This is a genomic window from Nonomuraea sp. NPDC049152 (genome assembly GCF_040648355.1).
GTDB lineage: Bacteria > Actinomycetota > Actinomycetes > Streptosporangiales > Streptosporangiaceae > Nonomuraea.
Window position 1 is genome coordinate 9102 of record NZ_JBEZDO010000038.1, and the last position, 56456, is coordinate 65557.

The window sequence follows — 56456 nt, forward strand, 5'->3', positions numbered from 1 at the left end:
GGAAGGCGGCATCGACCACCCGCTCCTCCTGTCCATGCTCATGCGCCGCCGTAGGGGAGGCGAGGAGAGCGGCATCGAGCACCCGCTCCTGCTCGCGATGCTTATGCGTCGCCGCGGGGAAGGTGAAGAGGAAGGCGGCATCGACCACCCGCTCCTCCTGTCCATGCTCATGCGCCGCCGTAGGGGAGGCGAGGAGAGCGGCATCGAGCACCCGCTCCTGCTCGCCATGCTTATGCGTCGCCGTAGGGGAGGCGAGGAGAGCGGCATCGAGCACCCGCTTCTGCTCGCCGCGCTCGCAAACCGTTAGCGGCGCAACTCCCGATCGCAGGCAGAAAAGGAGTCCCTCAGCTCGCGTGAATCGAGGGCTAGGGACAGATCACATCGACCGCAGAGGAGCAACTCATGGCGTCAGAGGAAGCCGCCGAACCGACCGGGCATGACCCGGTGGAGTCGCTGATCGACGACGTCATTCGCGACATCCTCAACGAGGCCAGCCAGTCCACCAAGGTTCTTGCCCGCGGCGGGGACTCCATGGCCACCCTGATCGAAACAGCCCTCACATCAGCGCCGCGCGCGATGCTGAAGGCCTCGACTATCGAAAGGCTCCTGCTCGCACAGGTTCTGTCCTCGGCTCTGGCCGACGCTCTCGCGCCCGCGCTGGCAGAGGCGCTGACTCCTGAGATCATGAAGGTCCTGGAGCAGTACACCACCAACGCCAAGGCCGGTGACGCGAAGGCCGCGAGGACAACCACCACCACAGCCAGGGGAAGCACCAGCAGAAAGAAGACGTGAGACATCGGAGGTGGGGTGCCCTAGATCTTCCGGACAGCTCCCCAACTAGGGTTGGGGTGACCCGGAAGGAAGCAGTAGTTGGCACGACGTAAGGGCCCTTACTCGCAGGCGTTCAAGGATGAGGCCGTCCGCATGGTGCTGGGCGGGGATCGTCCGGTGTCGCATGTCGCTCGGGAGTTGGACATCCACGACACCACCTTGCACAACTGGGTAAAAGCGTGGCGGCGGGAACACGAAGGTGCGGCGCCGGCCGCTCCCGGGAAGGGCGGGGAAAAGAGCGAGCGGGAACTCGAATTGGAGCGGGAGAACCGCAAGCTCCGCGAGGAAGTCGCGTTCCTGAAAAAAGCCGCTGCCTTCTTCGCGGCCGAGAATCGATAACGGCCAAGTACGAGCTGATCGACGCGGAGAAGGCTGTCTACAGGATTATCGACATGTGTCGGTGGCTGCAGGTGTCGCGGTCGGGATTTTATGAATGGCGCGGTCGCCCGATGTCCGCGACCGCCGAGCGACGTGAACGGTTAAAAGCGCTGATCGCGGTTGTTTTCGACGACAGCCATGAGACGTACGGGTATCGGCGGGTCCGCGCGGAACTGCTGCGCAAGGGCGAGGAGGTGAGCGTGGAGACGGTCCGGCTGCTGATGCGCGAGCTGGGCCTGGTCGCCTGTCAGCCGGCGCCGTGGCAGCCGGTCACCACCGACGCCGACGCCCATCATCGGATCCCCGACCTGGTCCAGCGGGACTTCGCCGCCGATGCGCCGGGAACGAAGTTCGTCGGCGACATCACCTACATCCCGACCTGGGAAGGGTTTCTCTATTTGGCGACGGTCATCGATTGCTACAGCAAGAAGGTGGTCGGCTGGGCGATGGCCGACCATTACAAGACGTCGCTGATCGAGGCGGCGATGGACATGGCCGCGGTCAACGTTCGCATTGCTGACGAGGCGATTTTCCACTCCGACCGCGGGTCGAACTATACGTCGGGAGTCTTCGGTGGGAAGCTGAAGCGGATGGGCCTGCGGCAGTCCGTGGGTCGAACCGGGGTTTGCTGGGACAATGCGATGGCCGAATCGTTCTTCTCCGTTCTTAAGAACGAATGGCTCAATCGGTTTACCTTCAGTACGCTAGACAAGGCGCGCTGTCAGGTTGTCCGCTTCATCGAAGGGTTCTATAATCGTAAACGTCTGCATTCAGGACTCGGATATCAGACTCCGCAAGAGGTCGAAGACCAGTACCTGACCCGGCAGTCCGCAGCGTAAGTCAGACCACCAGACGCTGTCCGGAATCTCCGAGGCCCCTCAAGGCGATGTTCTCAGTTTGGGTCATGGGCACCAGACATCCGGTGTCCATGACGACGTTTTCTTCGGGCGTGGCCGGCTTCCATTTCCACCGCCATCCTGCCAAGGATGGGACGCCCGCCTTCGCATTGAGTCAAAGACAGTGCCGCTCACCGGGCAAAGCAGCTGACCGCAGCCGCTTATCGTTTGGTTTGGTGCGGTCCCGACACGACGTCGAGCCGCAGATCAGGGCCTTCCCGCTGGTACAACACCACGTAGTCGGCCCGCAGCAGAACATCGCCGATCGCGCCAAGCATGATCTTCGCCACGTCCGATTCGAGCAGCGGGCGCTCTGGAGCCCTTACAAGGTCGACGGTCATGGCGTCGAGTGCCGGATCTACGGCCCACCGCACCCGGATGGACCGGGAGCAACGGTCGAGAACGAACCCGCTGGTTGTCTCCCGGACAGATAGCGGAAACCCCGCGCCGCGCTCAACAGCTGAATGATGGCGTGTTCCCATTGCCCCATGTCCATGACTGACCGACTGATCGCCATCTAGGGGCTCCAATTGGTTCCCTGCTATGCCTCCACGATCGTTCACCTCGGTTGCAGAGGCACTTGATCCTGGCGAGCCATGAGATACAAGGTTCGTTGGTGATCTCTGATGGCTCTCTAGTCGTCACAATCTCTCCGCCGGCCATGCGCAGCGAATGAACGACGGGCAGTACGACCTCGGCTGATCGAGGACTCGCTCGACGATCCGGAGGCGTTCGCGGCGCTGTTCGATCGTTACAGCGGAATGATCTATCGCTACGTCTCCTTCCGGCTGGCGCCCGAGGTGGCCGAGGACGTGGTCGGGGAGACCTTCCTGATCGCCTTCCGCAGGCGAGGCGCCTACGACCTGGCGTACGGCGATGGCCTTCAGGAGTCTGTATGCCTTCCTGGTACAAGACGGACCGAATGGGCGTCCGCCACGCACTGGACGAGTCATTTCCAACACGGCCAGTGGGGGCGCAGCCCGTGCCCGTGAATCGGGACAAGCTCCCTGTGCACAAGGCGTGTGCGCTCATGACTCGGTGGCGTTGCCGTTCGGTCGCGCGCCGCGTCGATGCGCCGAGCACGATAGGGGCAGCCGCTGACAAGCGAGCCGCCGCTCGTGCTCAGCGTCAAACACGCGATGCCGTGCCGACCGAGCAGCGGCCCCCGGTAGTGCCTGCCCTACCCTGGCGCACCAGCTCGCGCCACCCGAAAGATGCTGGTCAGCGGCATGGGAGGTGCACTCGCGTGGCCATACGCTCGTCGACGTATGGATCTCACCGTGAGGTCCGATCCGTCTCAAGTGGCAATACACGAGTTAGGAGGTAAACAACATGGCGAGGGACCGGAAGCGCATCGGCCGGCGGGGACTGCCGGCGACGGCGGTGATCGCGCTGGGAGCGATCCTCACCCCCGTGGCGGCCCTGGCCGACACGGCCGGCGGGAAGCAGGACCCGGTCCGCGCACTGGAGCAGGCGGCCCACCCGCTGCGTTCGACCGAGCCCCGGGGGAATACGGCCGACCTGCGAGCCCTGGGCGCGATGGTCGGTGACGCCGAGGTGGTCGGCCTCGGCGAGGCCACCCACGGCTCCCATCAGTTCTTCGCCATGAAGGAGCGGCTCTTCCGCTACCTCGTCGAGGAGAGAGGCTTCACCACCTTCGCTCTGGAGCTGAGCTGGTCCGCCGGGCTCCAGATCGACGACTACCTGCAGACCGGCAAGGGAGACGCACGGAAGATCGCGAAAGAGGCGCTGGCCAACTCGCCGTGGGACCGGGAGGAGTTCGTGAGCCTCATCGAGTGGATGCGCGACCACAACCGCCGCCACCCCGACCGCACGGTCCACCTCATGGGCGACGACATCGGCGCCCCCAAGCTGAGCGACGACTTCTTCAACCGGGTGACCAGCTACGTGCAGCGGACCCACCCGGAGTCGCTGCCGCACCTCACGCAGCTCTACACCGGTCTGCGCCCGATCGACGACGTGTTCGCCTACCTGGGCAAGCCCCTCGCGGAACGGCAGCAGCTCGCGGCCAAGGCACAGCAGGCCCTGGATCTGATCAGCAGCCAGAAGGGCACAGACGAAGACGAGTTCGAGCTTGCGGTCCAGAACGCCCGGTCCATCTCCCAGACGGCCACATTCCTCGCCTTCGACCTCACCGACAAGGCCTGGCTGCCCGTCGCGCAGCGCTACCGCGACCAGGTGATGGCCGAGAACACCGCCTGGTGGCAGCGGCGCACCGGCGACAAGATGCTGCTGTCGGCGCAGAACGACCACGTTGGATACCTGGCCGGCGAGCCCGCGCTGTACCCCAAGACGCAAGGGTCGTACCTGCGCGACGCATTGGGCAAGAAGTACCTCCCCATCGGTTTCACCTTCAACCAGGGCTCCTTCCTGTCGAAGGACGCCGCTCTCGGCGGCGACTGGAAGAAGTTCACCGTGGGCGCGGCCGAGCCTGGCATGAACGAGTACACCCTCGACAAGGTCCGCTACCGGGACTACTACCTCGACATCCGCAACGCCCCCGCCGCCGCGCGCGCCTGGCTGGACGTCGCCCGCCCCACGCGCAACATCGGCACGCAGTACCCCTATCCGCCCGGCGACCTCGCGATCGCCCGCTCCTTCGACGTCCTCATCCACCTCCGCGATGTACGGGAGGCCGACCAGCTGAAGCCGTGACGGCCCGCCGTGATGGCCAGGCGGCTATATGGGTAAGGGCTGGGCTGATTCTCGCCAATCCGAGGATCGCGGCTTTCTCCGCGCGGCGATACGAGGACATACGAGCCCCTCGAGTGGCCCGACGCGCAGGCCAATGCCTCACAGGAGAGGCTATTTGCCAGAAAGCGAAGGCGGCGAGGTGTCTTCTGGACTGGGTTTCGCCAAGTCTTCCACCGTAACCACCTCGTCGGCGGCCGGAGGAGTGATGTCGGTCTCGGCGCCCCAGCCGGTCACGCGAGTGTCAAAGACATACGAGTACGTGGGTTCATCTCTGCCTTGGGGCGTCCTGCTCCATGTACCCAAGGCCCTGCGCACCAACTGGTCCTCGCCGAGCCAGAGCCGCCAGGCGACCTTGATTTTCGCGTCCCCTCCGCGAGGCTTGTCATCGAATGAAAAAGGGAAATCGAGAGAAGCCTTTAGAGCTCACCGAAGGTGATGGTGCCTTGGTAGAGCGTGGCATGAGTGCCGTCGTAGACGCCTGCGGGGCGCTTGACCTTGGTGGTAGCCGGCACTTTGGGATGGCGAACCATTGACCCGGGGGAGTACGAGCGGATGCCGGCCCCGCACACCGGGCCGGAGGCCGCCGCGGGCGTCGCCGCTCCGCCAACTCCCGCTCGGCATGGGATGACGCCTTAAGCTACGTTCCGCCTTATCGGTCGGCCAAGGAGTGCTGATGAGACAACACGTGCGCATTCCGCTGCCGGACGGCAGTTCACTGGCGGCGACGGTGGCATTGCCGGAGGGGATCGCACCCGTGGCCGGATGGCCGGGGGTGGTGGTCGTGCACGAAATCTACGGCGTCGAACCGGACATGCTGGATGTCGTGGACCTGTTCGCCGAACATGGATACGCGGCGGTCCTGCCTGATTTATACAGCCACGGCACCAGGATGGGGTGCCTGGCGCGGGCCATGCACCAGCTCGCGACCGGAAAGCCGGGTCGGCCGGCCGCCGACATCGACGCAACCCGGCGATGGCTGGCCGACCGTGAGGACGTCGACGGTGGCCGGCTGGGTGTGATCGGATTCTGCATGGGCGGTGGGTTCGCCCTCGCATACGCGGCGAGCGCGCCGCCCGGCGTGCGAGCCGCGTCGGTGAATTATGGCGTGGTACCCCGGGATCAGGAAGAGTTGCGGTCGGTGTGCCCGGTCGTGGGTTCCTACGGTGGCCGCGACCAAGGGTTTCGGCCGCAGGGCGCGCGGCTGCAGGAGCATATGCGGGCGCTCGGCATCGAGCACGATGTGGAGATCTATCCGACTGCTGGGCATTCCTTCATGACTGACGGCCATCACCCCATCGCGAAACTCGCGATGTTCCCGCTGCGTCACGGCCTCGTCCGCTCGGCAGCGGACGACGCGTGGCAGCGTACATTCGACTTCTTCGACAAGTACGTCGCGAACCACGAGTAGCGCCGGCGAACACGACGGACGGACACCGGCGTCGCTGGCGCCGGATCACGACCCGGCCCAGAACCTGTGCGGTCACTGACGGGCGGCTGCTTAGCGTTGGTTTCCGCGAACTGTCACTCGGAGCTACGTGGGGGCTCATAGCGCGGACCCGACCGCGCCCCGACGCCATGGCCGACCGGGTCCTCGAGTTCGTGGCCGGCCCCAGCCTGCCCTACGGCAACGGCTCTACGGAAGGACCGATATCAAGGTCAAACTCATCCTGTGCGGCCGAGCCGGCTTCGCGCTGGTCCTGCTCGCACAGACCGCCAACGGTTTCGGGCCGGAGCCAAACCGTACAGTTCCACCCTCCAGCGCACTAACCGGTCGAAGAACCCCGCCGGGGCCGCCCGCTGGACCGCGACGCCGGCGGCCCGGCCGGTGAAGCAGGGGCTTTCGACCTCAAGTGCCGTATGGCTACTATCGGGCAACCAAATCGCCTAGTTTGGCGATTTTCGTCATGGGCGCACCGATCGGTGAGGAGAGTGTCCTGCACGTGGCTGGATTGGGCAGGGTCGGGCGACGGCGGACGGGCACCGTGGGCGACGGGAACGGGTTATCGGGGTCGACCGGCGGACGGGCAGGGCGCCCGGCCGGTGGCCGCCGACTGCCCCTGCGTACCGTGCTGATCATTGTCGCGTTCGTGCCGATCATGACTTTCGCCCCACTGCTGGGTTCGGGCATGTACCAACTGTCCAGTCAGTGGCGGGCGGAGAAGGCCCAGCTGGAGCTTGCCACCACTACCGTCGGCAGACCTGCGGCCAACCTGTTCTTCAGCCTTGATCGGGAGCGAACGCTCACTGCGGAGGCGCAGGCCAACCCCCGTAACACTGCCCGCGACAAGCTCGCCAAGCAGCGCGCGGAGACCGATCAGGCCGTGAGCGCCTTCCTTCCGCTGACAACCCTGGACACCTCCAACGGGCAGGACGGGCTCGCCGACGCCATCGCCCGGACCGAACGCGACCTCGGCCTCCTCGACCAGCAGCGCCGGGCGGTGGACGCCGGTTTGTCCAGCGACCAGAAGGCGTTCGACTACTACAGCGGCGTCCTCGAGTCGGACCTCAGCGTCTTGACCGTCCTCAGCCACACCGACCACGGCGAGGTGAGCAGTCAGGCGCAGACGCTGATCGACCTTTTCTGGGCTGTCGACATGATCGGCCGCGAACAGGCCATTCTGGCCCGTGGCTGGGAGACGGGGCAGCTGACGAGGGACGAGTACAGCCTTGTCGCCGACGCCATCGGCACCAAGAAGCACCTCCTGCAGGCCCGAGTGATCCCCAGTCTCACGGGTAACGAGAGCCAGTACGCATCGCTGACGAGCAGCAAGGCGTGGGAGACCATGACCTCCCTGGAGGGGCGGCTGGTCACCTCAGGGATCAGCGGCGAGAGCAACCAGGCGACGCTCAGGGAGGTCGGCCCCGCGTGGCGCTCCTCGGTGGACACGGTCAACGCGCAACTGCTGAAACTCCTCGGCCTCCGGCTCGAGAACGTCGCGAAGATCGGCTACAGCCACGCCACTCAGCTCTTCGTGGTCTTCATCAGCGTCACCTCCGTGGGCCTGCTCGCCCTGATCCTGGTCATCTTCACCAGCTGGCGACTCACCGCCGTTCTTCGCCGGCGCATCCTCCGCCTGCGTGAGGACGCCCAGGAACTCCAGGAGCGGCTGCCCGACGTGGTCGCCCGGCTGGAGCGCGGCGAGGACGTCGACGTGGACGCGGAAGTACGCATGGTCGAGCCCACGTCCGACGAGCTCGGCGAGCTCGGTCAGGCCCTCAACCTGGCCAGCCGCAGCGCTGTCCACACCGCCGTACGGCAGGCCGAGCAACACCGTGGCTTCCAGCGCATGCTCCAGCGCATCGCCCGCCGTACCCAGATCCTCATCGGCCTGCAGCTGAAGAAGCTGGACGAACTGGAACGCAAGCACGAGGACCCCGAGGTGCTGGAGGGCCTGTTCGATCTGGACCACCTCACCGCTCGGCTGCGCCGTTACGAGGAGAACCTGGTGATCCTCGGCGGCGGCCAGCCGCAGCGCCGCTGGCGCAAGCCGGTACGCATGCTCGATGTCCTGCGCGCCGCGCAAGGCGAGGTCCAGGACTACCGACGGATCTCGATCGAGGTCGAGGGCGAACCCTGGATAGCCGAGCGCGCGGTGGGACCGCTGGTCCACGTCCTGGCGGAACTCATGGAGAACGCCACCTCCTTCTCCAAGCCGCCGACCCCCGTCGAGGTGCGGGCCGCGCTGGTCAGCCGGGGCCTCGCCGTGGAGATCGAGGACCGCGGCCTGGGCATGGAACCCGAGCAGTACGCCGCCGCCAACGCCCTGATGAAGTCGCCCCCGCAGCTCGACGTGATGACCCACGCCGACGATGTGCGTCTCGGCCTGTACGTGGTCGCTCGGCTCTCCGCGAGCCTGGGCCTCAAGGTGGAACTGCGGCCGTCGGCCTTCGGCGGCACCCGTGTCATCGTGCTGCTCCCTGAACCGCTGGTGGTGGACCGCCCGCGAGCGGTACCCGGGCCGGCCGCGCGCTCCGAGGGGGTCCACCAGGGCCCCACCGGTCCGCAGCCCCACCCGCAGGAAGGTAGGCCCGGTCCCCGCCCGCCCCACGAGGACGGGCAGTTGCCGACTCGCTCCAGGGGACGCGCGATGGCGGACGTCACGACACCCGCCGCCGGACCATCGGATCGGGGCGACGTACCCCCGTCGTCCGACCAGCGGCCGCTGCCCCAGCGGGTGCGCCAGGCCAGCCTGGTCACCGAGCTCAAAGTCCCGGCGGACAGGGATGAACAGACCGATCAGGAGACCTGGGCCGCACGCGACAGGTCCAGCCGATCCAGCGCCACGATCGGCGCGTTCCAGCGGCAGTCCCGCAGGTTCAGGACCGGTGACGACGCCTTCGAGCCCCGGCCGAACGGATCCCCCGAGCCCAGTTCCCCTACGACGGAAGATCGAAGATGACGCAGCGAACCACCGCCACCGACACAGACCTGGACTGGCTCCTGGACGGCCTGGTCGACCGGGTCGCGGGCACCCGGCACGCCATCGTGCTGTCCGACGACGGCCTGGTGATCAGCCGGTCCAGGACCATCGAACGCTCGGACGCCGAACGCCTCGCCGCGATCGCCACCGGCCAGCAGAGCCTGGCTCGCGGTGTCGGGCAGCTCTTCAGCGGCGGGCCGGTCCACCAGGTCATCATCGAGATGGCCGACCTGTGGCTGTTCGTCACGGCTGCGGGCCGCGGCACCCACCTGGCCGTGGTCGCGTCCCAGGAGGTCGACGCCGAACTGATGACCGTCGCGATGCACACCCTGATCCAGCAGGTCGGCCAGAAGCTGGGAACCGACGCGCGTACCCCGCAGGCCGATGATGCGGGGAGACGCGGATGAAGCACTGGACGGAGGGCTTCGACGACGATGACGCCGACGAGCCCCTTGTCCGTCCCTATACGATCACCGGCGGACGAACCTCCTCCGAGCGGGACGACCTCACGCTGATCACTCTGGTGACGGCGATTTCCGCGGTCTCTCCGGAGACCGGACACGGCCTGCGAAGAATGCAGCCGGAGCACCGCACGATCCTCACTCTGTGCAGGCGGCCCCTGGCGGTGGCCGAGGTCGCCTCCGCGCTGAACCTCCCGGTGTCAGTGACCAAGATCCTCATCGGCGATCTGATCGAGGCCGATCAGATGCGGGCCCGGCCACCGCTGGCCTTCGCACAGGCGGGCGGCTTTCCCAGTGTGACAATCCTTGAGGCGGTGAGGGATGGACTACGCAACCTCTGACCACGGGGACGCTGCTCCCCTGGCGGTGAAGATCCTCATCGCCGGTGGTTTCGGCGTCGGGAAGACGACCCTGGTCGGCGCGGTGAGCGAAGTCGCCCCCCTACGCACCGAGGAGTACCTGACCCATGCCAGCGTCGGCGTGGACGACCTGGAAGGCGTGAGCGGCAAGTCCACCACCACCGTCGCGCTGGACTTCGGGCGCATCACCATCAACAGCGAACTCGTGCTCTACCTGTTCGGCACGCCCGGGCAGGAACGGTTCTGGTTCATGTGGAACGACCTCGTCAACGGAGCGATGGGCGCGGTCGTCCTGGTCGACACCCGCCGGCTGGATGTGAGCTTCGCGTCGATCGACTTCTTCGAGAGCCGCGGCATCCCCTTCGTCGTCGGCGTCAACTGCTTCCATGGCGTCAGGGACCGGACACAGGAGGAGATCCGCAAGGCACTCGATCTCGATCCGCAGGTGCCGCTGGTGCTCTGTGACGCCCGCGACCGTACGGCGGGCCGCGATGTGCTGCTGGCGCTCATCGATCGCCTGATGGCCGCTCACTCCCAAACGGCACCGCACCCCGTGGCCTGACCGGTCCTGCCGAGGTCCTGGGTCAGTGACGTAGCAACTGGACGATGGCGACGGTGCCCACCGTCACGATGAGGGAGCGCAGCATCGCGGGGCTGAGGCGGCGGCCTACTCTGGCCCCGATCGGGCCGCCGAGAGCGGAGCCGGCCGCGATGAGTGCGACGGCCGTCCAGTCGAAAGCCGCGGAGAAGAGGAAGAAGAGCGCGGCTACGCTGTTGACGACGGCGACGAGGACGTTCTTGACGGCATTGAGGCGTTGCAGGGTCTCGTCGAGGAGCACGCCCATCAGGGACATGTAGATGATCCCCTGGGCGGCGGGGAAGTAGCCGCCGTAGACGCTGGCGAGTGTCAGCCCGGTGAGAAGCAGCCGGCCGCCGTCGGGGCGGGCGGAGTCGTCGGCGCGTTCGCGGCGGCGCCGCACGCTTGCGCTGATCCGGGGCTGGAGGACGACCAGGACGAGGGCCAGGCCCATCAAGGCCGGCACGATCTTCTCGAACGCCGTGGCGGGCAGGGCCAGCAGGAGCGTGGCGCCCGCGAGGCCGCCGAGCAGGGCGCTGACGCTCATCTTCAGGATGCGCCGGCTCTGGCCGCTGAGCTCCGTGCGATAGCCGATGGCCCCGCTGATGGAGCCGGGGATCACGCCGAGTGTGTTGGAGACCGCGGCGGTGACGGGCGGCATGCCCGTGGCGAGCAGCACGGGAAAGGTGATCAGCGAGCCGGAGCCGACGACGGTGTTGACGGCGCCTGCGCTGACGCCGGCCGCGAAGACGGCGACCATCTCCGCCGGCGTCATGCGGCTGCGTGGATGGAGCCGCAGGCCGAGGACCACAGCACGGCGGTGACGCCCGCGGGGGCGAGGGTATGCGATTCCGTGTCCGGCGAGATTCTCACGCAGCCGACGCTAGACCGGGAACACTTCGGCGCTCGGCGAACTATCCCGGCACCGGGCCGGGTCGGCCCGCCGATAGGGACCCCCAAGCTCCAGGACGACGAGGCCTCCGCGGACTATGCCACCAAACGGGGGACACCGCGCTCCGGATCTTGCGGTAGCCGCCCCGAAATCCCGGCATTGTGAAATATCGGGCAAAATTCCGGCTTCGTGAAATCCCGGCCATTGACCGTCACCGGCGACCCTCCAACGATCGAGCTAGAACCTTTCGTCGGTCAGGGAGTGGCGATGAAGGCCGTACGGCTCCACGAGTACCGCAAGCGTCCGGTGGTCGAGGACGTCCCTGACCCCAGGGTCAGCGGGCCGCTGGACGTGCTGGTCGAGATCGGCGGAGCCGGGCTGTGCCGTACGGACCTGCACATCGTCGAAGGTCAGTGGGCGGAGAAGTCCGGCGTGGCCCTGCCGTACACGATCGGGCACGAGAACGCCGGCTGGGTACGGGAGGTCGGCTCGGCCGTGACAGGCGTCCAGCCCGGTGACGCGGTCATCCTGCACCCGCTCGTCACCTGCGGTTTGTGCCGGGCGTGCCGCGCGGGCGACGACGTGCACTGCGCCGACTCGAAGTTCCCGGGGATCGACACCGATGGCGGCATGGCCGAACTACTCCTCACCCACGCCCGGTCAGTGGTCAAGCTGGATCCCTCCCTGCAGCCCGCGGACGTCGCCGCGCTGGCCGACGCGGGCCTCACCGCCTATCACGCGGTACGCAAGGCGGTGCCGCTGCTCCACCCGGGCGCGCAGGTCGTGATGATCGGCGCCGGCGGGCTGGGTCACATCGGCGTGCAGTGCCTGACCGCCATGACGTCCGCCGAGATCATCGTCGTCGACCGGTCGCCGGCGGCGCTCGAGCTCTCCAAGGGGCTGGGCGCCACGCATACCGTGCCGGCCGACGGCAAGCAGGTCGAAGCGGTGGCCGACCTCACCGGCGGGCAGGGCGCGCACGTGGTGCTGGACTTCGTCGGTGAGGCAGGCACCGAAGCCGAGGGCGTGGCGATGCTGCGCCGCGCGGCCTCGTACTTCGTGATCGGCTACGGGGGCCGTGTCGAGATCCCCACGATCGACATCATCTCCAACGAGATCAACGTGATCGGCAACCTCGTCGGCTCCTACAACGATCTGGACGAGCTCATGGCTCTCGCCGCGCAAGGGAAAGTGCGGCTGCATACCAGGAAATACCCCCTCGAAGCCGTTAATGAAGCCATGGACGACCTGGACAGCGGGCGCCTGCAAGGTCGGGGAATTCTCGTACCGACAAGGAGCTGAGATGTACGAAAAGGATGGCCATCAGTATTTCGTCGTCGACGGGCACATCCATTTCTGGGACGCCAGGCCGTCGAACCAGGCCAACCGCTACGGCGAGGGCTTCATCAACTGCTTCTACGATTATCACCGCAACCTCTCGCCCGCGTCGGAGGTCTGGTCGCTGGAGGATTTCTGGCAGCAGAGCGAGGAACGGATCCTGCACGACGTGTTCGAGGTCGGCTACGTGGACAAGGCGATCTTCCAGCCGACCTACCTCAATGATTTCTTCGTCAACGGCTTCAACACCACCGAACAGGACGGAGTGCTCGCGGAGAAGTACCCGGACAAGTTCATCGTGAACGGGTCGTGGGATCCGCGCGACGGTGAAGCGGGCCTCGACAGACTCGAGGCGCTGGCGGAGCGCTGGAGTCTCCAAGGGGTCAAGCTCTACACCGCCGAATGGAAGGGCGCTTCGAAGGGCTGGAAACTGTCCGACCCGTGGTCCTACCGGTACCTCGAGAAATGCCAGGAACTCGGGATTCGCAACATTCACGTTCACAAGGGGCCGACGATCTACCCGCTCAACCTGGATGCGTTCGATGTGACCGACGTGGACGAGGTCGCGAGCGAGTTCCCGGGTCTGAAGTTCATCGTCGAGCACTGCGGGCTGCCCAGACTGGAGGATTTCTGCTGGATCGCGACGCAGGAGCCCAACGTCTACGCCGGGCTCGCGGTCGTGATGCCTTTCATACACTCCAGGCCGCGCTACTTCGCCCAGGTGATCGGCGAACTGCTGTACTGGCTCGACGAGAACCGGATCACCTTCGCCAGCGACTACGCGATCTGGACGCCCAAGTGGCTCATCGAACGGTTCGTGGACTTCCAGATCCCCGAAGACATGCGCGGGGAGTACGGCGAGCTCACTCCTGAGGTGAAGAAGAAGATCCTGGGCCTCAACGCCGCCCGGCTCTACGACATCCCGGTGCCGCCTGAGCTGGACGTCGTGGAGGCTCATGCGGGTAGCGGCGAACCGATCGCCTCCGGGCCGAAGGTGCCGGCATGAGCACGTCGCCTCCCGACGGTGGGATCTGGGAGGCGCTGGCGACCGTGCGGGATCCGGAGCTGGACGAGCCGATCACCGAGCTCGGGTTCGTCAGCAAGGCCGAGGTCCATGAGGGGCACGTTTCGGTCCGGCTGCGGCTGCCGACGTATTTCTGCGCACCGAACTTCGCCTACCTGATGGTCGCCGACGCCTGCGACGCCGCGCGAGCGGTCCCCGGCGTGGTCTCGGTGGATATCCAGCTGGAGGACCACTTCGCTGCCCACGAGATCAACGCGGGTGTCGCGAAGGACGCGGGGTTCACCGGGTCCTTCCCCGGCGAGGCCGGCGGGGAACCCGACGAGCTGCGCCTGACGTTCCGGCGCAAGGCCTACCTGGCGAGCCTCGACCGGCTGGTCACGCGGTTGACCGCCGAGGGTGTGGAGCCTGCGCGGCTGCGGCTGGGCGACGTCCCGGAGTCCCAGGAGCTGGCCCGGCTGCTTCACCGCCGGGCCGAACTCGGGCTGGATTGCTCGCCGCGGTCGCCGCTGCTCCTCGACCAGCGCGGCGAACCGATCCCCGCTGAGGAGGCCGCCCTGCAGCTGCGCTTCGCCCGTGCCGTCCGGGTCAGCATCGAGGGCAACGCCGATTTCTGCCGCGGACTGCTGCATACGCGTTACCCCGAATCGGCGTGGCGGGACTCGTCATCCTGATCGGCGGCCTCGGCGCCTGCCAACCTCCAACCGGCGGTTCGATTCGCAGGGGCGACGGGACCACGGTGAGGACGGAGTCGGCGAGGCCCCGCGACGGCGGTTAGGCCGGACGGATCAGGGCAGGATTCGCATTGTGGCAGGTGGGGGATGGTTCTCCCGGTGGCCGGTGTTTCGGCAGCTCAAGGGAGAGGACGGCAGGGGCGACGCCGCACGGTCGGCGCGTACCGACGCCCTGAGGCCGCGCACCGAGGAGGCGGACAAGGTCGCCCGCTCGATCTGCCCCTATTGCGCGGTCGGCTGCGGCCAGCTCGTCTACGTCAAGGACGGCCGGGTCAGCCAGATCGAGGGCGACCCCGACTCGCCCATCTCGCGCGGCCGGCTGTGTCCCAAGGGCTCGGCGAGCAAGCAGCTCGTCACCCATCCGGGCCGCCAGACCCACGTGCTGTACCGCAGGCCGTACGGCACGGAGTGGGAGCGGCTCGACCTCGGCACCGCGATGGAGATGATCGCCGAGCGGGTGCTGAGGACGCGAAGGGACACCTGGCAGCAGACCCATGAGGGCAAGGTCGTGCGCCGCACGCTGGGCATCGCGGGCCTGGGCGGGGCGACGCTCGACAACGAAGAGAACTACCTGATGAAGAAGCTCTACACCGCCATGGGCGCGATCCAGGTGGAGAACCAGGCGCGTATTTGACACTCCTCCACCGTCCCCGGTCTGGGGACCAGCTTCGGGCGTGGCGGCGCGACCACCTTCCAGCAGGACCTGGCAGGTGCGGACTGCATCGTCATCCAGGGTTCCAACATGGCCGAATGCCATCCCGTGGGCTTCCAGTGGGTGGTGGAGGCCAGAGCGCGGGGAGCGAAGGTCTTCCACGTGGACCCGCGCTTCACCAGGACCAGCGCGCTGGCCGACCGCCACGTGCCGATCCGCGCCGGTAGCGACATCGTGCTGCTCGGCGCCCTGATCAACCACGTCCTCGTCAACGAGCTGGACTTCCGTGAGTACGTGTTGGCCTACACCAACGCCGCCACCCTCGTGTCCGAGGATTTCCAGGACACCGAGGATCTCGACGGGCTGTTCTCCGGCTTCGATCCCGAGACGCGTACGTACGACCCGAGGAGCTGGTCGTACGAGGGCACGGGCGAGCAGGAGGCGCCGGGAGAGACCCTGGAGGGCGGCCTGCACCACGTCCAGGCGGCGGGGGCGGATCGCTACGGCTCCGGCGGCGCCGCCGCGCACCCCAGCCCGCCGACGGACCCGACGCTGCGCCACCCGCGCTGCGTCTACCAGATCCTCAGGCGGCACTTCGCCCGCTACACCCCGGAGCTGGTGGAGCGGCTCTGCGGCATCTCGCCGGACGACTTCGCCGAGCTGGCGGACGCGATCACCGCCAACTCCGGCAGGGAACGCACCACCGCGTGGGTGTACTCCGTCGGCTGGACGCAGCACACGGTCGGCGCGCAGTACATCCGCACTGCCGCGATCCTCCAGCTCCTCCTGGGCAACGTGGGCCGTCCCGGCGGCGGCATCCTGGCGTTGCGCGGGCACGCGAGCATCCAGGGCTCGACCGACATCCCGACACTGTTCAACATCCTGCCGGGCTACCTGGCCATGCCCCACGCCCACCGGCACGCGAACCTGGACGACTACCTGGAGCGCGAGGGAGGCGACACCGGCTTCTGGGGCAACCGGCGTTCCTATCTGGTGAGCCTGCTCAAGGCCTGGTGGGGAGAGGCGGCCACCGAGGGGAACGACTTCTGCTTCGACCATCTGCCGCGCCTGACCGGCGACCACGGCCACTACACCACCGTGATGGGCCAGATCGACGGGATGGTGAAGGGCTACTTCGTGGTGGGGGAGAACCCCGCGGTCGGCTCCTCGGACGGCCGTGCCCAGCGCCTCGGCCTGGCCAACCTCGACTGGCTGGTGGTGCGCGACCTGACGCTGGTGGAGACGGCCACGTTCTGGCGCGACGGTCCTGAGCTGGAGACCGGGGAGATGCGCACCGAGGACATCGCCACCGAGGTGTTCTTCCTGCCCGCCGCGAGCCACGTGGAGAAGGACGGCACCTTCACCAACACGCAGCGGCTCCTGCAGTGGCGGGAGAAGGCGCTCGACCCGGTCGGCGATTGCCGCAGCGACCTGTGGTTCTACTACCACCTCGGCAGGCTCCTGCGGGAGCGGCTGACGGGGGACGAGATCGACCGGCCGCTGCGCGAGCTGACGTGGGACTACCCCGAGCACGGCGAGCACAGGGACCCGTCGGCGGCGGCCGTGCTCCGCGAGATCAACGGTGTGGGGCCTGACGGGCGGGCGCTGTCGGCCTACACCCAGCTCAGGCCCGACGGGTCCACCGCGTGCGGCTGCTGGATCTACTGCGGCGTCTACGCCGACGAGGTCAACCAGGCCGCCCGGCGCAGGCCCGGCCGGGAGCAGACGCCCGTGGCGCCTGAATGGGGCTGGGCCTGGCCGGCCAACAGGCGGATCCTCTACAACAGGGCCTCCGCCGACCCCGAGGGCCGCCCGTGGAGCGAGCGCAAGGCGTACATCTGGTGGGACGCGGAGCGTGGCGAGTGGACCGGGCTCGACGTGCCCGACGTCGAGCGGAACAAGCCGCCCGACTACCTGCCGCCCGAAGGCGCCAGGGCCGAGGCCGCGCTGGCCGGGAGCGACCCGTTCATCATGCAGTCCGACGGGAAGGGCTGGCTGTACGTGCCGGCGGGCCTGGCCGACGGGCCGCTGCCCGCCCACTACGAGCCGCACGAGTCGCCGGTCGGCAACCCGCTGTACGGCCAGCAGGCCAACCCCGCGCGCAAGATCTACCCGCGTGCGGAAAGCCCCTACAACCCGCCGGAGTCGCCCCGCTTCCCGTATGTGCTGACCACGTACCGGCTCACCGAGCACCACACGGCGGGGGCCATGAGCCGGCCGCTGGCCTACCTCGCCGAGCTGCAGCCCGAGCTGTTCTGCGAGGTGTCCCCCCAGCTCGCCGCCGAGGTCGGGCTGGTCAACGGCGGCTGGGCCACGATCGTGACCAGCCGTACCGTGATCGAGGCCAGGGTGCTGGTCACCGGCCGGGTACGGCCGCTGCGGATCGAGGGCAGGGTGATCCATCAGATCGGCCTGCCCTACCACTGGGGGTGGGGCGGCGGCGGCCTGGTGACCGGCGACGTCGCCAACGACCTGCTGCCGCTGGTGCTCGACCCGAACGTCTACATCCAGGAGAGCAAGGCCGTGACCTGCGACGTACGGCCCGGCAGGCGGCCGAGGGGCCGGGCGATGCTCGAGCTGCTGGAGGTGTACCGCCATGACTGAGCGGATGGGCTTCTTCACCGACACCAGCGTCTGCATCGGCTGCAAGGCCTGCGAGGTGGCCTGCAAGGAGTGGAACCAGCTGCCGGACGACGGGTTCGTGTTCGAGGCGACCTCCTACGACAACACCGGGCAGCTCGGGGCGAGCACCTGGCGCCACGTGGCCTTCATCGAGCAGACGCGTCCCGTGCGGATGAACGGGGACCAGGACGACGGTGTGGACCGCTGGCTGATGTCGTCGGACGTGTGCAAGCACTGCACCCACGCCGCGTGCCTGGACGTGTGCCCGACCGGTGCGCTGTTCAGGACCGAGTTCGGCACGGTGGTGGTGCAGCAGGACATCTGCAACGGCTGCGGCTACTGCGTGCCGGCCTGCCCGTTCGGCGTGATCGACCGCAGGGAGGGCGATGGGCGGGCCTGGAAGTGCACGATGTGCTACGACCGGCAGCGCGGGGGCCTCGAACCGGCGTGCGCCAAGGCGTGCCCGACCGACTCGATCCAGTTCGGTCCGCTCGACGAGCTCAGGGAGCGGGCCGAGGACCGGGTGGAACGGCTGCACGCCGACGGGCACCCCGAGGCCAGGCTGTACGGCGAGAGCCCGGACGACGGGGTGGGCGGCGCGGGCGCGTTCTTCCTGCTCCTGGACGAGCCGGAAGTCTACGGCCTGCCCCCTGATCCGGTGGTGACCACCCGCGACCTGCCGTCCATGTGGCGCTGGGCGGGGGCTGCTGCCCTGTCGGTGGCAGGGGTGGTGGCGGTGGCCTTCGCGGGGTTCGGCAACGGGGAGCGGCGGTGACGCGGGAGCGGTCGATGGTGCCGGAGGCCGAGTTCCGGTCGTACTACGGGCGGCCGGTGATCAAGGGTCCGATCTGGCATGAACCCCACATGCCCACATATCTCTACTTGGGAGGTCTGTCGGGGGTTTCGTCGATGATGGCCGTGGTGGCGGGGTTCACCGGGCACCACCGGCTCGCCCGCACCGCCCGGGTCGCGGCGGCGCTCGGGGCGGCCACCGGCGCCGGCCTCCTCGCCGCCGAGCTGGGCAGGCCCGAACGGTTCCTCAACATGCTGCGCGTGTTCAAACCGACTTCGCCGATGAGCGTGGGCTCCTGGATCCTCGCCGCACAGGGCGGGCTGTCGGCGGTCGCCGCCTCGTCCGAGCTGACCGGGATCCTTCCCGTCGTGGGCGACGCGGCGGTCCTCGCCACGGGCGTGACCGGCCCGCTGACCGCCACCTACACCGCCGTCCTCGTCGCCGACACCGCCGTGCCCGCCTGGCACGAGGCGTACAGGGAGCTGCCCTTCCTGTTCGCCGGGAGCGCGCTGGCCGGCGCGGGGGCGATGGGCATGCTGGCGACGCCGCGTGCGGAGGCGGGGCCCGCCCGTGCGGTGGCGGTGCTCGGGGCCGCCATGGAGACCGTCGCGGGCGCGGTGATGGAGCGCAGGCTGGGGCCGGCCGGCGAGCCGTACCGGCTGGGGAGGGCGGGCCATCTGATGCGCTCGGCCCGCGCGCTGACGGCCGGCGGGGGGCTGCTCGCCGTCGTCGCCGGGCGCAGCCGTACGCTCACCGCCCTGTCCGGCCTCGCCCTTACGGCCGGCGCCCTGTGCACCCGCTTCGGCGTCCTGAAGGCGGGCAGGGCCTCGGCCGCCGACCCGAAGTACACGGTCGTCCCCCAGAGACAGCGCCTGGCCGACGAGCGCCCCGCCTGACCGTGTGCCGCTTCGGCCTCAACCCGCTCACCTGCGGGTAGGTTCTGCTTTGGAGGCGTGTGGGCGCCTGGTGGCCCCCGCGGTCTTCAAAACCGACGAGGCCGAGGTCCTCGGCCTGGCGGGTTCGATTCCCGTCCGCCTCCGTTCTATTTTCAAAGGGTGGACCCACGAAGGCGCGTGCCACGCACCGACGCCGTGCTCGCCGATCCTCGGCTGGCCGCGGCGGGTGAGCGGCTGGGCCGGTCGGTCGTCAAGGACGTGGTGGCGCGGGCCCAGCAGCGGGCGCGCATCGGTGAGATCGCCCCCGAGGAGGTCGCGGACGCGGCCGTGGCGGCGCTCCCGCCCCAGGCCGCGAGCCTGCGCGCGGTGATCAACGCGACCGGCGTGCTGGTCCACACCAACCTCGGCCGGGCGCCGCTGTCGCTCGCCGCGGTCGAGGCCATGGCGGCCGCGGCCGGTGCCGCCGACGTGGAGTTCGACCTGGCGACCGGCGCCAGGGCCCGCCGCGGACGGGGCGCGCTGGACGCGCTCGCGCGCGCCGTGCCCGCGGCCGAGGACGTTCACGTCGTCAACAACAACGCCGCCGCGCTCGTCCTGGTGGCCACCGTGCTCGCCGCCGGGCGGGAGATCGTGATCAGCCGCAGCGAGCTGGTGGAGATCGGCGACGGGTTCCGCATCCCCGACCTGCTCGTCTCCACAGGGGCGCGGCTGCGCGAAGTGGGCACCACCAACCGCACCACCTACCACGACTACGCGGCGGCCGTCGGACCGGAGACCGGATGCGTGCTCAAGGTGCACCCGTCGAACTTCCGGGTCGAGGGTTTTACCGGCACCGCCGAGGTGCCGGAGCTGACCGGGCTCGGTGTGCCCGTCGTGGCCGACATCGGTTCCGGACTGCTCACCCGCGAGCCGCTGCTGCCCGCCGAGCCGGACGCGACGACCGTGCTCGAGGCCGGGGCGGATCTCGTGACCGCCAGCGGCGACAAGCTGCTCGGCGGGCCGCAGGCGGGGCTCCTGCTCGGCCGCCGCGACCTGGTCGAACGGTGCAGGCGGCATCCGCTCGCCCGCGCGCTGCGGGTCGACAAGCTGACGCTTGCGGCGCTGGAGGCCACGCTCCGGGGTCCCGCCGTCCCGGTCCGCCAGGCCTTGTACGCCGATCCGGCGACGCTCGGCGACCGGGCCGCGGCGCTCGCCGACAAGCTGGCCGGTGCCGGGGTCGACGCGCGAGCCGTACCGAGCGAGGCCGCTGTGGGTGGCGGGGGAGCGCCCGGCGTCACGCTGCCGAGCGCCGCCGTGAGCCTGCCCGAGCGGCTGGCCGTACCGCTGCGAACCGGCGATCCCCCGGTCGTCGGCCGGCTCGAGGGTGGACGGCTGCTGCTCGACCTGCGCACCGTTCCCGGCGACAGGGACGGCGACGTGGCCCGCGCGATCCTCGAGGTGAGCGGCTGATGCACGTCGTCGCCACGGCGGGTCACGTCGATCACGGCAAGTCCACGCTCGTACGGGCGCTCACCGGGATGGAGCCCGACCGGCTGGCGGAGGAGCGGCGGCGGGGGCTGACGATCGAGCTGGGCTACGCCTGGACGGTTCTGCCCTCGGGGGGGCGCCTCGCCTTCGTGGACGTTCCGGGCCACGAGCGGTTCCTCGGCACGATGCTGGCCGGGGTCGGTCCCGTGCCTGCTGTCATGTTCGTGGTGGCCGCCGACGAGGGCTGGATGCCGCAGTCCGAGGAGCACCTGGTGGCGTTGGAGGCCCTTGGCGTACGGCACTGCCTGCTCGCGGTGACCCGCGCCGACCTCGCCGACCCGGCCCCCGCGATCGACCAGGCCCGGACCCGCCTGTCCGCCGCCGGGCTGGGTGGCGTGGTGCTGCATCCGGCTCGCGCTGCGGCCGGCGGTCCGAATGGGCTGGGTGGCGTCGAGGCGGTGGGGGTGAGCGGGCGTACCGGTCAGGGGCTCGGCGAGCTGCGGGAGGCGCTGGACCGGCTGGTCGCAGGGCTTCCCGCGCCCGATCCGGCGGCGCCGGTCCGGCTGTGGATCGACCGGGTCTTCACCGTGACCGGAAGCGGCACGGTCGTGACCGGGACCCTGCCCGAGGGCACGATCTCGGTCGGCGACGAGCTGGCACTCGGCGGCGAGCCGGTGCGGGTCAGGGCGCTGGAGTCCCTCGGGGAGCCGCTGGCCTCGGTGACCGGTGTCGCCAGGGTGGCGGTGAACCTGCGCGGCCGCGGCCTTCCCGAGCGAGGCAGGGCCCTGGTCACACCCGGCCGATGGGCGTCCACGGACCTGGTCGACGTCCGGATCTCACCTGTCGGAGCCCTCCGGGACTCCGACCACGGACCGGCGGACCGAGGCGACGGCGGCAAGCACGGCGAAGGGGAGCGGCGCCTGCCCAGGCGGCTCACCGCGCACATCGGGTCGGCGGCGGTGGCGTGCGAGGTGCGGCGGCTCGGCGGGCACATCGTACGGCTGCGCCTGGCCCGCCCGCTCCCGCTCCACCTCGGAGACGTCCTGCTGCTGCGGGACCCCGGCCGCGACCGGGCCGAGGTACGGGTGCTGGCCCGGGCCGGCGTGCTCGACGTGCGCCCGCCGGAGCTCGAACGCAGGGGCGCCGCGCGGGCGCACGCCGCGCGGCTGGAGCCGGCCGCGCCGGACGCGGCCTCCGCCCTGCGCACCCATCGGCTGCTGCGCGCGGCCGACCTGACCGCCATGGTCGGGGCACCTGGCGGGCAGCCGGTCTGCGGCGACTGGTACGCGGACCCTGAGCACTGGGCCGAGCTGGCCAGGCGGCTGGCCGAGGTGGCGCTGCGGTACGCGGCGGAGCACCCGCTGGAGCCCGGCATGCCGGTGGAAGCGGCCCGGCACGAGCTCGACCTGCCCGACCGGCGGCTGGTCGGCGCGCTGGTACGGCCCCCGTTCACGGTCGCCGAGGGCCGGATCCTCACCCGGCCTACCGGCCTGCCCGTGCCTGTGGCCCGCGCTGTCGAGCGGCTGAGAGCGGAGCTGTCCGCGCACCCCTTCCAGGCGCCGGAGGCCGGACGGCTGGCCCAGCTGGGGCTGGGCACCAGGGAGCTGGCGGCAGCCGTACGGGCGGGGAGGCTGCTGCGCGTGACCGAAGGCGTCGTGCTGCTGCCCGGCGCGGACGCCAGGGCGGCTGAGCTGCTGAGGCGGCTGCCGCAGCCCTTCACGGTCAGTCAAGCCAGGCGCGCTCTCGACACCAGCCGAAGGGTCGCGGTGCCGCTGCTGGAACACCTCGATCGGAACGGGGTCACCGAACGGATGGACGAGGTCCTTCGCCGCTGCCGTTGACCCACGGTAGGTATTCGCGTTCGCGACAAAGCCGTCACGGTGAAGTGGGCTCTATCATGAGGCTCGTGGCCATCTCTCAAGTAGATCGGCGCTTAACACTCCGCAGGCGGCTCCTGCTCTGGTGTGTGACCAAAAGGCCTGGTTGGCGATATGTGAATGAGCCAGATTTCGGAACCAGCCTCGCTCACCTGTGGAGACGGTCAGGCGAACCCTCGGTACGGCGGCTTCGGAGGACCCGTCATGCGAGGCGAGGCAGCTGGGGACATCGATCGATCACGTGCGTCCTGTCCGGCAGAGTGCTGCCGCCATGGGAATTCGTGGAATGGTTTGTGCTGGCATGCATGGAGACATCGTCCACGCCCGTACAGGTATCTCTCGGCTTCTTGAGGGCCGAGTACTCAGAGATCGAGTCCGGCGTATCGCGCCCCCACTACCGGTTCAATCCCGCGCAAGCACCCGAATGGGTGATGATCGCAGCCGGTTCTGGAATCGCTGGAAATGCCGCCTACGACTTACTGAAAGCGGGTCCGGGAATGCTCCATAGCGTCGCCGGGCGCAGGCGATTGATCTGGGGCGCGACGGGAACGGCCGCCCTCACCGCCGCAGCCCTTCTCCATCCGTGGCAAGACGGCGGCATCGCCGTTTTCCTGACCGCCGCACTCCTTGCCCTCCAGTACATTCACTTCCGCCTGCGATGCGACTCAAGCTCATCGGCGCTTCCAGGCATCTCGGCGAGGCCATGGCCAATTCACGGGATCTCCGGTGCAAGGCCCCGGGGTCGGGCGAGGAAATGGATTATCTGCTCCGGTATCTACGCATGGCCTCCGCGATGCTTCGTCAACTCCTCGCCGAACACATCCCTGACGATCCGAGCTCATTGAGCGCATCGGTCGGCATGTATCTTGACAAGGCGCTCACCTACGCGGATGTGTTATGCGAAAAGCATGCAGATGTCATGCTGACTTCTATCGTGAAAGAGGACCTGCAGGTGAGTCGAAGCGCAGTGAAGGAGGTGGAAACGAACGTACGACAATGACCCCGAGACGTTCGCGACCGGTCATCAGTTTCGTGATCTCTGTGGGGTGCGTCCCGATCGACAGCCGGCTGGAGTCGAGTTCCGGGCTGGTCCTCTCCTGGGGTCCGCGCGTCTCCGCGTGGTCGACCCCGGGTGCCGCCGACGAAAAATCGCTTCTCCGCTCGCGCCGGTTTCAATACACTCGCCACGAACGGCGCGCCGCCACGACATCGCGGCGCGCGCTTTGACGAGGGAGGGGAGCCGGCCGTGCGCTACAGCACTGTTGCGGTCATCCCCTCGTCACGGCACGAGGTGATCCTGGTGTCTTCGTCGGCCCGGTATCGGCTGCGCGGCCGCTACCGGATGTCCCCCTGACGAACACCTGATCCCTGTCCGCCCGGCACTCAGATAGTCGGCCGGGCCTGTCTCGATGCGTTTTGTGCCGCATCGGGCCGTTTCGTCCGGGAATCGCGCTGTCCTGTTCGGATCCTCTCGAAGGGCCATGGGCCGTGCGTGCCAACCCGCACCATCGTCACTCCTCGGAGCCGGCATTCCGTACGGCAGGCCGGCTCGCGCTGCGGGAGGCCCTGCTCGCCTGCCACATGGTGCTGCTGGAGCCGGTGGTGGAGGTCACGGTCACCGTGCCCGACGCCGCCGCCGGCGGGGTGCTGGGCGACCTGGCGGCACGGCGCGGCCGGATCTCGGACACGACCGCGAGGGCGGGCACGGTAATGATCACCGCGATCGTGCCGTTGGCCGAGGTGTTCGGCTACGCCACCCGGCTGCGTAGCCGTACCCAGGGTCGTGGAACCTTCACCACCCGGCCCGCCGGTTACGCCCCGGCGCCGACCGCGACGTCCAACGAGCAGCCGTCCCGGTAGAAGCCGGCGACGGCCCCGTCCACACGGGCGGGGCCGTCGCCGGCCTGGGGCCAGGCGGTTCGCCCCGTCCCGGAGCGCCCGCACGCGACGGACCGGGCCGTCGTCGGGACGGTTACCTCAGAGCTTCGAGACGTAGTACATGTTGCCGCCCGGCTGGAGGATGTCGGCCAGGGTCGCGGCGCTGAGGGTGTGGGTGCCTCCGGTCGGCTTCCACGGGTCGTACACGGTGATCGTGCCCTGGAGCTTGTCGTAGCCGTAGGCGATGATCGCGTGGCCGACGTTGGTGCCCTTGATCTTGCCCTTGTTCCAGGGCAGCTTCTCCATCCACACCGCGATCACCGGCGCCCGGTGCAGGTCGCCGATGTTCTCCGACACCCGCTTCATGAGCATTCCGGGGTTGCCGTCCGCGTCGGTGGGGATCGTGTACTTGTATCCGCGCGACTTCACGTAGGCGTTGATCACCGGTACGGCGTTGACGCCCTTGGTTCCGGACGTCGTGGTCTTCATCTTCTTGGCGAGGGTGGACTGGCTGACGTTGACGCCGAAGCTCGACAGGCTCATCGACGACGACGCGGGCACGCAGTAGTAGTTCGTCTGCTGCCGCTGTCCCGTGAGCGCGAGCTTGTAGCTGCGGGGGGTGAAGATCCCCTTGGTCTCCGCGCTCGCGGTCGGCGACGGTGTGGCAGTCGGTGAGGCGCTCGGGGAGGGCGTGGCGGTCGTGGACGGGGTGGCGCTCGCGCTCGGAGTAGGGGTCGCCAGTGGGGTGGGGGACGCGTAGGCCGGTGTCAGAGCGGTGAACTGCAGGGCGCCCACGGTCGTCAGCATGGTGACGGCGATGCTCCTGGTTCCCGTCTTCCACTTCTTCACTTGATCACTCCACACTTGAACCTGAATGATGACAATGGTCAAGGACCGTAGTTGATTGGCAAAGACTGTGCAATCGGCTGGTCATCTCGTCCAAGCGGGACGGAAGGGGTGAGATCGGCGCCGTCAGTGCAGGCCTCGGCGAGTTCCCCCGCCCAGGCGGAGTCGACGGGGGCATTCAGCGCATGATGCGTCAATCGTCGAAGCGAGTCTCCAGCTCTTCGTAGTCGGCGCTGATGTGCCGCAGGAGTTCTCGCAGGCTGTCGCCGTACACGGCGACGGCGGCGAACACGTCGAAGGCGTCCGCACCCCGGCTGATCGTCACGGGCTCGGCCGGGGTGAGATCACCGGTCAAGCTCTCGACGATGCTCACCACGCCGTCCAGAACGGTGAACCCGTGGGGCGGGAGGCCGGGCGTCACCACTGTCCAGGGGACGATCCCGAGGCTGACGTGCGGAAGCGTGGAGGCCCGCGCGAGCCGTCCGAGTTGCGCCCGCATCAGGGCCGGTGACCCCAGCCAGGTCCGTACGGCTCCCTCGGTGAGGACGAACGAGAAGTGCCGCCCGAACTCGAACAGCAGGCTCTGCGCCTCCATACGGACCGCCATGGCCTCCGCCACGTCGTCCTGGTCGACATCCGGTCCGAGGGTGAGTGCGAGATGCGCGTAATCGGCTGTTTGGAGCAGCGAGGGGACCATCGCCGAGTGGAACACCTGGATCCGCTGAGCCGAGCGGAGCCGAGCCGCGTTCGCCGCTTCCCGTTCGGCCAGACCTCCCTTCAGCCGAGAGGTGTCGTCGCACAGCCGTACGAGCAGGTCGTCCAGCTCGCCGCGCGTGGGCTCGTCGAGCTCCAGCGCCGCCACCAGCAGGTCTACGGTCTCGGGAACGGGAAGGAGCTGCCCGGTCTCGATCCGGGAAATCGTCGGTTGAGCGATCCCCGCCCGCAACGCGAGGTCCTGGTCGGTCAGCCCGGCGTCCTTGCGGAGTCGCTGAAACAGCTCACCCAACGCCCGTAGGCGATCCCGACGATCCTCCACACCCAGCGTTCTATCACCCACGCCCACCCACCTGGGCTCGGATTCGGATCTCTCCAGAATTGTCCTCGTCGGTATCGAGGGTGGCGCTTTGTTCCTGGCGCGGCTCGGGCTTGAGGAGTGTGCCTTTCCGGCGATGGATTCCTCCCTACTGGTAGGACCAGCCGCTCCACCTGTCCACCGTGATCACGACCACCGGGCCCTCGGGCGGGCGGGACCTGTACGGCTCGTAGCGCTCACCCAGTCGTGCGATCCACGTCGCTCTCTCCGAGGGATCCTCGACGATCGCGGCCCTGCCGTCCGCTCGCGCCCACCACAACCGTGACCAGTCCTCGTCGTAGTGGTCGACGAGCAGGCAGACCCGTTCGTTGGCGACGATGTTCCTCAGCCTGCGTAGATCCGGGGTCTTCTTCGGCTTGTGGTCGACGGCGAACGCGATCTGATCGTCCTGGACGGCGAACACGATCGGCACGAGGTGCGGTGTTCCCTGGCTGTCGGCCGTGGCGAGCGTGGCGGTCCGCGCTGCCGCGAATCTCTCTCTGGCGGCGAGCTCCTCCATGACGGCATTCAACCAGCATGGATACGGAAGCACCGGTCAGCCGGTGCCGAGCAGAGACCGGCTCCGAGCCTCTCCCCAGATCGAGGACGCGTCCACGTAGGGGCGGAGGAGCGCGGTCAGTTCCGCGTCGCCTCGGTCGTTGAGCTCGTCCTCCCCGATCTTCCGCGCGGCACCGGCGAGAAGGTCGGCGACCTGAATCCGCGGATCCGACCGCGAGTCGACGAGTCGAAGACCGGCCAGTCCGCCGCCGCGTGACGCGTGAAGCCGGGCGACCCGATCCTCCGTCAGCAACGTCTGTCGATCGTGGACGATCGAGACCGGCCGTCCGCCTTCGCCCCAGTGGACGACGGCCTGGACGATGGCCGGGATCAGCGGGTCCAGCACCGGCATCATCCGCGGATCGTCGAGCAGTCCCGCCCGGAACAGTTCCACGCCCGGCCTGGCCCGCGAGAGCAGCTCCATGATGTCGCCGATGCGCCCTCCCGTGACCCGCAGTCCGTCCACCATGCGGAACGCCTCATCGACGGAGGCCCCGGGCCCGCGCCCGTTCTTGGTGCGCAACAGGTCGTTGAAGGACTCCAGGAAGATGCCCCATCGCTCCTGCCCCAGCGTGTCCGGACCATCGCGATACAGGTCGACGGCCATGTCGCCGTCAGCGCCCTTCATCGCCGCGATCAGGTCGACGACTCTGGTGACGACGAAGAACGCCTTGTCGATGAGATACACGTGCGTGTCGCCGAGAAGCGGCCCCGACGGGCCGAGCATCCACTTCAGAGCCTCCCGATGCTTCGAGCGCCGGATGACATCCGACTTGTACTCCAGCGTCGGAGAAGGCGCCCTGTGCCGTACCTCCTGGATACAGGCCGCGGCCGACTCGATGTCCAGTCGCACGCTGGCGTGAGCGAAGACCTTGGTGTTTCCACCGACGAGCTTCTCTCCCTCCGAGCCGGACTCGTCGCAGGCGATCTCCAACGATGACTCCATGAACGCCAATCTCGCAAAGCGGCGCCGGCGGCTCAAGGGGATTACCGGCGCCGCTGACCAGGTGGGGATGAGATTGTGTGTCTGATTCTCGCCGGTGGGAGGCCCCGCGACTCCCCTACCGTCGCCAGTAGGAGTGGCGTGGGTGAAGGGGGAAGACGATGGGCGATGCCTGGTCGGTGCTGGAGAGGTTCTACGCCGCGGAGGCGGACTACATCGCGGCCGGTGGTCTCGGCAAGGGGGACTACGCGCAGGTCGCCGTCCATCTGGATCCTGACGTCGTGCTGCACCAGGCGCCTGGCATGCCGTTCACCGGCACCGGCAGTTGGCGGGGGCATGACGGCATGGAACGGTTCCTGGCCGTCTTCAGCGACACGTGGACGTCGATGGAGTTCCTGGCGCAGGATCACGTGTCCAACGGTGACACCGTCGCGGTTCGCAGCCGGGTGCGGTTCCGTTCGCGCGCGACAGGCCGGGAGGTCGAGGCTCTGATCGTGCAGTGGATCACCATGCGGGACGGGCGGATCGTCGAGGTGCGGCCGATCTACTGGGATCCGTCCGCGATCGCGGAGGCCTGCGGCTGGTAGGCGCGAACCGCCCTCCAGGGGCGGGCGGGAGCCAGGCAGTCGGCTGGTGGTGGCAAAGGTCGAGGAAGCGCCGTGTGTCTCCGTTGACCCATAGGAGGCGGCTGAATAAATTCCGACCCGTTCTGCGGCCGAGCGAAGCGGTGGAATCGGATGCACTCGATCATTCGTCCAGTTCAGCGGGATCCTGACGCGACGCGACGCACCGCGCCGCCCGAATCACGGGAGGAAGGTCCCGCGCTGGGTGTGGCGCGCTGTTTCGGTGAGCGGCCGGTGCCGTTCGAGGAGCCGGTCGAGGAGAGCCTCGCGCTGGTCGAGCCGTCACCGGGTGAGCTGCTCGCCGCTGCTCGCATGGCCGTCGCCGAAGGAAGCCCGCTGGTCGTCGCCGCGCGTACCGACGCGTACGCGGGGTTCCTCCGCTCGCTGTCGCTCGAGCACCCTGAGCTGGTGGTCGGGTTGGTGATGACCGACGGCACCGTCATGGCGCCAGTCAGTCCAGAGCCCGGCTACCACGAGCTGGCCGTCGACGAGTGGGGCGGGCTGTGGCGTCGGGAGAGCGTGCCGTTGGAACTGCCCGAAGGGGAGATTCCACTCGGGCCCGATGACGTGGTGCTGGTCAGCGGGGGCGGTAAGGGGTTCGGGCACGCGTGCGCGAAGGCGCTCGCCGAAGCGACGGGAGCCAGGCTCGCTCTCCTCGGGCGCTCCGAACCTGATGACGATCCGGCCCTGGCCGCCGATCTCGCCGCTCTCGCGACGGACTACGCCTACGAGCCCGCCGATCTCGGTGACTCCGTAGCGGTGGCGCATGCCGTACGGGCGCTGGAAGAGCGGCTCGGCCGGGTGACGGCGATCGTGCACGCCGGAGGGGTGCGCAGGCCCGCCCGGTTCTCCGAGCTGACGGACGGGGAGATCGTGCTGCACGTCGCGCCGAGGGTCGGGGGGCTCGAGGCGCTGCTGGCCGTGGTGGAGCCGCCGCGGCTGGTGGTGACGTTCGGTTCGGTGATCGGCAGGTACGGCCGGGCGGGCGCGTCGCACATCGCCCTCGCCGACGGGCTCATGCGGGAGCGGGCGCGCAACGCGAGGAGCCGGGTGACGCGGGTGCTCGCCATCGAGTGGGGGAGTGAGGGCACGTGCGACCAGTTCCTTCGCCTGCTGGCCGTACCCGATCTCTCCGGGACTGTCGCCGTCCGTACCGATGGCGATCCGTATCCGCGAAAATGAGGGCATGAACGAGCAGTGGCAGGAGATCGGCGATCGAGTGTTCGTCCGTCGGCACGAGTCCTACGACCTGAACGTGGGTCTTGTCGTCGGTGACGGTCAGTGTCTGGTTCTCGATACGCGGGAGTCCCACCCGAAGGCCGCCGACCTCGTCGAGGCCATCAGGAGGATCACTGCTGACCCCTGGGTCGTCGTCAACAGCCACGCCCATTTCGATCACTACTTCGGGAACGCGTTGTTCGTGCCCGCCGAGTTCTGGGCCCACAAGAGGGCCGCCGAGGAGATCAAGAGGGACGGCGAGGCGACCAGGGACAGGGTCGCCGCCTCCAGGGAGCCCGAGGCCGCGGACGTGGAGATCGTGGTGCCCGACCACACGTTCACCGACCGGGCGACGCTGGACATCGGCGGCAGGCCGGTGCACCTGCGCTACTTCGGCAGGGGGCACACCGACAACGACATCATCGCGCACGTGCCCGACGCTGGTGTGATCTTCGCCGGGGACCTGGTGGAGGAGGGGGCGCCGCCGGCGTTCGACGACGGCTACCCGCTCGACTGGCCGGGCACGTTGTCGGCGATGCTGGCCGAGCTGGGGGAGCCGGTGATCGTGCCGGGGCACGGCGCGGTGGTGGACCGCGCGTTCGTCACCGCCCAGATGAACGACCTGGCCGTCACCGCGGATCTGGCCCGTCGCGCGCATGTCGAGGGGCTGCGTGACCTGGTCTCGCAGATCCCCTATCCGCAGGCGATCGAGCGGGCGTTCCTGCAGCTCGACAACGGCGGGTGAGTCGACCACTACCTGGAAGCCATATCCCATGCCTCCTCCTATAGTGCATAATGCAATATAGGAGGAAGCATCATGGCGAGACGCCACGACTTGGTCGGACTGACCGTGCTGGCCATGCTCTCGGTGCGCGCCGGCCACCCCTACGAGCTCCACCGCTTCATCGTCGACACGCACAAGGACTACGTGACGGGGCTGCCCCGCAGCCTCTACCACGCGGTCGAACGGCTGGCGAAGGAGGAGCTGATCGTGCCGGTCGAGACCACGCGTGAGGGCCGCAGGCCGGAGCGCACGGTCTACGAGATCACCGAGGAGGGCCGTGCGGAGCTCTCGGTACGGCTGCGCAGGCTCCTGGAGCAACCGGAGGCGGACCGGCGGGCCTTCACGGCCGCGATCTCGCTGATCGGCTGCCTGCCCTCGTCCCAGGCGAAGATGGCGCTGCGCACGCGGGCGGCCAGTCTCGAAGGGGGCATCGCCGGGCTGGCGAGCCATCGGAAGGCGCTGGTCGACAGCGGGCTGCCCGAGGTGCTCACGCTGGAACTGGAGTGCGCGCAGGCGCTTCAGGAGGCGGAGCTCGCCTGGGTGAAGGATCTGATCGGCAGGATCGACGAGGGGCGGCTCGACTGGCCGGGCTCGGTCAGGAGCGCCCTCCTCGAGCAGGTGCTCGACTGACAGAAGAGGCCGCCGAGGTGCGCCAACACCTCGACGGCCGACAAACCCGAACACGGCGCCTGCCCTGTCCAGGATTCGCAGTCTCCAGGATAGGCGCCAGAGATGGAGACCCCATGAACCACCTGCTCCAGCGGCTGGCCGAAGCGTGGAACGCGGGTGACGCCGCCGCCTACGCCGACCTGTTCACCGAGGACGCCGACTACATCACCTATTTCGGCCTCCACCTCCGCGGCAGGGAAGCCATCGAGGCGACGCACAGGAAGCTGTTCGAACTCCCCATCAAGATCGACATGGGCGTGGGGGAGCCCCAGGTCAAGGAACTGGCCCCCACCGTACGGCAGGCGATCGTCCAGGGCGGATCCAACGGGCGCGCCTCGGTCGTCTCCTTCACCGCCGTCGAGACCGGCGAAGGCTGGCGTTTCGCGTTCTTCCAGAACACGAGGGTGACCAAGCCGTGAAGAAGCTCATCACCGAGGAGTCGGGCGTGGTCGAGGCGCCGGTCGCACACGTCGAGCGCGAGCTCAGGAAGGCGCTCGGCGGCGAACTGGCCCACCAGGGCGGCTGGTGGTACAGAGGCGAGTGGTCCGTGGCGCCCCATCCCAGGGGTTCGCTGGTCGTCCACCGCGTCTTCAACGTCGCCGACCGGTTGCGCTGGGCCGTACCGCTGGCCAACAGGTTCTTCATCGGCTTCGACGAGGCCACGAGGGAGGCCTTCCGTCAGATGACGGCGAAACTCTCCTGAAGGTCGCGGGGCGGGCCCCTGGCCCGCCCCACGACCCAGGGGGTCAGACCAGGCTGATCACACCCTTGGACACCTTGATCGTCTTGCGTGCGAGCGGGCGCTTGGCGGGCCCGCGGACCACCGCGCCCGTCGAGATGCTGAACTTGCTGCCGTGGCAGGGACAGTTGATCGTCCCGCCGCTGACGTTGGCCACCGCGCAACCCCGGTGGGTGCAGATGGCGCTGAAGGCTCTGAACTTGCCCTTGGACGGTTGCGTCACCACGTACTTGCCCTTGAGGATCCTCCCGCCGCCGACCGGGATGCTCCTGGTCTTGCTCAGGACGGGACCCGCCGCCGCCTCGGCCGGTGTCGTCCACAGGAACAGCGCCCCCGTGCCCGCCGCTCCGCCTCTGATGATCAGTGCCCGACGTGTGATCATTCGTGCCTCCTCACAGAGGTTTCACGTACGCCAGGCTCATCCGGTTCATCGGGAATCTCGCGACGAACCCCCCGTCTCGTACGGCAAGCGTCCCGCCGTGCAGCGTCGCGATGTCCCTGGCGATCGGCAGGCCGAGCCCGACCCCGCCGCCGTCCCTTGCCCTGGCCTCGTCCAGCCTGGTGAAGCGGTCGAACACCGCCTCCCTGTGCTCGGGCGGGATCCCGGGGCCGTCGTCGAGCACCTCGAGGACCGCCTCGCCGTCCTTCTCGTGCACTCGGACCTCCACGGCCGTCGCCGCGTGCCGTACGGCGTTGTCCACGAGGTTGGTGACCAGCCGGGAGAGGTGCCCGCGGGAGCCGTTGATGACCACGTCGGGGCTGATGTCCAGGGTGACGGCGGTTCCGGGGCGGACGCTCTCCTCGGCGACGACCTGGCCGAGGTCGATCTCTGCCGCCTTGAGCGGCTCGCCCGCGTCCAGCCTGGCAAGCAGCAGGAGGTCGCCGGACAGCCGCTGGAGCCGGTCGACGTCGGCCAGCGCCTCGGTCGACAGGTCGGTGGGCTCGGCCAGCTCCAGCCGCGCGCGGAGCGTCGCGATCGGGCTGCGCAGCTCGTGCGCGGCGTCGGCGACGAACTGCTTGTGCCGCTCGACCGCCGTCTCCAGCCGGTCGAGCGTGCCGTTCACGGTGGTGGCGAGCCCGGCGATCTCATCGCCGGACTCGGGGACCGGCACCCGCTGGTGCAGGTCGCGGGCGGTGATGTCGGCGACCTTCGCCCTGATCGCCGCCACGGGCGCCAGTGCTCTGCCGACGGAGAACCACGTCATTCCCGCCACCACCAACAGCAGGAGCGGCACGCCGGGCAGCAGCAGTCCGTTCAGGGTCTGCAGCGCCTGCTCCGCGCCGGCCAGCGAGGCACGGCCCCGGATGGTCACGGGGCCGGCTTCGGTGGCCACGGCCATGGTGGCGACGGCGAAGTCATCTCTCGTCGTCTCCCACGGGACGGTCTCCGCCATGGTGGTGCTGATCTGCACGTCGGGGTCGGCGGTGTACTGGAGCCGCTCGGCCGGCTTCGCCTCGACGGCCAGCGGCACGACGGAGATGGCCTTCCTGGCCGCTTCCGCGTTGGCGCTGGCCTCCAGGCTGCCCTTCAGCGAGGCGACCAGGACGGCCGTGGCGATGCCGAGCGCGACGGCGACGACGACGGTCGCCGCGATCGTGGCGCGCAGCCGTACGGACGAGAGGTTCACGCCGCCTCCAACCGGTAGCCCGCGCCCCTGACGGTCTCGATCACGCCTGGGCCGATCTTGCGGCGCAGCGCGCTGACGTAGACCTCGACGATGTTGGGGTCGCCTTCGTAGCTGAAGTCCCATGCCTGGGCGAGCAGGTCGCTCTTGGAGACCACCTCGCCCGCCCTGCGCGCCAGGCCGTGCAGCACGGCGAACTCCTTGGGGGTGAGCGCGATCTCGACGCCTGCCCTGCGGCAGCGCATGCCCGCGGGGTCGACGATCAGGTCTCCCACCGTGATCGACACCGGCCGCTCCTTGCCGCCGCGTCTGACCAGGGCGCGCAGCCTGGCCACCAGGACGACGTAGGAGAACGGCTTGGCGAGGTAGTCGTCCGCGCCGGTGTCGAGCGCCTCGGCCTCGTCGTAGACGCCGTCCTTCGCGGTGAGCATCATGATCGGCGTCCAGTTGCCCGCCTCACGGAGTTTCGCGCAGAGCGCGTACCCGTTCAGCCTGGGCAGCATGACGTCCAGGACGATCGCGTCGTAGTCGTTCTCCGAGGCCATCCACAGGCCGTCGCGGCCGTCGTAGGCGACGTCGACCGCGAAGCCCTCACCGGCCAGGCCGCCCTTGACCAGGTCGGCCAGTCTCTTCTCGTCCTCGACCAGTAGTACTCGCACGGTGTTCAGAGTGCCTGACGCGACCTAAAGCCAACCTGAAGATCATTTCGGCTGCCTTCAGTGTGCCTTCAGGTTCGGTGGACGAAGCTGCGGTCGTTCCGTTCAACCGAAGGAGATGGAAGTGTTCAAGCGACGTATCGCCGCAATCGTTGCCGTGGGTGCCGTGCTGTTGACCGGAGGCCTCGCCGGATCGGCCAACGCCTCCTCGGACGAGCCGCCCGCCAAGGGCACCTGCGTGACGAGCGACGGCAAGACCTTCGAGTTCACCGAGGCGGTTCGCGCGGTCAGGCTGGAGCCGGGCAAGGGGGGCGAGGCCTCCCTCCTCGCCGACGCCCCGGGCGCGCCGGGCACCGAGCACGCCGCCAGGATCCAGGTGGAGGCGCAGCCCGCGGACGACGAGAGCGTGCCCGAAGGCGCCGTGGCGATCGAGCGCTGGGGCAAGTCCGTCGAGGCCACCGAGGCCGTTCCCGCGACCCCCGCCCCCGGGGTCGAGGCCGGCGAGGTCAAGGGCCGCGTGATCAAGGCCACGGAGATCAAGGACGGCGACGTCTCGATCGCCACCACCGCCCCCGACGGCGACGTCACCAAGGCCATCACCATCACCTGCACCGCCAAGTGACCAGGTGAGCCCGGTCCCGCCGCACCGGTCATGGGGGTCCGGTACGGCTGGGCTCAGGTGAAGGACGGGTGCGGGCCCAGCGCCCAGTACTCGAAGAGCCCGTGGCCGACCTGCCCGTCGTACTCGAAGCGCCCGACCGCGTCCACCATGCCCCACATGCGGCCGGCGTCCTCGGGCAGCGTGTAGGTCACCCCCTGTACCACGGGCTCGCTCCCCTGGTACATGCCGTGCTTCCAGTCGGGCTCCAGGCCGTACCCCGTGCCGACCATGAGGTGGACCGGCAGGATCGGCGTGCACCGCACCTCGATCTTGTCGAAGGTGATCGTCGCCTCCACCACGTCGCGGGTGCCGGGGGCGTAGACGGGGTGGTAGCCGGGTCGGCCGAGATACTCCTCCTCGCGGCCGTCCGACCACACTCTCACGGCTTCCTCCAGCACCCTGCGGCCCTTGTCGTCCTCCTGGATGATGCAGAGGATCGCGTGGTCGTCGAACTGCATGGGGGCGTAGAGCCAGTAGAAGGTGCCTGGGTTCTTGACCTGGATGCCGGGCGGCTCGGGCTCGCCCACGGGCCTGATGCCCCACGAACGGTCTCTGGTGCCCTGCCATCCGTCGACGGGGATCTCGTCGTCGCCGACCATGATGGTGCCCGACCAGCGGCCGGTCTGTGCCAGCCGTACCGAATCGAAGACGACCCGCTCCTGCCAGCGCACGAAGTGGCGCGGTTCGAGCGTGGCCGGGATCGTGCCCGTCCACGTGAGGTCGAAGGCCAGGCCATGCTCGTTCGGCTCCAGGATCACCCTGAGCCGTTTGAGTCCTTCGATGACCTCGATCCTGAACGGGCCGACCGTGGTGTCCATGCGGTCGGGGCCGAGCTCGCGGGAGGCCCTGACCACCCGGTGCAGGTTCGTACGGCGGGCACAGGCGAAGGCGTCGGTGACGCCGAGGTTGGGGTACTGCCCGAGGCCGACGATGAGCATGAGCTCGTCGGAGCCCGGATGGCAGTTGAAGTAATAGCGATCGTAGAAATTGCGATCGGAGGTCGCGACGTGGCGCATGACCTGAGGGGCCTGGTGAATGGGAAAGTCGTCCAGCGGTGACAGGCTCATGCGCTTCGTTGTAGCAAGCGCTTGGTTATAGGTCAACGCGGCCGTGCGTGTGGCACGGCCGCGTCACACCCGTCAGGACATCTTTCGCGTGGCCTCGTCGACCTTGTCGGCCGCCTTGTCCGCGTTGGACGACACGCTGTCGGCCGTCCGGTCCGCACGTTCACTGACCCAGCGAGAGGCGTCAGTGGCGGAGTCCTTCATGTGGTCCGTCCACTGCTGAGCGTTGCGACGGTAGAACGCGTAGCCCGCCGCGCCCAGCGCCATCCCGGTCAGCAGGACCATGACCGGCCACCGGCGAGACCTCGCCGGCGTCGGGTCGATCCTGCTGGCCGCCTGGCTCAGCATCGAACTGACCCTCGGGGCGAGTTGATCCTCGACCCGATGGGCGGCATCCTCTAGCTTGGGTGCAGCCCAGTAACGCGCATTTTCGATCCGATTAGCGGCGACCACCTTGGCCTGGTCCGCCATCGGGACGAGCCGATCACCGGCTCGCATAGCCTGGACCTTCATTCGGCCCATCCACGTCGCGGGAATCTCGACTACGACGTGGCGCTTTCTGAGTGTCAGGGACACGACAACCTCCCCAGTCGTTGGGGCCCCGCAGCGTGACCTTCCCGGTACAAGGCGGCTCAATCATGACGAGCCGTGGGAGGATGCTTGGACGGCCCCACCGGCCGTGACGTCCAAACCATCACAGAACAAACCCTGTGCATAGAGGGGGGCAGCTGTCTCGTGGCTGAGAAGCTGATCGCAAACCTGCAGACCAACCGCGGTCTTATCAAGATCGAACTCTTCCCGAACAAGGCGCCGAAGACGGTTCGCAACTTCGTGGAGCTCGCCGAGGGCACCAAGGAGTGGACGCACCCCGGCACCGGCGAGAAGAGCACGGGCCGTTACTACGACGGCACGATCTTCCACCGCGTCATCGACGGATTCATGATCCAGGGCGGTGACCCGCTCGGCCAGGGCATCGGAGGCCCCGGCTACGAGTTCGACGACGAGATCCACCCGGAGCTCGTCTTCAACAAGCCGTACCTGCTGGCCATGGCCAACGCCGGTGTCCGCTTCGGCAAGGGCACCAACGGCTCGCAGTTCTTCATCACCGTGGTGCCGACCCCACACCTCAACCGCAAGCACTCCATCTTCGGCGAGGTCATCGAGGGGCAGGACATCGTCGACGCGATCGCCAAGACGCAGACCGACCGTCGCGACCGTCCCGCCGACGACGTCGTCCTTGAGTCGGTCACGATCGAGCGCGTCGAGGGCTGACGCGCGGGCTGGGGTACTCAGCTCACAAGGAACGTGAGGTTGCCGTCCCCGACGGTCCAGCGCGCGCGTTCCCGATGAGTAGGCTGGCGGTCAGTGGACGAGAAAGGCCCTTCATGACCAGCCAGCCGCCCAGCCCCCAGGAGACCGTGCCCACGTGCTACCGCCATCCTGGGCGGGAGACGTGGGTGCGCTGTCAGCGCTGCGAACGGCCCATCTGCCCCGACTGCATGCGGGACGCCGCGGTCGGCTTCCAGTGCCCCGAGTGCGTGGCAGAGGGCAACAGGACCGTACGGCAGGCGCGGTCGGTCTTCGGCGGCTCGGTCGTCGCCACGCCGTACGTCACCTACACGATCCTCGGCCTCATCGCCCTGGCGTTCGTCGGCCAGCTCCTCACCGACGACAGGCTCGGCGCCGCCCTCGCGATGAACACGGTCTACGTGGCCGCCGAGGGTGAGTACTACCGGATGATCACCAGTGCCTTCGTGCACTCCACAGGCCTGATCTTCCACGTGCTGTTCAACGCATGGGCGATCTATGCGATCGCGCCCTACCTGGAGCGCGCGTTCGGGCACATCAGGTTCGCCGCGCTCTATCTGCTCAGCGCGCTGGGCGGCTCGGTCATGAGCTTCTGGTTCGACGACTTCAGGGTGGCGACCGTGGGCGCTTCCGGCGCGGTCTTCGGCCTGTTCGCGGCGATCTTCATCGTGGGCCGCAAGCTCAAGCTCGACGTGCGCGGGATCGCGACCGTCATCATCCTCAACCTGGTGATCACCTTCGTGGTGCCAGCGGTCACGGGGCTCGGCATCAGCTGGACCGCCCACGTGGGCGGCCTGCTCACCGGCGCGGTGCTGGCGGGCGCACTCGTCTACGCCCCCAGGAACAACCGCGCCCTGTATCAGGCGTTGGCGCTCCTGGGGGGTTTCGCGATCCTCGCCGTCCTGACGATCGTGCGAGCGACCTCACTGCTCTCCTGACTTTCCCCAGGCTGTGGAAAACCTGTGGAAAGTACTAACGCCAGCGGGTGGAAAGCACCACACCGAAGATAATGAAAACGAACCCGACCAGCAGGTTCCAGTTGGAGAGCGACCCGATCAGGGGCGCTTGGGGAGCCACGTAGTAGATCGCGATCCACAGGATCCCGATGATCCACGACACGACCATGGTCGGCGCCAGCCATCGCGGGCTGATCTTGACCTCTTGCGACTTCTGGGGCGGCGTGTAGACCGCCTTCTTGCGAGTCTTCGGCTTGGGCACGGGATAACTCCTGCTGGCGGCCGGGGGCCATCCGGATAGTCCCCAGGCTCTCTGGTCTGCCCAGGATAGTCGCCACGCGCGGAACATGGCGATCCCTGGCATCCGCCGCGCGTCTGCATACCCTCGTCAACGTGAAGGCACTGCTGCGGACCATCGGAGAGCTGAGCATCACGGCGGGCCTGGCCATGCTGCTCTTCTGCGCCTACCTGCTGTGGGGCACCGGCGCCTACACCCAGCGCCAGCAGCTGCTGCTCCAGCGGCAGCTCGCGGAGGAACAGGGCGACGCCGCCGCCCGGCTCGACAGGATCGCCCTCGGGAACGCCGTGGCCATGCTGCGCATCCCCAGGCTCGGCGACGAGTACCGGTACGCCGTGGTCGAGGGCGTCGACGCCGAACACCTCAAGAAGGGGCCCGGCCACTACCCCGGCTCCGCGATGCCGGGCAAGGTCGGCAACTTCGTCCTGTCGGGCCACCGCACCACCTACGCGGCGCCGTTCAACCGCATCGACGAGCTGCGGCGCGACGACGAGATCATCGTGGACGCCCGCGAGGCCCGCTACACCTACCGGGTCATCTCGCAGGACGTCGTGGAGCCCGACGAGGTCGACATCCTCGCCCCCGTGCCGGGAAAACCCGACATCAGCGCCATCAGGGCGATGATCACACTGACGACCTGCCACCCCGAGTACTCCGCCGCCCAGCGGCTCATCGTGTACGGCGTGCTCAAGTCCACCGAGCCGAGAAAGGTCTGACATGTACGGCTGGATCTGGCGGCACCTGCCCGGCGGCCTCGGGAGGCGCCTCGTGACCGCCCTCGTCCTGATCGCCTTGGCGGGAGCCGTACTCTGGTATGTCGTCTTTCCCCTTCTCGAGCCCGCAGTGACGCTGGATGAGGTGACCGTCCGCAAATGATCCTGGTGGTCGACAACCACGACAGCTTCGTCCACACCATCGTGCAGTACCTGCGCTCTCTGGGCGCCGCCTGCGAGGTGCGGCCGCGCGACGTGGTGCGCGTGGAGGACGCCGACGGCTTCGCCGGCGTCCTGGTCAGCCCCGGGCCAGGGACGCCCGAGGCCGCGGGGGTGAGCGTCCCACTGGTCCTGCACGCCGCCGCCACGGACAAGCCGCTGCTCGGCGTGTGCCTCGGCCACCAGGCGATCGGGGTGGCGTTCGGCGCGGTCGTGTCCAGGGCGCCCGAACTCATGCACGGACGCACGAGCGCCATCACGCACGACGGCAGAGGGGTGTTCGCGTCACTGCCCTCGCCCGTGACGATGACGCGCTACCACTCGCTCGCCGTACGGCCGGAGACGGTGCCCGACGTGCTGGAGGTGAGCGCGCGGACCGACGACGGGACCATCATGGGGCTCAGACACCGCACCGCGCCCATCGAGGGGGTGCAGTTCCACCCCGAATCGGTGCTGTCGGAGCACGGGCACCGGCTGCTGGCCAACTGGCTGTCGTCGATCGTGTAACACCACGCCGCCGCCGAACGACTTACGAATGAACGTCCCCGCCGTTGCCCCCGAGCGGCGGGGACGTTTCCATGTCTTCCCGTGGTGAGCGTCCCCGGCGTTCGGTCTGCCCCCGAGCGGCGGGGACGTTTCCATGTCTTCCCGTGGTGAGCGTCCCCGGCGTTCGGTCTGCCCCCGCGTAACCGAGAAGTGCTGGAAAAGGGACGGCCCCCTCGCCCGGGAGTTCGGGGAGGGGGCCGTTCTGGGTCATGGGCCGAGGTCTGGCGGCTCGCCCGTGTCGCCCGGGTCCTCGGTCGACGGGTCGGTCGGGATGTCCGTCGGCTGATCGCTCGGCGGGAACGACGGCTGCTCGGTCGGCTGCTGCTCGGGCCCCGTCGAGACCACGATCGTGACTGTCGTCTTCTGGTTCTGGGGGCTGTTCGCCTCAGGGCTCTGCGTGATGACCGTGCCGGCAGGCTGGTCGCTCGGCTGGGACACCACCTTCACCCGGAAGCCCTCGGCCTTCAGCTCCTGCTCGGCGTCCTCCTGCGTCTTGCCGACCACGCCGGGCACCGGCACCTGCGCCTTGGGCACGTACAGCTTGACCGAGTAGCCCTCCGGGACCTCCGTCCCGGCCTTGGGCTTGGTGTCGAAGACCTTGTCCTGCTCCCTGGAGGAGACCGTCGGCGTGATCACGCCCTCCAGCCCCGCCTCCGTCAGCTTGGCCCTCGCCTCTTCCGGCGAGGCGCCGATCAGGCCGTCGGGCACCTTGACCTTCACCGGGCCTGTGGACACGTTGAGCGTGATGGTGGCGCCCACGTCCACCTTGGCGCCGACGCCCGGTTCGGAGCTGATGACCACGCCCTTCTTGACTTCGGGGTCGGCCACCTCTTTCACCGTGGACTTCAGCTTGAGCTGGGCGAGCGCGGCCTCGGCGTCCTCTCGGGACTGCGTGGCCAGGGGCGGCACGGTGATCTGCGCCGCCGCGGTGTTGCCTCCTGAGGCCAGGAACTTGTAGCCGACGAAGACGAACGCGCCGACGATCAGCAACGGGATCAGGATCCAGGCCGCGGTCTTCAGCGCGGTGTTGCCGCCGCCACCGCCCGCGCGTCGCCTGCCGCCGCGGGTGGGCTCGCCGCCGTCGCCGTACTCGTAGGGCGGGATCGCCCCGGTGCGCTGCGTGGCCGGGCCCGCGCCCTGGGTGGCGGCCATCGTCCGGGTGCCGGCGCCGTAGTTGCCGGCCATGGTCATCGTCTGCGCCTCGACCGGCATGCCGGTCATCGCGCGCTGGATGTCGGCCCGCATCTCGCCCGCGCCCTGGTAGCGATGGGCGGGGTCCTTGGCCATCGCCTTGAGCACGATCGCGTCGGCCCACTGGGGGATCTCGGGGTCGATCTGCGACGGCGGGATGGGCTCCTCGCGCACGTGCTGGTAGGCGATCGCGACAGGGGAGTCGCCGGTGAACGGCGGCTGACCCGTCAGCAGCTCGTACAGCACGCAGCCGGTGGAGTAGATGTCGCTGCGGGCGTCGACCCGCTCGCCCCTCGCCTGCTCGGGCGAGAGGTACTGCGCGGTCCCTATCACCTGCGCGGTCTGCGTCATCGTGGCGGCCGAGTCGGCCATCGCGCGGGCGATGCCGAAGTCCATGACCTTGACGTCACCGTTGCGGGTGATCATCACGTTGGCCGGCTTGATGTCGCGGTGCACGATGCCGCCGCGGTGGCTGTAGTCCAGCGCCCGCAGGATGCCGTCGACCAGCTCGACCGCGCGCTCGGGCAGCAGCCGCCTGTCGGCCCGCAGCAGGTCGCGCAGCGTGCGACCGTCGACGTACTCCATCACGATGTACGGCACGGGCGCGCCGTCGGTGACGTCCTCGCCGGTGTCGTAGACCGCGACGACGGCCGGGTGGTTCAGCGACGCCGCGGACTGGGCCTCGCGCCGAAAACGGGCCTGGAAGGTGTGGTCACGCGCGAGGTCGGCCCGAAGCGTCTTGATCGCGACGATGCGGTCCAGTCGGATGTCTCGTGCGCGATACACCTCGGCCATGCCGCCACGCCCGACGACACCGTCGAGCTCGTAGCGACCTCCGAGTAGCCGAGGCTGAGTCATTTCCTGCACTGTCCCTTACCGTTCATCTTGGGTACCGGCCGGCTCGCGGGCCGCCAGTGTCCATCATCGACCCCGCGACGCATCACGTCTCCTCGTTCGGCGGGATGGTTTCGCCGGGGTCGGGAGAGCCAGTAGGTGTCACTGTTGGCGTCGGGGTGGGGGTTGGCGTTGGGGTGGGCGTCGGGGTCGGGGTCGGGGTCGGCTTTGGCGTTTTCGTCGTCGGCCGCTGTGTGGGAGTGGCCGACGTACTTACCGTAGCTGACCGTGAGGGTACCGGCCGAGCGGTCCTTGGCGGAACCGTGGCGGGGCGGCGTGGCGGTGTCTTGGTCCTGCTGGGCTTCACCTGTGGCGAGGTTTCGATGGTTTGTGTGGGTTCCGTCACGTTGGGGGTTTCGCTAAGGCCGTAATTGGCAATAGCAAATGTCCCAAGCCCGACGGCGGCCGCGCATCCGGCCGTCGCGACCAGCACCGTGGTGCGCCGCCTGCGCCGCCGCGCGGGCTCGGAGACCCGCGTCATCGCCTCGTCGCCACCGTACGGCCCGCCCATGCCAGGGGGCACGGGAGTGGGCGTGCCGCCGTACGGCCGGGCGGAGTCGGGGGTCGTGACGGGCGCGCCGTAGCCCGGGTCCGTGCGGTGCCCCTCGCCGAGCTGCGGATTGACGCGGAACCCCGCGGGATCGGTCAGCATGCGCAGCTCGGTGCCGTAGTCGTCGGCGCTCAGCAGCGACTGGCGCAGCACGGAGGCCCTGTCGGCCAGCTCCCGCGCGCTCGCGGGACGCATCGACGGTTCCTTCGACAGCAGTGCCATCACCAGCCCGCGCACCGGTACGGGGATCGAGGGGGCCAGCGGCGGCGGAGTCGCGCTGAGGTGCTGGAGCGCGATCGCCACCTGGCTGTCGGCCTGGAAGGGCGTGCTGCCAGCCAGGCACTCGTAGGCCACCACGCCGAGGGAGTAGAGGTCGGTCGAGGGCGTCAACGGCAGGCCCTGCGCCTGCTCGGGGCTGACGTACTGGGCGGTGCCGAGCACGGTGCCCGTCTGGGTGACGGGCGCGGCCTCCATCGCGCGGGCGATGCCGAAGTCGGTGACCTTGATCGTGCCCTCGCGGGTGACGAGCAGGTTGCCCGGCTTGATGTCGCGGTGGATGATGCCCGCCGTGTGCGCCGCCTGCAGCGCCTTGGCGGTCTGGTGGATCACGTCGAGCGCCACCTCGGGCCCGAGCGCGCCGTTGCGCGCCAGAATGGCCGACAGCGGCTCGCCGGGCACCAGCTCCATCACGAGGTAGGCGAGATCGCTCTGCTCGCCGTAGTCGAAGACCTGGGCGATGCCGGGGTCGGCCAGCCCGGCGGTGATCCTCGCCTCGTTGCGGAAGCGGGCCAGGAAAGACGGGTCGGCCGCCACCCCGCCCCTCATGATCTTGACGGCGACCTCGCGGCCGAGCAGCTCGTCCTTGCCGCGCCAGACCTCGCCCATGCCGCCGACGGCGATGCGCGACACCAGGAGGTAGCGCTCGCCGAGCCTGCGGCTGGGGGAGGTCACTTCGCGAGCACCGCCTCCATCACGGCCTTGGCGATCGGCGCCGCGGTGTGGCCGCCGGAGGCCTCGGTGCCGGCGCTGCCCGACTCCACGATGACCGCCACCGCGACCTGCGGATCCTGGGCGGGCGCGAAGGAGATGAACCAGGCGTGCGGCGCCTTGCCCTGGACGGTCTGCGCGGTGCCGGTCTTGCCGCCGACCTCGACGTTGGGGATCTGGGCGAGGTTGGCGGTGCCGTTGTTGACGACGCTGACCATCATCTGCCTGAGTTTGGCCGCCGTGTCGGAGCTGATGGCCTCGGACAGCTCCTCGGGCTTGGCCTCGTCGACGGTGTCGTTCTTGGCGTCGGTGATCCTCTGCACCAGGTAGGGCTTCATGACCTTGCCGTCGTTGGCGATGCCCGCGGCGATCATGGCCATCTGCAGCGGCGTCATCTGGTTGCTGCGCTGGCCGATGGAGGCCTGGGCGAGCGCGGCGTCGTCCTCCTTCGGGCCGACGTCGCTGGCGGACACGCCCATCGGGATGGTGAGCGGCTCGCCGACGCCGAACTTCTTGGCCTGCTCGGCCATCCGGTCGTAGCCGAGATCCATGCCGATCTTGCCGAACGGCGTGTTGCACGAGCGCTCCAGCGCGTAGACCAGCGGCACCTGGCCGCCACCGCAGGCCGCGCCGCCCGAGTTGGGCAGGTCGGCGGTGGTGTTGGGCAGGTCGAGCACCTGGGGCGCGGGCACGATGGTCTGACCGTCGCGGCTGGAGTCGTCCTCCAGGTACGCCGCCGCCGTCACCACCTTGTACGTGGAGCCGGGCGGGTAGGTCCTGTTGATGGCCCTGTTGACCAGCGGGCCGTTGGCCCTGTCCTCGTCGAGCTTGTTGTAGGCGGGGAAGACCTTTTTCCGGTCCGTGCCCGAGAGCACGTTCGGGTCGTAGGTGGGCAGCGACACCATGGTCAGGATCGCGCCGGTCTTCGGGTTCAGCGCGACGACCGCGCCCCTCTTGCCGCTGGCCGACAGCGCCTCGTGGGCCGCCTTCTGCGCCTTCGGGTTGATCGTGACCTCGACGTTGGCGCCGCGCGTGGGCTCGCCGGTGAACAGGTCGATGCTCTTGCGCAGCAGGAGGTCGGGGTGGCTGGCGTCGAGGTAGCCGTTGGCGGCGCGCTCGATCGCCGACTCGCTCTCCGGGGAGAAGAAACCGGTGACGTGCGCGAAGACCTTGCCGTCCGGATAGTCGCGGATGAAGCGGTAGTCGCCCTTCTTCTGCTCGACCGACTGCGCGAGGATCGTGCCGCCGGCCGTGATGCGGCCGCGCTGCACCTCGTAGCGGTCGAAGAAGTTGCGCTTGTTCCTGGAGTCGGAGCTCAGCTTCTCGGCCTTGAGCGCCTGCACGTAGTTCACGTTCAGCATGAGCAGCCCGAACATCACGAGACATGCTGCGGCCGCGCGCTTGAGAGGCCCGTTCATCGCTGGAACACCTGCGTCAGTCCTTCGTCCTGGATCGCCTGGGGCGGGGGGCGTCGGGCGGCATCAGACATGCGTACCAGAAGGGCGATAAGGATCCAGTTAGCCAGCAGCGCCGAACCGCCTTGCGACATGAACGGCGTGACGAGACCCGTCAGCGGGATGAGACCGGTGACGCCGCCGACGATGATGAAGATCTGCCAGGCGAGGATGAACGACAGGCCGCCCGCCAGCAGCTTGGAGAACGGGTCGCGGGCCGCGATCGAGGTGCGCAGGCCGCGCTCCACGATGAGCGCGTAGATGAGCAGCAGCGCCATCAGGCCGGTGAGGCCGAGTTCCTCGCCCACGGCGGTGAAGATGAAGTCGGAGAAGGCCAGCGGGATCTCCTTGGGATGGCCCTGGCCGAGCCCGGTGCCGAGGATGCCCCCCGCGCTCAGCCCGAACAGCCCTTGCATGAGCTGGTAGCTGCCGCCGAATGGGCGCTCGTAGTAGACGGGGTTGGCGGGGTCCAGCCACACGTCGAACCGGTCGCCCACATGGCTGAAGAGCTGGCCCGCGATGTAGGCGCCGCCGACGAACAGCAGCACGCCGATCAGCACCCACGAGGTGCGCTGCGTGGCGATGTAGAGCATCACGACGAAGCCGCCGAACAGCAGCAGGGAGGAGCCCAGGTCACGCTGCATCACCAGCACGCCGATCGCGACGGCCCAGGTGATGAGGATGGGGCCGAGGTCGCGGGCGCGCGGCAGGTCGATGAACAGCAGCCGCCGCCCTGCCAGCGCCAGCACGTCGCGCTTGGCCACCAGGTAGCCGGCGAAGAAGATCACCAGGGCCAGCTTGGCGAACTCGGCGGGCTGGATGCTGAACCCGCCGACGCCGATCCAGATGCGGGCACCGTTGATGGTCTTGCCGAGCCCCGGGGTGAGCGGAGAGATCAGTAGGACCAGACCCACGAGGCCCGCGGTGTAGGTGAGGCGCTGCAGGGCGCGGTGGTCGCGCAGCACGATCAGCGTCACGGTGAAGAGCACCACGCCGACGCCGGTCATGATGATCTGGTTGGTGGCGGACGCCCCCTCCTGCTTGGCCAGCTCCAGCCGGTAGATCATCACCAGACCGAGGCCGTTGACCAGCGTGACGAGCGGGAGGATCAGCGGGTCCGCCCATGGGGCGAACTTGGCGAGCACGAGGTAGGCGGCCAGCATGATGCCGCCGAGGCTCAGGCCGTAGGTCAGCATGCCTGCGGGGATGGCGCCGTCGACGGCCAGGCCGACGTTGGCGTAGGCCCCCATGACGATCGCCACGGCGCCGGCCAGCATGAACAGCTGAGCGGCACGCCGTTTCGCGGGCATGGGGACGGGGGTCGCGACCACTTCGCTCACCTACTGGGACCTCGTCTTGGTCGGGGAGGATGACGGGGTGGCCGACGCTTTCGGCTCGGTGGCCTTCTGCTGCTCGGTGGCGTTGAACTTCAGGCTGTTGATCTTGGTGACACCGTCGTCTTCGCTGTCGACCTCGATGCCGTCCCTCACCAGCGCCTGATCGGTGGAGGGCAGGTCGGAGAGCTTGCGGCCCGTGGACTTGACCACCTCGAAGAACTGTATGGGGCCCACCTCCTGCTGCACTCCGCGAAAAACGACCACTTCGCCGTCCCTGGCTCCGACGAAGTACTGGTCCTGAACCCATTGCCAGCCGAAGTAGCCGCCTGCACCGGCGGCCACAGCGGCCACGCCAAGCACGGAGACCAGCACGGGCCACACACGACGACGCCTGTCGCGACGCCCGGACGCCTCGGCGCCCTGGAAGTCGTCGTCATCGTCGTCGGTGATCACCGGCTGGGGTGCGGTCACCGCGCTCACTCGCCCCGCCGGCTCACCCGGCGAGCTCGATCGCAGGCGGCCCATGCCGGCCGCGCCGACGACCGCCGCCTCGGTGGGCACCGGAGGGCCCTCGCCGAGGTCCACCACGTCGGCGAGCACGCACGTGATGTTGTCGGGGCCGCCGCCCCTGTTCGCCAGGTCGATGAGCTGGCGAACGACTTCCTCGGGGTCGTCGATGTTGGTGAGCGTCGCGTGCAACGTCTCGGCGCTCACCACCCCCGACAGCCCGTCGGAGCAGAGCAGGTATCGGTCGCCGAGCTGGGCCTCGCGCAGCGTGAGGTCGGGATCGACCTCGCCGCTCCCGTCGAGCGCTCGCAGGAGGATCGACCGCTGCGGATGCGTCGCCGCTTCCTCGGGGGTGATCCGCCCGTCGTCCACCAACTGCTGGACGAGCGTGTGGTCGTGGGTGATCTGGTAGAGCTCCCCGCGTCTGAGCAGGTAGGCGCGCGAGTCGCCGACGTGCACGAGCGCGACCTGGGTGCCGTTCCAGAGCATCGCGGTGAGAGTGGTGCCCATGCCCTTGAGGCTGGGATCCCGCCCGACCATCTCGTGGAGCTTGCGATTGGCGTCGCGTACCGCTGCCTCGATGGCGTTGAGCAGGTCACCCCCCGGTTGGCTCTCTTCCAGAGAGGCCATTGCGGCGATGGCGACGGAGCTCGCCACCTCGCCGTGTGCGTGCCCGCCCATGCCGTCGGCGACGGCGAGCAGGCGGCCGCTAGCGTACGCCGAGTCCTCGTTCCCTTCGCGAAGGAGGCCGACGTCCGAGCGGGCGGCGTAGCGGAGTGCGATGGTCATTTGCGCAATTCAATGACTGTCTTGCCGACACGGATCGGAACACCGAGCGGCACCGGGGTCGGGCGGGTGACTTTCGAGCGGTCGAGGTACGTGCCGTTGGTTGAGCCAAGATCTTCCACGATCCACTGACCGTCCTGAGGGAAGAGTCGGGCATGCCGGCTGGAAGCGTAGTCGTCGGTCACGACCAGCGTGGCGTCATTGGCCCTGCCGATGGTGATGGGCGTCTCCGTGAGATTGATGGTGGTGCCCTGCAGGGGGCCGCCCGTGACGATCAGCTGCCGCGGCTCCCCCTTCTTGCTCTTGGGCTTGGCAGCAGGTTTGGGACTCGCCGCCTTCGCCCGTGGAGCCGCTGGAGCGGTGCGTGAACCGAACAGGTCTGTCCGGATCACCCCGACTGCGGCAATGACAAAGAACCACAGCACCGCCAGGAAGGCGAGCCGGATCAGCAGCAGCGTGAGCTCGGACATGGACCGTTTGTCTACCCCTAATCGCGCCGGAACACCAGAGTCGTGCGCCCCAGGGTGACACGAGTGCCGTTCTGGAGCTCGATCCTGCGTACCGGCTGGCCGTTGACGAAAGTGCCGTTCGTGGACCCGAGGTCGACGAGAACGACCTGTGGACCCTCGACGCGCAGCTCCGCGTGGTGCCTGGAGACGCCCGGATCGACAAGACGAAGATCGCAGTCGGTGCCCCTCCCAAGCAAGGTCACCGGAGTGGTCAGCTCGTAGGAGCGGTCACCCTGCGGATCGTCCTGCGTCGAGACGAGCAGCCTCGGCCTTCCCCCGAACGCCCCCGGCCTCGAGGCCGGCAGGTCGCTCTTGGGCTGGCGGATCTCGTCCTGCTCGACCGTCGCCCCTCTGATGACACCCGAGCGGATACGGAACAGCCCGACCGCCAGGTCGTTGGCCGTTTCGAAACGAACCCGGACCGGTCCCACGAAGGAGTAGCCCTGTTCCTTGGCGTACTCCCTGGCAAGGTTGGCCAGCTCGTGGCTGATGCTGTCGGCGTAGACCTCGAGCCTCTCGGCGTCGGTCGTCGACAGCTCCACCACGAAGTCGTTGGGCACGAGCGTGCGGCCCTGAGCCACGATGGCGGCCCGCTCGTCCATCTCCCGCTGTACGGCGCTGGCGACCTCGACCGGCTGAAGGTCAGATTTGAACGCCCGCGCAAAGGCCCCCTCAACCAAGCCTTCGAGCCTTCGCTCGAAGCGCTGAAGGACTCCCACCGGGTACCTCCCTTCCTCCGTGCATATCGTCGCGGTCGCTGGGGTGCCCGTGGCTCCTGAGTCGCTCTCTTGCACCCAGCTCTTCTTTCCGCGTCTTGATGCGATCGTATCCGGGTTCGGTACCAGCGTCTGATCCGTGCTACTGTTTCTCCGCACCCAAAAGGGCGGGTGGCGGAACGGCAGACGCGCACGGTTCAGGTCCGTGTGTCCGAAAGGACGTGAGGGTTCAAATCCCTCCTCGCCCACTCCGGTCACCGAAGTAAATCGGTGGACCCACATTGACGAAGCAGAGCCCCGGTTCGCAAGAGCCGGGGCTTCTTTTTTGGTCACGGCCTGAACCCGCGTGGGAAACGTTACCTGACACCACTTGCAGACCGCTTTCATGTCGCTTACAAGACCATTTCGCGGTTTTCGCGGTTTCGCTGAGAGCTGAGCGATTGGTGTGATCCGCGCGTCGTGAGGGTGGCAAGCCTCACTTTTCTCGCTTACTTCGTATATCCGACACTCTCCGTTGACGGGTCATATCTGTGCGTATAGCGTCGCGGCTGCGTCGGCCGGCCCCCTGGTGACATCGAGGCTGACGAGATCAGCGCACCGACAAGCCACCCCTCCAGGTGAGGAGCACCGCCGTGCCTGACGTCTTCTCGCACCTCGACTACACGATCCTTTCCGACCTCACCCTCCAGCCTGGAACGTTCCGGATCTCGGCGAGCCCGAGCGGCCGGCGACCGTTCCACATCTCGCTCTGTGACGCGGCCGGCACGCGGGTCGCGGACCTCGACGGCGGCGCGGGCCAGTCCGAGCCCTACCCGCTGAGCGTCCTCGGCGAGGGCAGGCTGAGCGCCAGGCTCGACGCCCCCGACGGGAGCGTGACGACGATGGTCCTCATCGAGGACGCGGCCGCACTGGACCGGCGCAGGGTGCAGTTCAACTGGCAGGCGGCGGGAGCCGTATCGGCGCAGAACGGCCACGGCAGGCCGCTGGCCGAGCTCGACCCGAACGGCTCGCCTGTGGTGCTCAGCTACGACATCCCCGAGCCGACCAGCTACCGCGGGCGCCAGATCATCGAGCTCGACATCCCCTCGGACTACTTCGTGAAGCCGAGCTCGGCCCGCACGCCGCCCCTCTACGTCAGCCACGCGATCTCCGCCGACGCCGCGCTGGCCCAGGGCGCCTTCCGCGTCTCGCTGACCCCGCCCGTCGGCGACTCCAGGCTCTTCACCTGCAACCTGTTCAACGAGTCGGGGGCGCAGGTCTGGAGTGTGAGCGCGATCGGAGGCACGACCGACTCCTCCCCGCTCACCTTCGATCTGTTCGCGGGGACCACGCTGACCGCGAAGGTGAACCACCAGGGCGGCAACCAGCCGGACATCGTGATCCCGCTGGTCTTCCCCGAGGGGCCCTCCGTGATGCTGAACCAGCGGAAGGTCCACTTCACCTGCTCGTCGGCCACGGTCACCGGCCCGCTCAGGCAGGACGCCACCACCGCGAACCCTGCCCCGGACGGCGAGGTCCGGGTCGCGTCCATGTACATCGGGCACTCGATCACGCCCGATGACACGCTCCCGACGGGCACGTTCGGGTTCTCCATGACCGTGCCGGCCGAGGCGCAGAGGGAGTACTACTGCTGGCTGGTCAACGAGGCGGGCGCCGTGGTGTGGGGCATGCGCTCGGTCGGCGAGGTCACCGACTCCACCCCGTGCGCCTTCGGCCCGATCCCCGGCAGCACCCTCACCGCCAGGCTCAACTATCAGGACAGCGGGCTGCCCGACGTCGCCATCCCGCTGACGCTCCCCGGCAGCCTCGCCTCGGCGCTGAACCGGCAGCGCATCCACTTCGTCTGGTCCGAGCAGCCCGTGGCGCTCGACCCGAGCAGCTTCGAGCTGCCGGGCGACGAACTCGTCGGCGAGGCCAGCCCCGGCAGGCGGGCCAGCGAGCTGACCGTCCAGGAGATCGCCGACAAGTTCCGGCTTGCCCAGCAGACCGCCTACTTCGACCCCGCGGTCTTCCCCAACATCCAAGGCGGCGACGACGCCACCAGCAGGGCGCTCATCATCGAGGAGCTGGACAAGCTCGACGAGAAGACCGTGGTCGTCCAGCTCATGGCCGGTAACAGGCTGGCCGTCTACCGGGACGCGAGTGGCCGCTACACCCACCGCTTCATCCCCGCGCCGCGCGGGGGAGCCCCCGCGCTCATGCTGGTGGAGTACTACCGGCTCTCGTCCTTCCCCGCCAGGTACGGCGCCGGCCGTACGATCAAGACTTTCTCGCTACTCCCTGGAGAGCGCACGGAGATCCAGGTGCGCAGCTACAAGCGCACGGAGAAGTCGATCAGCCAGGCCTCCTCCATCCTCGACTCCACCAGCGACGAGGTGGAGAGCGACTTCGAGCAGAGCGTGCAGGCCGAGCACGCGACCCAGGACAACACCGGCAGGGCGTTCGAATACCACGCGGAGGCGCGAGCCGAGGTCAGTGCCACATGGGGCTGGGGCAAGGCGAACGCGTCCGTCAGCGGAGGGGTGAAGGGGTCGTCGAACGCCACCCGCGAGGAGCTGGCCAAGAACGTCTCCACGGCGGTGGCGCACAACGCCTCGCGCGCCTCGTCCAGGCGCGACGTGACGGTCGACACCACCCTCGACATGAAGCAGGAGGAGAGCGAGGAGCACGCGATCACCCGCGCGCTGGAGAACGTGAACGTCAGCAGGACGCTGAACTTCGTCTTCAGGCAGATGAACCAGGAGTTCGTCACGCTGCTCCACCTCGTGGACGTCAGGTTGGCCTTCTTCAACGGCTTCACCGAGTCACGCAACGAGGTGCCGCTGCCGCAGCTCGGCAAGCTCCTCGGGCTCTACATCGTCGAGGAGCGCAGGGAGGAGGTGATGGCGGGCATCATCGCGGAGCTGCGCAGCATCGCCGACCACACGGGCACGCCGATCAGCGATTTCGTGGAAGAGGTCGGGGCCGAGGACACCAGCCCCTATCTGCGGGTCAACCCCGCGATCACCTCGACCTACCGCCCGGGGGCGGACGCACACGCGATCACCGTTCCCGGAGTGATCGTCTCCGCCGACTCCCACGTCATGCGTACGGACGGCATCGTCGTCGACACCTTCCTCGGCAGGGGCAACGGCCTGGACGAGTACTCCTCGGGCCTGCAGCAGCAGGCGGTGCGCGCCCGCCAGATCGAGAACGACGCCCAGCAGGCGGAGCTGGACAGGCTCAGGCTGGCCGTCCAGCTGGTGCGTGAGGGCGACAGCGTGGGCGTGGACCTGTTCCAGCGGCTGTTTCCCGTGCTGCCCGTGGTCAACCACATCGGGCACGCCTCGATCACCGCGGGACTCAACGGGCATCCCGTCAAGCCGGACGCCTCATGAGCCACTCAAGCGCGCAGCCTGAGCTCGAGGACTTCGCGCCGGCGGACGCGGTCCTCCCGCGGACGCCGGTTCCCCAGGCGGCGGTTCCTCCTCCGCCGCTTCCTCAGACGGCGGTTCCTCAGACGCCGCTCCCTCAGACTGCTCTGACCGATGCCCCGCTTGGGCAGGCCGTCGCCGCGGCGGGTGTTGACCCTCCAGCGCCACAGCCTCAGGCGCCGTCCGCGGAGGAGGGGCCGCCACCGCGGTTCGAGAGGGGCGAGCAGTCGCTCAGGCAGGCCGCCTGGGCCAACCTCGAGGTTCTCACGGAGTTCATCCGGGCGAAGGCCGGGTCGAAGCTTTGGAAGTCCGAGAAGATGCGGCCCGTCCGGGACCGGTTGAAGGAGCTGAGGAATCGGATCACCGCGATGATCCAGGAGATCGCCGACCTCGAAGAGCGCGGCGTGGCTCTCCACCAGTACTTCGAGGACACGCTGGTGGAGGATCTGAACGCCTACTACGGTCTCGTCGTCCACTTCGCCGGGCAGCGCAAGGTCGCGGACTTCCATCTGATGGGTGAGGACGACCTCATCCTCCACCTGTTCGCCAAGCGGTCGCACGACGAGTACCACGTGTCGGCCGGCGGGGAGCTGAGCCTCGAACCGCCCACCGGCGCGGTCACGCACAGCAGCCTCGGCGGCAAGATCGTCTCCCACAAGGGACTGCCCATCCTGGTCATCGACCTCGAGCACCTGCCGCCCTCGGCCGTGATGATCATCCTGGAGGTACGCAACAGGCGGACCGTGTCAGGCGTCGTCTACAAGGGGTCGAAGAGGGACACCGAGCCCAAGGCCTCGGGAGGTCTCCGGTCGTGGCACCAGAACGAGCTCGGCCTGCTGCCGCGGATGAAGGAGGCGCCCGAGAGCTGGTCCCTGGCGAGAGGCAAGGCGTATCACGACTTCTGGGAGGAGGAGCGCGAGGGGGGCATCGCGGGCAGGCAGCGGGACAAGCAGCAGAAGATCGTCGAGACAGGCGTGTACGAGCTGACCGTCGGCGGCGTCACCGACAAGGTCAGGCTGATGTACGACTACGTCCACGACCGCTTCTTCTTCACCTTCCACTACAAGATCATTCAGCTCCCTGACGCCTCTACGAAGCATCCGAAGACCAAGCAGTTGAGCGAAGCGGTCGCCGAGCTCAAGTCTCCGTCGAAAGGCGAGAGATGGACCAGCGGCTACTTCCTCGTCGACATTCCGCCGGACTCGCCATGCGTCATCGCGCCGCCGGATGAGGAAGACGAGGAGGAAGAGGAGACGGTCACGGCCGCGCCCCCTCCCTTCCCCGGCATGCCCCTGACTCCCTCCCTGCCCGGGCACGGTGTCACCCTTCAGGTGCCGAGGAAGCTGTGGGAACAGGCGGTCGCCGCGTTCAATCGGGCCCAGCAGGCGCTGGAGCCCCAAGGCCTGAAGCTCGAGGCCGGCACCGCCAGCAACGACCTGATCGTCTACAACTACGTGACGAAGGAGTTCTTCGACTTCCACCTCACGTGCCTGTGCGACACGAGCGGTCAGAACATCATGAAAATCCATCTCGCCGTGCGCCTCACCGGAGCCCACACCTCGGTCATCTACTGGTGGTACGCGCTGTCATGCGGGGAGCTGCCGGACGGCATCAAGAAGATCCAGGAGAAGCTGAACAAGAACCAGCAGCCGGCGAAGGGAGGGGTCATCCCGCTCGACGACTACGAGTGGCATCTCGACGGCTCGCCGAACGGCCACGGAGCCGCCGACCTGCCGGGATTCTGGAAGAGGATCGAGCCGTACGAGGCCCTGCTCAACGGAGAGGCGATCCTCGACGGGATCCTCCGCGAACTGCGCGACAAGGCGAAGGGCGTCAAGGTCGTGACCTCCCAGCGGCCGGAGGACAAGGGCAAGGCCTTCTTCTGCCTGTGCGACGAGTGAACTCTCCCGGCCTCCGGGGTCGGGAACCTCGGAGACCGGGGAGTCGGGTCATGCCGCCCTGGTGTCCAGCAGCTCGCCGAGCAGGTCGCTCAGGCTCACCATGCCGATGACCGACAGGTCGCCCGCGGTGACCAGGCCCAGATGCGCTCGCGCGTCCTGAAGGGCCGCCACGGCCTCCGGCACCTGCGTCACGCACGGCAGGCGCGGCAGCGGCCGCGCCAGCTCTCCAGCCGTCGCTTCGCGGCGGAGTACGGCGTCGCGCGCGTGCAGCACACCCTTGATGTCGGACGGCGTGCCGACCGGCAGCCGCAGGTGCCCGGTCTCGCCCGCGGTCCGCTTGATCTGGTCGGAGCCCGCGTCGGCCGGCACCATGACGACCCTGTCGATCGGGACCATGAGCCGCTCGATGCCCTCGGCCTCCAGCCGCAGCGCCCTGGTGAGCAGGTCGTGCTCGTCGCGGTCGAGCAGGCCCATCCGGCCCGACTCGCCGACCAGCATGGCCAGCTGGCGAGGCGTCCTGGTGGTGGCCAGTTCGTCGCGGGCGTGCACGCCGAACAGGCGCAGGATCAGGTTGGTGACGCCGTTCAGCACCCACAGCAGGGGGCGTACCAGCCATGTGAAGGCCCGGAAGGGCGCCGCCAGCAGCATCGCGGCCAGTTCCGGGTGGGTCAGCGCCCACGACTTGGGCGCCATCTCGCCGACGACCATGTGCAGGAACGTGATCAGGGCCAGCGCGATGGTCAGCGAGATCGGCACCCGCAGCCCCTCGGGCAGGCCCATCCAGCCGAAGACCGGCTCCAGGTAGTGCTCGATCGCGGGCTCGGTCACCATGCCGAGGCCGAGTGTGCAGAGCGTGATGCCGAGCTGCGCGCCCGCCAGCATGAGCGGCAGCTGCTTGCCGCCGCCGACCGCCGACTTGGCGACGAACCTGGTCAGCCTGCCGCTGCCGGAGGCGATCTCCTCCAGGCGGTGTCGGCGCAGCGACACGAAGGCGAACTCGGCGGCCACGAACAGCGCGTTGAAGGCCAGCAGCGCGACGCTGACGACGATCATGGTGAGCGGGTTCACTTGCCCACCTCCGCGTGGTGCTGGACGGGGGCGAGCCGTACCCACTCGGGAACGCGGCGGTGCAGGGAGAGCACGGTGAGGACGGCCTCCGAGTCGGGCGCGTCGTCCTCGAACGGGTCGGGGTCGGTGACGAGCTCCACGGTCACCTTGTCGCCCGGCTCGGCCATCCTGGCCAGCCTGGCGAGCACGAGGCCCGCCACGGTGTCGTAGTCGTCGCTCTCGGGGAGCGCGATGCCCGTGGCCCGCTCGACCTCGTCCAGCCTGAGCGTGCCTGGGACGTCCCAGACGCCGCCGGGCCGCTCGATCGCGCCGACGGGCTCGGGGTCGTTCTCGTCGACGAGCTCGCCGACCAGCTCCTCCGCCAGGTCCTCGACGGTGATGACGCCGGCGAGCCCGCCGTACTCGTCGATGACGCAGACGAGCTCGTCCTTGGCGGCGCGTATCCGCTCCAGCACGAGCGGCAGCGGCAGCGAGTCGGGGACGAGCACCGCGGGCCGGGTGATCGCGCTGACGGGGCCGTCCTCCAGACCGGAGGCCAGCAGCTCGCGCACGCCCGTCACGCCCACCACGTCGCCTTCGGGGCCGAGCACCGGGTAGCGCGAGTGGCCGCACTCCCTCATCGTCTCGATGAGGTCGGAGATCGTGTGGTCGTCGCGCAGCACGACCACGCGGGGCCTGGGGACCATCGCCTCCTCCGCGATGCGGTCGCCGAACTCCAGCGCCCGCTCCAGCAGGTCGGACAGCCTCGGTGGCAGCTCGCCCGCCTGGGTCGACTCGGCGATGATCCTGGACAGCTCCTCAGGGGTCGCGCCGTGCTCGACCTCCTCCACGGGCTCG

Annotated in this window: 55 protein-coding genes and 2 tRNA genes (1 of these 57 only partly in view); 36 read left to right on the forward strand and 21 right to left on the reverse strand. The window is 68.6% G+C overall.

Translation table 11 applies throughout. From position 1 onward, the window contains the following. From AB0B45_RS43675 to AB0B45_RS43685, 3 genes are all read left to right on the forward strand, one after another. Positions 1 to 307, forward strand: a 307-nt coding sequence (locus AB0B45_RS43675; RefSeq protein WP_358143644.1) for a hypothetical protein, incomplete at its 5' end; no start/stop codon positions are given. 137 nt (positions 308 to 444) lie between these two features. Beyond that, the gene (locus AB0B45_RS43680; protein WP_358143646.1) at positions 445 to 792 is read left to right on the forward strand and encodes a hypothetical protein; all 348 of its coding nucleotides are present in this window, start codon (positions 445 to 447) and stop codon (positions 790 to 792) included. A gap of 132 nt (positions 793 to 924) precedes the next feature. Beyond that, a protein-coding gene (locus tag AB0B45_RS43685; protein ID WP_358143808.1) for an IS3 family transposase occupies positions 925 to 2048 on the forward strand; the annotation gives its coding sequence in 2 pieces (ribosomal slippage) (positions 925 to 1132 and positions 1132 to 2048; 1125 coding nt in all). Positions 2049 to 2266: 218 nt separating this feature from the next. Here the strand turns inward: AB0B45_RS43685 and AB0B45_RS43690 are convergent. Next, positions 2267 to 2446 carry a hypothetical protein gene (locus AB0B45_RS43690; RefSeq protein WP_358143648.1) on the reverse strand — a complete coding sequence of 60 codons (180 nt, stop codon included), beginning with the start codon at positions 2444 to 2446 and terminating at the stop codon, positions 2267 to 2269. Positions 2447 to 2866: 420 nt separating this feature from the next. Between AB0B45_RS43690 and AB0B45_RS43695 the strand changes: the two genes are divergently transcribed. The 7 genes from AB0B45_RS43695 to AB0B45_RS43725 all read left to right on the forward strand — a co-directional run bounded on the left by AB0B45_RS43695 (position 2867) and on the right by AB0B45_RS43725 (position 10623). Further along, positions 2867 to 3097: a hypothetical protein gene (locus tag AB0B45_RS43695; protein ID WP_358143650.1), complete on the forward strand. Its 231-nt coding sequence runs from the start codon at positions 2867 to 2869 to the stop codon at positions 3095 to 3097. A 340-nt stretch (positions 3098 to 3437) separates the two neighbouring features. Then, positions 3438 to 4781, forward strand: coding sequence for an erythromycin esterase family protein (locus AB0B45_RS43700; protein WP_358143652.1), 1344 nt, complete (start codon positions 3438 to 3440; stop codon positions 4779 to 4781). A 712-nt stretch (positions 4782 to 5493) separates the two neighbouring features. Further along, on the forward strand, positions 5494 to 6228 hold the full coding sequence (locus AB0B45_RS43705; protein ID WP_358143654.1) for a dienelactone hydrolase family protein: 735 nt from the start codon (positions 5494 to 5496) through the stop codon (positions 6226 to 6228). Positions 6229 to 6886: 658 nt separating this feature from the next. Further along, a complete protein-coding gene (locus AB0B45_RS43710) occupies positions 6887 to 9220 on the forward strand; it encodes a nitrate- and nitrite sensing domain-containing protein (protein WP_358143656.1) in 2334 nt (777 codons plus the stop codon). Beyond that, positions 9217 to 9648: a roadblock/LC7 domain-containing protein gene (locus AB0B45_RS43715; protein ID WP_358143658.1), complete on the forward strand. Its 432-nt coding sequence runs from the start codon at positions 9217 to 9219 to the stop codon at positions 9646 to 9648. The genes AB0B45_RS43710 and AB0B45_RS43715 overlap by 4 nt, the downstream gene beginning before the upstream one ends. Continuing rightward, positions 9645 to 10043 (forward strand): DUF742 domain-containing protein, encoded by a 399-nt coding sequence (locus AB0B45_RS43720; RefSeq protein WP_358143660.1) that lies wholly within the window; start codon positions 9645 to 9647, stop codon positions 10041 to 10043. The genes AB0B45_RS43715 and AB0B45_RS43720 overlap by 4 nt, the downstream gene beginning before the upstream one ends. Beyond that, entirely contained in the window at positions 10024 to 10623 is a 600-nt protein-coding gene (locus tag AB0B45_RS43725; RefSeq protein WP_358143662.1) for an ATP/GTP-binding protein, read from the forward strand. The genes AB0B45_RS43720 and AB0B45_RS43725 overlap by 20 nt, the downstream gene beginning before the upstream one ends. A 22-nt stretch (positions 10624 to 10645) precedes the next feature. Here AB0B45_RS43725 and AB0B45_RS43730 read toward each other — a convergent pair whose 3' ends face one another. Further along, complete coding sequence (locus AB0B45_RS43730) at positions 10646 to 11413, reverse strand: sulfite exporter TauE/SafE family protein (protein ID WP_358143664.1); 768 nt, start codon at positions 11411 to 11413, stop codon at positions 10646 to 10648. 384 nt (positions 11414 to 11797) lie between these two features. Here AB0B45_RS43730 and AB0B45_RS43735 point away from each other — a divergent pair, with 384 nt between their 5' ends. From AB0B45_RS43735 to AB0B45_RS43785, 11 genes are all read left to right on the forward strand, one after another. Then, on the forward strand, positions 11798 to 12832 hold the full coding sequence (locus tag AB0B45_RS43735) for an NAD(P)-dependent alcohol dehydrogenase (protein ID WP_358143666.1): 1035 nt from the start codon (positions 11798 to 11800) through the stop codon (positions 12830 to 12832). Position 12833: 1 nt separating this feature from the next. Continuing rightward, a complete protein-coding gene (locus tag AB0B45_RS43740; protein ID WP_358143668.1) occupies positions 12834 to 13874 on the forward strand; it encodes an amidohydrolase family protein in 1041 nt (346 codons plus the stop codon). After that, entirely contained in the window at positions 13871 to 14563 is a 693-nt protein-coding gene (locus tag AB0B45_RS43745) for an iron-sulfur cluster assembly protein (protein ID WP_358143670.1), read from the forward strand. The genes AB0B45_RS43740 and AB0B45_RS43745 overlap by 4 nt, the downstream gene beginning before the upstream one ends. 133 nt (positions 14564 to 14696) lie before the next feature. Next, positions 14697 to 17879: a formate dehydrogenase gene (gene fdh / locus AB0B45_RS43750; protein WP_358143672.1), complete on the forward strand. Its 3183-nt coding sequence runs from the start codon at positions 14697 to 14699 to the stop codon at positions 17877 to 17879. After that, positions 17872 to 18672 (forward strand): 4Fe-4S dicluster domain-containing protein, encoded by an 801-nt coding sequence (locus tag AB0B45_RS43755; protein WP_358143674.1) that lies wholly within the window; start codon positions 17872 to 17874, stop codon positions 18670 to 18672. Before fdh ends, AB0B45_RS43755 begins: the two co-directional genes overlap by 8 nt. Then, a complete protein-coding gene (nrfD, locus tag AB0B45_RS43760) occupies positions 18669 to 19586 on the forward strand; it encodes an NrfD/PsrC family molybdoenzyme membrane anchor subunit (RefSeq protein ID WP_358143676.1) in 918 nt (305 codons plus the stop codon). The genes AB0B45_RS43755 and nrfD overlap by 4 nt, the downstream gene beginning before the upstream one ends. A 51-nt stretch (positions 19587 to 19637) precedes the next feature. Next, positions 19638 to 19730: transfer RNA gene (locus AB0B45_RS43765), tRNA-Sec, on the forward strand. 33 nt (positions 19731 to 19763) lie between these two features. Then, positions 19764 to 21035: an L-seryl-tRNA(Sec) selenium transferase gene (selA, locus tag AB0B45_RS43770; protein ID WP_358143678.1), complete on the forward strand. Its 1272-nt coding sequence runs from the start codon at positions 19764 to 19766 to the stop codon at positions 21033 to 21035. Further along, a complete protein-coding gene (locus tag AB0B45_RS43775; RefSeq protein ID WP_358143680.1) occupies positions 21035 to 22894 on the forward strand; it encodes a SelB C-terminal domain-containing protein in 1860 nt (619 codons plus the stop codon). The genes selA and AB0B45_RS43775 overlap by 1 nt, the downstream gene beginning before the upstream one ends. A gap of 694 nt (positions 22895 to 23588) precedes the next feature. Then, positions 23589 to 23930, forward strand: coding sequence for a hypothetical protein (locus tag AB0B45_RS43780; RefSeq protein WP_358143682.1), 342 nt, complete (start codon positions 23589 to 23591; stop codon positions 23928 to 23930). A gap of 488 nt (positions 23931 to 24418) precedes the next feature. Further along, complete coding sequence (locus AB0B45_RS43785; RefSeq protein WP_358143684.1) at positions 24419 to 24790, forward strand: hypothetical protein; 372 nt, start codon at positions 24419 to 24421, stop codon at positions 24788 to 24790. Positions 24791 to 24907: 117 nt separating this feature from the next. On the opposite strand, the gene AB0B45_RS43790 is transcribed toward AB0B45_RS43785, so the two are convergent. From AB0B45_RS43790 to AB0B45_RS43805, 4 genes are all read right to left on the reverse strand, one after another. Then, on the reverse strand, positions 24908 to 25657 hold the full coding sequence (locus AB0B45_RS43790) for a C39 family peptidase (protein ID WP_358143686.1): 750 nt from the start codon (positions 25655 to 25657) through the stop codon (positions 24908 to 24910). 190 nt (positions 25658 to 25847) lie between these two features. Continuing rightward, entirely contained in the window at positions 25848 to 26660 is an 813-nt protein-coding gene (locus tag AB0B45_RS43795; RefSeq protein ID WP_358143688.1) for a helix-turn-helix transcriptional regulator, read from the reverse strand. 175 nt (positions 26661 to 26835) lie between these two features. Beyond that, positions 26836 to 27246, reverse strand: coding sequence for a TIGR03668 family PPOX class F420-dependent oxidoreductase (locus AB0B45_RS43800; RefSeq protein WP_358143690.1), 411 nt, complete (start codon positions 27244 to 27246; stop codon positions 26836 to 26838). A gap of 36 nt (positions 27247 to 27282) precedes the next feature. Next, positions 27283 to 28230 (reverse strand): DUF3800 domain-containing protein, encoded by a 948-nt coding sequence (locus AB0B45_RS43805; protein WP_358143692.1) that lies wholly within the window; start codon positions 28228 to 28230, stop codon positions 27283 to 27285. Positions 28231 to 28388: 158 nt separating this feature from the next. Here AB0B45_RS43805 and AB0B45_RS43810 point away from each other — a divergent pair, with 158 nt between their 5' ends. From AB0B45_RS43810 to AB0B45_RS43835, 6 genes are all read left to right on the forward strand, one after another. Further along, a complete protein-coding gene (locus AB0B45_RS43810) occupies positions 28389 to 28814 on the forward strand; it encodes a nuclear transport factor 2 family protein (protein WP_358143694.1) in 426 nt (141 codons plus the stop codon). 243 nt (positions 28815 to 29057) lie between these two features. Continuing rightward, positions 29058 to 30032 (forward strand): SDR family NAD(P)-dependent oxidoreductase, encoded by a 975-nt coding sequence (locus tag AB0B45_RS43815; protein ID WP_358143696.1) that lies wholly within the window; start codon positions 29058 to 29060, stop codon positions 30030 to 30032. Positions 30033 to 30036: 4 nt separating this feature from the next. After that, positions 30037 to 30813 carry an MBL fold metallo-hydrolase gene (locus tag AB0B45_RS43820; protein WP_358143698.1) on the forward strand — a complete coding sequence of 259 codons (777 nt, stop codon included), beginning with the start codon at positions 30037 to 30039 and terminating at the stop codon, positions 30811 to 30813. Positions 30814 to 30885: 72 nt separating this feature from the next. Beyond that, entirely contained in the window at positions 30886 to 31482 is a 597-nt protein-coding gene (locus AB0B45_RS43825) for a PadR family transcriptional regulator (RefSeq protein ID WP_358143700.1), read from the forward strand. Positions 31483 to 31595: 113 nt separating this feature from the next. After that, positions 31596 to 31940 (forward strand): SgcJ/EcaC family oxidoreductase, encoded by a 345-nt coding sequence (locus AB0B45_RS43830; protein WP_358143702.1) that lies wholly within the window; start codon positions 31596 to 31598, stop codon positions 31938 to 31940. After that, positions 31937 to 32224 carry a hypothetical protein gene (locus AB0B45_RS43835; protein WP_358143704.1) on the forward strand — a complete coding sequence of 96 codons (288 nt, stop codon included), beginning with the start codon at positions 31937 to 31939 and terminating at the stop codon, positions 32222 to 32224. Before AB0B45_RS43830 ends, AB0B45_RS43835 begins: the two co-directional genes overlap by 4 nt. A gap of 43 nt (positions 32225 to 32267) precedes the next feature. Here the strand turns inward: AB0B45_RS43835 and AB0B45_RS43840 are convergent, their stop codons facing one another. From AB0B45_RS43840 to AB0B45_RS43850, 3 genes are read right to left on the reverse strand one after another with little or no spacing between them, the layout of a single operon-like run. Then, positions 32268 to 32642 carry a Rieske (2Fe-2S) protein gene (locus AB0B45_RS43840; protein ID WP_358143706.1) on the reverse strand — a complete coding sequence of 125 codons (375 nt, stop codon included), beginning with the start codon at positions 32640 to 32642 and terminating at the stop codon, positions 32268 to 32270. A gap of 10 nt (positions 32643 to 32652) precedes the next feature. Then, positions 32653 to 33888, reverse strand: a complete 1236-nt coding sequence (locus AB0B45_RS43845) for an ATP-binding protein (protein ID WP_358143708.1) — start codon at positions 33886 to 33888, stop codon at positions 32653 to 32655. Continuing rightward, positions 33885 to 34544: a response regulator transcription factor gene (locus tag AB0B45_RS43850; RefSeq protein WP_358143710.1), complete on the reverse strand. Its 660-nt coding sequence runs from the start codon at positions 34542 to 34544 to the stop codon at positions 33885 to 33887. Before AB0B45_RS43850 ends, AB0B45_RS43845 begins: the two co-directional genes overlap by 4 nt. A 121-nt stretch (positions 34545 to 34665) precedes the next feature. Between AB0B45_RS43850 and AB0B45_RS43855 the strand changes: the two genes are divergently transcribed. Next, positions 34666 to 35163, forward strand: a complete 498-nt coding sequence (locus AB0B45_RS43855) for a hypothetical protein (RefSeq protein ID WP_358143712.1) — start codon at positions 34666 to 34668, stop codon at positions 35161 to 35163. Between the two features lie 53 nt (positions 35164 to 35216). On the opposite strand, the gene AB0B45_RS43860 is transcribed toward AB0B45_RS43855, so the two are convergent. Together AB0B45_RS43860 and AB0B45_RS43865 are read right to left on the reverse strand one after the other, a co-directional pair. Continuing rightward, on the reverse strand, positions 35217 to 36269 hold the full coding sequence (locus AB0B45_RS43860; protein ID WP_358143714.1) for a hypothetical protein: 1053 nt from the start codon (positions 36267 to 36269) through the stop codon (positions 35217 to 35219). Between the two features lie 72 nt (positions 36270 to 36341). Further along, positions 36342 to 36842, reverse strand: coding sequence for a hypothetical protein (locus AB0B45_RS43865; RefSeq protein ID WP_358143716.1), 501 nt, complete (start codon positions 36840 to 36842; stop codon positions 36342 to 36344). 159 nt (positions 36843 to 37001) lie between these two features. Between AB0B45_RS43865 and AB0B45_RS43870 the strand changes: the two genes are divergently transcribed. Both AB0B45_RS43870 and AB0B45_RS43875 read left to right on the forward strand, forming a co-directional pair. Further along, entirely contained in the window at positions 37002 to 37538 is a 537-nt protein-coding gene (locus AB0B45_RS43870; protein WP_358143718.1) for a peptidylprolyl isomerase, read from the forward strand. Between the two features lie 113 nt (positions 37539 to 37651). After that, positions 37652 to 38512 (forward strand): rhomboid family intramembrane serine protease, encoded by an 861-nt coding sequence (locus tag AB0B45_RS43875; protein ID WP_358143720.1) that lies wholly within the window; start codon positions 37652 to 37654, stop codon positions 38510 to 38512. A gap of 34 nt (positions 38513 to 38546) precedes the next feature. Here AB0B45_RS43875 and AB0B45_RS43880 read toward each other — a convergent pair whose 3' ends face one another. Then, complete coding sequence (locus tag AB0B45_RS43880) at positions 38547 to 38792, reverse strand: cell division protein CrgA (RefSeq protein WP_358143722.1); 246 nt, start codon at positions 38790 to 38792, stop codon at positions 38547 to 38549. Positions 38793 to 38923: 131 nt separating this feature from the next. Between AB0B45_RS43880 and AB0B45_RS43885 the strand changes: the two genes are divergently transcribed. From AB0B45_RS43885 to AB0B45_RS43895, 3 genes are read left to right on the forward strand one after another with little or no spacing between them, the layout of a single operon-like run. After that, the gene (locus AB0B45_RS43885; protein ID WP_358143724.1) at positions 38924 to 39544 is read left to right on the forward strand and encodes a class E sortase; all 621 of its coding nucleotides are present in this window, start codon (positions 38924 to 38926) and stop codon (positions 39542 to 39544) included. Between the two features lies 1 nt (position 39545). Next, on the forward strand, positions 39546 to 39704 hold the full coding sequence (locus AB0B45_RS43890; RefSeq protein WP_358143726.1) for a hypothetical protein: 159 nt from the start codon (positions 39546 to 39548) through the stop codon (positions 39702 to 39704). Further along, on the forward strand, positions 39701 to 40267 hold the full coding sequence (locus tag AB0B45_RS43895; protein ID WP_358143728.1) for a gamma-glutamyl-gamma-aminobutyrate hydrolase family protein: 567 nt from the start codon (positions 39701 to 39703) through the stop codon (positions 40265 to 40267). Before AB0B45_RS43890 ends, AB0B45_RS43895 begins: the two co-directional genes overlap by 4 nt. Positions 40268 to 40513: 246 nt before the next feature. Here the strand turns inward: AB0B45_RS43895 and pknB are convergent, their stop codons facing one another. The 7 genes from pknB to AB0B45_RS43930 form a co-directional block, all read right to left on the reverse strand. Further along, positions 40514 to 42355 carry a Stk1 family PASTA domain-containing Ser/Thr kinase gene (gene pknB, locus AB0B45_RS43900; RefSeq protein ID WP_358143730.1) on the reverse strand — a complete coding sequence of 614 codons (1842 nt, stop codon included), beginning with the start codon at positions 42353 to 42355 and terminating at the stop codon, positions 40514 to 40516. A gap of 82 nt (positions 42356 to 42437) precedes the next feature. Beyond that, the gene (locus AB0B45_RS43905) at positions 42438 to 43892 is read right to left on the reverse strand and encodes a protein kinase (protein WP_358143732.1); all 1455 of its coding nucleotides are present in this window, start codon (positions 43890 to 43892) and stop codon (positions 42438 to 42440) included. Further along, a complete protein-coding gene (locus AB0B45_RS43910) occupies positions 43889 to 45304 on the reverse strand; it encodes a penicillin-binding transpeptidase domain-containing protein (RefSeq protein WP_358143734.1) in 1416 nt (471 codons plus the stop codon). The genes AB0B45_RS43905 and AB0B45_RS43910 overlap by 4 nt, the downstream gene beginning before the upstream one ends. Before the next feature lie 38 nt (positions 45305 to 45342). Next, complete coding sequence (locus tag AB0B45_RS43915; RefSeq protein WP_358143810.1) at positions 45343 to 46692, reverse strand: FtsW/RodA/SpoVE family cell cycle protein; 1350 nt, start codon at positions 46690 to 46692, stop codon at positions 45343 to 45345. A gap of 30 nt (positions 46693 to 46722) precedes the next feature. Further along, positions 46723 to 48015 carry a Stp1/IreP family PP2C-type Ser/Thr phosphatase gene (locus tag AB0B45_RS43920; RefSeq protein ID WP_358143736.1) on the reverse strand — a complete coding sequence of 431 codons (1293 nt, stop codon included), beginning with the start codon at positions 48013 to 48015 and terminating at the stop codon, positions 46723 to 46725. After that, on the reverse strand, positions 48012 to 48482 hold the full coding sequence (locus AB0B45_RS43925) for an FHA domain-containing protein (protein WP_358143738.1): 471 nt from the start codon (positions 48480 to 48482) through the stop codon (positions 48012 to 48014). The genes AB0B45_RS43920 and AB0B45_RS43925 overlap by 4 nt, the downstream gene beginning before the upstream one ends. 17 nt (positions 48483 to 48499) lie before the next feature. Beyond that, on the reverse strand, positions 48500 to 49240 hold the full coding sequence (locus tag AB0B45_RS43930; protein WP_358143740.1) for a DUF3662 and FHA domain-containing protein: 741 nt from the start codon (positions 49238 to 49240) through the stop codon (positions 48500 to 48502). A gap of 162 nt (positions 49241 to 49402) precedes the next feature. Here AB0B45_RS43930 and AB0B45_RS43935 point away from each other — a divergent pair. The 3 genes from AB0B45_RS43935 to AB0B45_RS43945 all read left to right on the forward strand — a co-directional run bounded on the left by AB0B45_RS43935 (position 49403) and on the right by AB0B45_RS43945 (position 54551). Then, positions 49403 to 49485 (forward strand) — tRNA-Leu (locus AB0B45_RS43935). Between the two features lie 384 nt (positions 49486 to 49869). Continuing rightward, on the forward strand, positions 49870 to 52614 hold the full coding sequence (locus AB0B45_RS43940; RefSeq protein ID WP_358143742.1) for a hypothetical protein: 2745 nt from the start codon (positions 49870 to 49872) through the stop codon (positions 52612 to 52614). 404 nt (positions 52615 to 53018) lie between these two features. Further along, positions 53019 to 54551: a hypothetical protein gene (locus AB0B45_RS43945; protein ID WP_358143744.1), complete on the forward strand. Its 1533-nt coding sequence runs from the start codon at positions 53019 to 53021 to the stop codon at positions 54549 to 54551. A gap of 48 nt (positions 54552 to 54599) precedes the next feature. Here AB0B45_RS43945 and AB0B45_RS43950 read toward each other — a convergent pair whose 3' ends face one another. Both AB0B45_RS43950 and AB0B45_RS43955 read right to left on the reverse strand, forming a co-directional pair. Next, positions 54600 to 55619, reverse strand: coding sequence for a hemolysin family protein (locus AB0B45_RS43950; RefSeq protein ID WP_358143746.1), 1020 nt, complete (start codon positions 55617 to 55619; stop codon positions 54600 to 54602). Beyond that, positions 55616 to 56456, reverse strand: partial view of a hemolysin family protein gene (locus AB0B45_RS43955; RefSeq protein WP_358143748.1) — the 3' portion only. The gene runs 491 nt beyond the window's last position; only the last 841 of its 1332 coding nucleotides appear in the window; its start codon lies off the right edge, out of view; its stop codon occupies positions 55616 to 55618. The genes AB0B45_RS43950 and AB0B45_RS43955 overlap by 4 nt, the downstream gene beginning before the upstream one ends.

Coding starts and splice junctions, on each gene's coding strand:
- AB0B45_RS43920 (WP_358143736.1), bottom strand. CDS start 48,015: ATGACCATCGCACTCCGCTACGCCGCCCGCTCGGACGTCGGCCTCCTT.
- AB0B45_RS43805 (WP_358143692.1), bottom strand. CDS start 28,230: ATGGAGTCATCGTTGGAGATCGCCTGCGACGAGTCCGGCTCGGAGGGA.
- AB0B45_RS43720 (WP_358143660.1), top strand. CDS start 9,645: ATGAAGCACTGGACGGAGGGCTTCGACGACGATGACGCCGACGAGCCC.
- AB0B45_RS43740 (WP_358143668.1), top strand. CDS start 12,834: ATGTACGAAAAGGATGGCCATCAGTATTTCGTCGTCGACGGGCACATC.
- AB0B45_RS43890 (WP_358143726.1), top strand. CDS start 39,546: ATGTACGGCTGGATCTGGCGGCACCTGCCCGGCGGCCTCGGGAGGCGC.
- AB0B45_RS43840 (WP_358143706.1), bottom strand. CDS start 32,642: ATGATCACACGTCGGGCACTGATCATCAGAGGCGGAGCGGCGGGCACG.
- pknB (WP_358143730.1), bottom strand. CDS start 42,355: ATGACTCAGCCTCGGCTACTCGGAGGTCGCTACGAGCTCGACGGTGTC.
- AB0B45_RS43915 (WP_358143810.1), bottom strand. CDS start 46,692: ATGCCCGCGAAACGGCGTGCCGCTCAGCTGTTCATGCTGGCCGGCGCC.
- AB0B45_RS43875 (WP_358143720.1), top strand. CDS start 37,652: ATGACCAGCCAGCCGCCCAGCCCCCAGGAGACCGTGCCCACGTGCTAC.
- AB0B45_RS43745 (WP_358143670.1), top strand. CDS start 13,871: ATGAGCACGTCGCCTCCCGACGGTGGGATCTGGGAGGCGCTGGCGACC.
- AB0B45_RS43800 (WP_358143690.1), bottom strand. CDS start 27,246: ATGGAGGAGCTCGCCGCCAGAGAGAGATTCGCGGCAGCGCGGACCGCC.
- AB0B45_RS43700 (WP_358143652.1), top strand. CDS start 3,438: ATGGCGAGGGACCGGAAGCGCATCGGCCGGCGGGGACTGCCGGCGACG.
- AB0B45_RS43690 (WP_358143648.1), bottom strand. CDS start 2,446: ATGACCGTCGACCTTGTAAGGGCTCCAGAGCGCCCGCTGCTCGAATCG.
- AB0B45_RS43775 (WP_358143680.1), top strand. CDS start 21,035: ATGCACGTCGTCGCCACGGCGGGTCACGTCGATCACGGCAAGTCCACG.
- AB0B45_RS43695 (WP_358143650.1), top strand. CDS start 2,867: ATGATCTATCGCTACGTCTCCTTCCGGCTGGCGCCCGAGGTGGCCGAG.
- AB0B45_RS43820 (WP_358143698.1), top strand. CDS start 30,037: ATGAACGAGCAGTGGCAGGAGATCGGCGATCGAGTGTTCGTCCGTCGG.
- AB0B45_RS43715 (WP_358143658.1), top strand. CDS start 9,217: ATGACGCAGCGAACCACCGCCACCGACACAGACCTGGACTGGCTCCTG.
- AB0B45_RS43830 (WP_358143702.1), top strand. CDS start 31,596: ATGAACCACCTGCTCCAGCGGCTGGCCGAAGCGTGGAACGCGGGTGAC.
- AB0B45_RS43780 (WP_358143682.1), top strand. CDS start 23,589: ATGCGACTCAAGCTCATCGGCGCTTCCAGGCATCTCGGCGAGGCCATG.
- AB0B45_RS43730 (WP_358143664.1), bottom strand. CDS start 11,413: ATGACGCCGGCGGAGATGGTCGCCGTCTTCGCGGCCGGCGTCAGCGCA.
- AB0B45_RS43895 (WP_358143728.1), top strand. CDS start 39,701: ATGATCCTGGTGGTCGACAACCACGACAGCTTCGTCCACACCATCGTG.
- AB0B45_RS43755 (WP_358143674.1), top strand. CDS start 17,872: ATGACTGAGCGGATGGGCTTCTTCACCGACACCAGCGTCTGCATCGGC.
- AB0B45_RS43925 (WP_358143738.1), bottom strand. CDS start 48,482: ATGTCCGAGCTCACGCTGCTGCTGATCCGGCTCGCCTTCCTGGCGGTG.
- AB0B45_RS43810 (WP_358143694.1), top strand. CDS start 28,389: ATGGGCGATGCCTGGTCGGTGCTGGAGAGGTTCTACGCCGCGGAGGCG.
- AB0B45_RS43910 (WP_358143734.1), bottom strand. CDS start 45,304: ATGTTCGGGCTGCTCATGCTGAACGTGAACTACGTGCAGGCGCTCAAG.
- AB0B45_RS43945 (WP_358143744.1), top strand. CDS start 53,019: ATGATCCAGGAGATCGCCGACCTCGAAGAGCGCGGCGTGGCTCTCCAC.
- AB0B45_RS43735 (WP_358143666.1), top strand. CDS start 11,798: ATGAAGGCCGTACGGCTCCACGAGTACCGCAAGCGTCCGGTGGTCGAG.
- AB0B45_RS43725 (WP_358143662.1), top strand. CDS start 10,024: ATGGACTACGCAACCTCTGACCACGGGGACGCTGCTCCCCTGGCGGTG.
- AB0B45_RS43860 (WP_358143714.1), bottom strand. CDS start 36,269: ATGAGCCTGTCACCGCTGGACGACTTTCCCATTCACCAGGCCCCTCAG.
- AB0B45_RS43705 (WP_358143654.1), top strand. CDS start 5,494: ATGAGACAACACGTGCGCATTCCGCTGCCGGACGGCAGTTCACTGGCG.
- AB0B45_RS43825 (WP_358143700.1), top strand. CDS start 30,886: ATGGCGAGACGCCACGACTTGGTCGGACTGACCGTGCTGGCCATGCTC.